The sequence below is a fragment of the Photobacterium lipolyticum genome, from assembly GCF_003026475.1.
In the GTDB taxonomy this organism is placed as follows: domain Bacteria; phylum Pseudomonadota; class Gammaproteobacteria; order Enterobacterales; family Vibrionaceae; genus Photobacterium; species Photobacterium lipolyticum.
In genome coordinates this window covers 1-57,671 of record NZ_PYMC01000006.1, presented here as the reverse complement: position 1 = coordinate 57,671, position 57,671 = coordinate 1, and the positions used below count along the sequence as shown (strand labels likewise).

The 57,671-nt window shown below is 44.7% G+C and carries 48 protein-coding genes, 3 tRNA genes and 1 rRNA gene (1 of these 52 running past the window's edge); 27 read left to right on the top strand and 25 right to left on the bottom strand.

Annotated elements, in window-relative coordinates; all coding sequences use genetic code 11:
• The 4 genes from ovoA to C9I89_RS10015 form a co-directional block, all read left to right on the top strand.
• On the top strand, nt 1–1,421 hold the 3' portion of the coding sequence (gene ovoA / locus C9I89_RS10025) for a 5-histidylcysteine sulfoxide synthase (protein ID WP_170107679.1). 694 nt of this gene lie to the left of the window's left edge; the window shows 1,421 of its 2,115 coding nt (coding positions 695–2,115); its start codon lies beyond the left edge, outside the window; it ends in the stop codon at nt 1,419–1,421.
• A gap of 143 nt (nt 1,422–1,564) precedes the next feature.
• Nucleotides 1,565–1,825, top strand: coding sequence for a cysteine-rich CWC family protein (locus tag C9I89_RS10020; protein ID WP_245905470.1), 261 nt, complete (start codon nt 1,565–1,567; stop codon nt 1,823–1,825).
• A 335-nt stretch (nt 1,826–2,160) separates the two neighbouring features.
• Nucleotides 2,161–2,328 (top strand): hypothetical protein, encoded by a 168-nt coding sequence (locus C9I89_RS22510; protein WP_170107678.1) that lies wholly within the window; start codon nt 2,161–2,163, stop codon nt 2,326–2,328.
• A gap of 45 nt (nt 2,329–2,373) precedes the next feature.
• The gene (locus C9I89_RS10015; RefSeq protein WP_107283218.1) at nt 2,374–2,814 is read left to right on the top strand and encodes an META domain-containing protein; all 441 of its coding nucleotides are present in this window, start codon (nt 2,374–2,376) and stop codon (nt 2,812–2,814) included.
• Between the two features lie 307 nt (nt 2,815–3,121).
• Here the strand turns inward: C9I89_RS10015 and C9I89_RS10010 are convergent, their stop codons facing one another.
• Nucleotides 3,122–3,451: a hypothetical protein gene (locus C9I89_RS10010; protein ID WP_107283217.1), complete on the bottom strand. Its 330-nt coding sequence runs from the start codon at nt 3,449–3,451 to the stop codon at nt 3,122–3,124.
• A gap of 453 nt (nt 3,452–3,904) precedes the next feature.
• Here C9I89_RS10010 and C9I89_RS10005 point away from each other — a divergent pair, with 453 nt between their 5' ends.
• Nucleotides 3,905–4,399, top strand: a complete 495-nt coding sequence (locus tag C9I89_RS10005) for a CreA family protein (protein WP_107283216.1) — start codon at nt 3,905–3,907, stop codon at nt 4,397–4,399.
• A 92-nt stretch (nt 4,400–4,491) separates the two neighbouring features.
• On the opposite strand, the gene C9I89_RS10000 is transcribed toward C9I89_RS10005, so the two are convergent.
• The 5 genes from C9I89_RS10000 to C9I89_RS09980 all read right to left on the bottom strand — a co-directional run bounded on the left by C9I89_RS10000 (nt 4,492) and on the right by C9I89_RS09980 (nt 10,093).
• A complete protein-coding gene (locus C9I89_RS10000) occupies nt 4,492–5,661 on the bottom strand; it encodes an ABC transporter permease (protein ID WP_107283215.1) in 1,170 nt (389 codons plus the stop codon).
• Nucleotides 5,658–6,857 carry an ABC transporter permease gene (locus C9I89_RS09995; protein WP_107283214.1) on the bottom strand — a complete coding sequence of 400 codons (1,200 nt, stop codon included), beginning with the start codon at nt 6,855–6,857 and terminating at the stop codon, nt 5,658–5,660. The genes C9I89_RS10000 and C9I89_RS09995 overlap by 4 nt, the downstream gene beginning before the upstream one ends.
• Nucleotides 6,858–6,864: 7 nt before the next feature.
• Nucleotides 6,865–7,839: an HlyD family secretion protein gene (locus C9I89_RS09990; protein ID WP_107283213.1), complete on the bottom strand. Its 975-nt coding sequence runs from the start codon at nt 7,837–7,839 to the stop codon at nt 6,865–6,867.
• A complete protein-coding gene (locus tag C9I89_RS09985) occupies nt 7,839–9,269 on the bottom strand; it encodes a TolC family protein (protein WP_107283212.1) in 1,431 nt (476 codons plus the stop codon). The genes C9I89_RS09990 and C9I89_RS09985 overlap by 1 nt, the downstream gene beginning before the upstream one ends.
• A gap of 362 nt (nt 9,270–9,631) precedes the next feature.
• Nucleotides 9,632–10,093, bottom strand: a complete 462-nt coding sequence (locus C9I89_RS09980) for a TetR/AcrR family transcriptional regulator (protein WP_107283211.1) — start codon at nt 10,091–10,093, stop codon at nt 9,632–9,634.
• Between the two features lie 618 nt (nt 10,094–10,711).
• Here C9I89_RS09980 and C9I89_RS09975 point away from each other — a divergent pair.
• Complete coding sequence (locus tag C9I89_RS09975) at nt 10,712–12,340, top strand: AMP-binding protein (protein ID WP_211315243.1); 1,629 nt, start codon at nt 10,712–10,714, stop codon at nt 12,338–12,340.
• Nucleotides 12,341–12,788: 448 nt separating this feature from the next.
• Here C9I89_RS09975 and C9I89_RS09970 read toward each other — a convergent pair whose 3' ends face one another.
• Nucleotides 12,789–13,238: a CBS domain-containing protein gene (locus C9I89_RS09970; RefSeq protein ID WP_107283364.1), complete on the bottom strand. Its 450-nt coding sequence runs from the start codon at nt 13,236–13,238 to the stop codon at nt 12,789–12,791.
• A gap of 623 nt (nt 13,239–13,861) precedes the next feature.
• On the opposite strand from C9I89_RS09970, the gene tssA reads away from it, so the two are divergent.
• From tssA to C9I89_RS09895, 16 genes are all read left to right on the top strand, one after another.
• Nucleotides 13,862–15,412, top strand: a complete 1,551-nt coding sequence (tssA, locus tag C9I89_RS09965) for a type VI secretion system protein TssA (protein ID WP_107283209.1) — start codon at nt 13,862–13,864, stop codon at nt 15,410–15,412.
• 16 nt (nt 15,413–15,428) lie between these two features.
• Nucleotides 15,429–15,929, top strand: a complete 501-nt coding sequence (gene tssB / locus C9I89_RS09960; RefSeq protein ID WP_107283208.1) for a type VI secretion system contractile sheath small subunit — start codon at nt 15,429–15,431, stop codon at nt 15,927–15,929.
• A 6-nt stretch (nt 15,930–15,935) separates the two neighbouring features.
• Complete coding sequence (gene tssC, locus C9I89_RS09955; RefSeq protein ID WP_107283207.1) at nt 15,936–17,426, top strand: type VI secretion system contractile sheath large subunit; 1,491 nt, start codon at nt 15,936–15,938, stop codon at nt 17,424–17,426.
• Nucleotides 17,427–17,500: 74 nt separating this feature from the next.
• Nucleotides 17,501–17,908: a type VI secretion system baseplate subunit TssE gene (gene tssE, locus C9I89_RS09950; RefSeq protein WP_107283206.1), complete on the top strand. Its 408-nt coding sequence runs from the start codon at nt 17,501–17,503 to the stop codon at nt 17,906–17,908.
• Entirely contained in the window at nt 17,905–19,656 is a 1,752-nt protein-coding gene (tssF, locus tag C9I89_RS09945) for a type VI secretion system baseplate subunit TssF (RefSeq protein WP_107283205.1), read from the top strand. Before tssE ends, tssF begins: the two co-directional genes overlap by 4 nt.
• Nucleotides 19,620–20,627 (top strand): type VI secretion system baseplate subunit TssG, encoded by a 1,008-nt coding sequence (gene tssG, locus C9I89_RS09940; RefSeq protein ID WP_107283204.1) that lies wholly within the window; start codon nt 19,620–19,622, stop codon nt 20,625–20,627. Before tssF ends, tssG begins: the two co-directional genes overlap by 37 nt.
• Complete coding sequence (gene tssH, locus C9I89_RS09935; protein WP_107283203.1) at nt 20,621–23,203, top strand: type VI secretion system ATPase TssH; 2,583 nt, start codon at nt 20,621–20,623, stop codon at nt 23,201–23,203. Before tssG ends, tssH begins: the two co-directional genes overlap by 7 nt.
• Nucleotides 23,200–24,786 carry a sigma-54 interaction domain-containing protein gene (locus C9I89_RS09930; protein ID WP_107283202.1) on the top strand — a complete coding sequence of 529 codons (1,587 nt, stop codon included), beginning with the start codon at nt 23,200–23,202 and terminating at the stop codon, nt 24,784–24,786. The genes tssH and C9I89_RS09930 overlap by 4 nt, the downstream gene beginning before the upstream one ends.
• The gene (locus C9I89_RS22960) at nt 24,783–24,914 is read left to right on the top strand and encodes a hypothetical protein (RefSeq protein ID WP_281258258.1); all 132 of its coding nucleotides are present in this window, start codon (nt 24,783–24,785) and stop codon (nt 24,912–24,914) included. Before C9I89_RS09930 ends, C9I89_RS22960 begins: the two co-directional genes overlap by 4 nt.
• 2 nt (nt 24,915–24,916) lie before the next feature.
• Nucleotides 24,917–26,242, top strand: coding sequence for a type VI secretion system-associated FHA domain protein TagH (gene tagH, locus C9I89_RS09925; protein WP_107283201.1), 1,326 nt, complete (start codon nt 24,917–24,919; stop codon nt 26,240–26,242).
• Nucleotides 26,243–26,250: 8 nt separating this feature from the next.
• Nucleotides 26,251–26,757, top strand: a complete 507-nt coding sequence (tssJ, locus tag C9I89_RS09920; protein WP_107283200.1) for a type VI secretion system lipoprotein TssJ — start codon at nt 26,251–26,253, stop codon at nt 26,755–26,757.
• 2 nt (nt 26,758–26,759) lie between these two features.
• Complete coding sequence (tssK, locus tag C9I89_RS09915) at nt 26,760–28,082, top strand: type VI secretion system baseplate subunit TssK (RefSeq protein ID WP_107283199.1); 1,323 nt, start codon at nt 26,760–26,762, stop codon at nt 28,080–28,082.
• A gap of 1 nt (nt 28,083) precedes the next feature.
• Nucleotides 28,084–28,947 carry a type IVB secretion system protein IcmH/DotU gene (icmH, locus tag C9I89_RS09910; protein ID WP_107283198.1) on the top strand — a complete coding sequence of 288 codons (864 nt, stop codon included), beginning with the start codon at nt 28,084–28,086 and terminating at the stop codon, nt 28,945–28,947.
• A 5-nt stretch (nt 28,948–28,952) separates the two neighbouring features.
• Nucleotides 28,953–32,489 (top strand): type VI secretion system membrane subunit TssM, encoded by a 3,537-nt coding sequence (gene tssM, locus C9I89_RS09905; RefSeq protein WP_107283197.1) that lies wholly within the window; start codon nt 28,953–28,955, stop codon nt 32,487–32,489.
• A 2-nt stretch (nt 32,490–32,491) separates the two neighbouring features.
• Entirely contained in the window at nt 32,492–33,163 is a 672-nt protein-coding gene (locus tag C9I89_RS09900; protein WP_107283196.1) for a PP2C family protein-serine/threonine phosphatase, read from the top strand.
• Nucleotides 33,160–34,074 carry a serine/threonine protein kinase gene (locus C9I89_RS09895; protein WP_107283195.1) on the top strand — a complete coding sequence of 305 codons (915 nt, stop codon included), beginning with the start codon at nt 33,160–33,162 and terminating at the stop codon, nt 34,072–34,074. The genes C9I89_RS09900 and C9I89_RS09895 overlap by 4 nt, the downstream gene beginning before the upstream one ends.
• Nucleotides 34,075–34,104: 30 nt before the next feature.
• Here the strand turns inward: C9I89_RS09895 and C9I89_RS09890 are convergent, their stop codons facing one another.
• The 10 genes from C9I89_RS09890 to C9I89_RS09840 all read right to left on the bottom strand — a co-directional run bounded on the left by C9I89_RS09890 (nt 34,105) and on the right by C9I89_RS09840 (nt 47,891).
• Nucleotides 34,105–34,389: a type VI secretion system PAAR protein gene (locus C9I89_RS09890; RefSeq protein ID WP_107283194.1), complete on the bottom strand. Its 285-nt coding sequence runs from the start codon at nt 34,387–34,389 to the stop codon at nt 34,105–34,107.
• Between the two features lie 52 nt (nt 34,390–34,441).
• Nucleotides 34,442–35,155 (bottom strand): hypothetical protein, encoded by a 714-nt coding sequence (locus tag C9I89_RS09885; protein WP_170107677.1) that lies wholly within the window; start codon nt 35,153–35,155, stop codon nt 34,442–34,444.
• A gap of 20 nt (nt 35,156–35,175) precedes the next feature.
• The gene (locus tag C9I89_RS22340; protein WP_146155063.1) at nt 35,176–35,592 is read right to left on the bottom strand and encodes a hypothetical protein; all 417 of its coding nucleotides are present in this window, start codon (nt 35,590–35,592) and stop codon (nt 35,176–35,178) included.
• A gap of 188 nt (nt 35,593–35,780) precedes the next feature.
• On the bottom strand, nt 35,781–36,893 hold the full coding sequence (locus C9I89_RS09875; RefSeq protein WP_107283191.1) for a hypothetical protein: 1,113 nt from the start codon (nt 36,891–36,893) through the stop codon (nt 35,781–35,783).
• Between the two features lie 206 nt (nt 36,894–37,099).
• Nucleotides 37,100–38,173: a hypothetical protein gene (locus tag C9I89_RS09865; protein WP_107283190.1), complete on the bottom strand. Its 1,074-nt coding sequence runs from the start codon at nt 38,171–38,173 to the stop codon at nt 37,100–37,102.
• Nucleotides 38,163–42,311 (bottom strand): LysM peptidoglycan-binding domain-containing protein, encoded by a 4,149-nt coding sequence (locus tag C9I89_RS09860; RefSeq protein WP_170107676.1) that lies wholly within the window; start codon nt 42,309–42,311, stop codon nt 38,163–38,165. The genes C9I89_RS09865 and C9I89_RS09860 overlap by 11 nt, the downstream gene beginning before the upstream one ends.
• On the bottom strand, nt 42,301–43,194 hold the full coding sequence (locus tag C9I89_RS09855) for a DUF4123 domain-containing protein (protein WP_107283188.1): 894 nt from the start codon (nt 43,192–43,194) through the stop codon (nt 42,301–42,303). The genes C9I89_RS09860 and C9I89_RS09855 overlap by 11 nt, the downstream gene beginning before the upstream one ends.
• Nucleotides 43,167–45,251 (bottom strand): type VI secretion system tip protein TssI/VgrG, encoded by a 2,085-nt coding sequence (tssI, locus tag C9I89_RS09850; protein WP_107283187.1) that lies wholly within the window; start codon nt 45,249–45,251, stop codon nt 43,167–43,169. The genes C9I89_RS09855 and tssI overlap by 28 nt, the downstream gene beginning before the upstream one ends.
• Nucleotides 45,252–45,436: 185 nt before the next feature.
• Entirely contained in the window at nt 45,437–45,955 is a 519-nt protein-coding gene (locus C9I89_RS09845) for an Hcp family type VI secretion system effector (RefSeq protein ID WP_107283186.1), read from the bottom strand.
• Between the two features lie 289 nt (nt 45,956–46,244).
• A complete protein-coding gene (locus C9I89_RS09840; RefSeq protein WP_107283185.1) occupies nt 46,245–47,891 on the bottom strand; it encodes a methyl-accepting chemotaxis protein in 1,647 nt (548 codons plus the stop codon).
• 530 nt (nt 47,892–48,421) lie between these two features.
• On the opposite strand from C9I89_RS09840, the gene C9I89_RS09835 reads away from it, so the two are divergent.
• The 3 genes from C9I89_RS09835 to C9I89_RS22505 all read left to right on the top strand — a co-directional run bounded on the left by C9I89_RS09835 (nt 48,422) and on the right by C9I89_RS22505 (nt 51,340).
• A complete protein-coding gene (locus C9I89_RS09835; RefSeq protein ID WP_107283184.1) occupies nt 48,422–50,359 on the top strand; it encodes a RecQ family ATP-dependent DNA helicase in 1,938 nt (645 codons plus the stop codon).
• A 206-nt stretch (nt 50,360–50,565) separates the two neighbouring features.
• Complete coding sequence (locus tag C9I89_RS09830) at nt 50,566–50,865, top strand: DUF406 family protein (protein WP_107283183.1); 300 nt, start codon at nt 50,566–50,568, stop codon at nt 50,863–50,865.
• Nucleotides 50,866–51,172: 307 nt separating this feature from the next.
• The gene (locus C9I89_RS22505) at nt 51,173–51,340 is read left to right on the top strand and encodes a hypothetical protein (protein ID WP_170107675.1); all 168 of its coding nucleotides are present in this window, start codon (nt 51,173–51,175) and stop codon (nt 51,338–51,340) included.
• 152 nt (nt 51,341–51,492) lie between these two features.
• Here the strand turns inward: C9I89_RS22505 and C9I89_RS09820 are convergent, their stop codons facing one another.
• The 4 genes from C9I89_RS09820 to C9I89_RS09805 all read right to left on the bottom strand — a co-directional run bounded on the left by C9I89_RS09820 (nt 51,493) and on the right by C9I89_RS09805 (nt 53,921).
• Nucleotides 51,493–51,780, bottom strand: a complete 288-nt coding sequence (locus tag C9I89_RS09820) for a DUF1496 domain-containing protein (protein ID WP_107283181.1) — start codon at nt 51,778–51,780, stop codon at nt 51,493–51,495.
• A 253-nt stretch (nt 51,781–52,033) separates the two neighbouring features.
• A complete protein-coding gene (locus C9I89_RS09815; protein WP_245905462.1) occupies nt 52,034–52,837 on the bottom strand; it encodes a DUF2955 domain-containing protein in 804 nt (267 codons plus the stop codon).
• Between the two features lie 109 nt (nt 52,838–52,946).
• Nucleotides 52,947–53,660: an HlyD family secretion protein gene (locus tag C9I89_RS09810; RefSeq protein ID WP_245905461.1), complete on the bottom strand. Its 714-nt coding sequence runs from the start codon at nt 53,658–53,660 to the stop codon at nt 52,947–52,949.
• A 170-nt stretch (nt 53,661–53,830) separates the two neighbouring features.
• Nucleotides 53,831–53,921: transfer RNA gene (locus C9I89_RS09805), tRNA-Ser, on the bottom strand.
• 418 nt (nt 53,922–54,339) lie between these two features.
• Between C9I89_RS09805 and C9I89_RS09800 the strand changes: the two genes are divergently transcribed.
• Nucleotides 54,340–54,537 carry a hypothetical protein gene (locus C9I89_RS09800; RefSeq protein ID WP_107283179.1) on the top strand — a complete coding sequence of 66 codons (198 nt, stop codon included), beginning with the start codon at nt 54,340–54,342 and terminating at the stop codon, nt 54,535–54,537.
• 82 nt (nt 54,538–54,619) lie between these two features.
• On the opposite strand, the gene C9I89_RS09795 is transcribed toward C9I89_RS09800, so the two are convergent.
• Nucleotides 54,620–56,098, bottom strand: coding sequence for a sensor domain-containing diguanylate cyclase (locus C9I89_RS09795; RefSeq protein WP_107283178.1), 1,479 nt, complete (start codon nt 56,096–56,098; stop codon nt 54,620–54,622).
• Nucleotides 56,099–56,228: 130 nt separating this feature from the next.
• On the opposite strand from C9I89_RS09795, the gene C9I89_RS09790 reads away from it, so the two are divergent.
• Nucleotides 56,229–57,080, top strand: coding sequence for a hypothetical protein (locus tag C9I89_RS09790; protein WP_107283177.1), 852 nt, complete (start codon nt 56,229–56,231; stop codon nt 57,078–57,080).
• A 139-nt stretch (nt 57,081–57,219) separates the two neighbouring features.
• Here the strand turns inward: C9I89_RS09790 and C9I89_RS09785 are convergent.
• The 3 genes from C9I89_RS09785 to C9I89_RS09775 all read right to left on the bottom strand — a co-directional run.
• A tRNA-Ala gene (locus C9I89_RS09785) sits at nt 57,220–57,295 on the bottom strand.
• A 42-nt stretch (nt 57,296–57,337) separates the two neighbouring features.
• Nucleotides 57,338–57,413, bottom strand: a tRNA-Glu gene (locus C9I89_RS09780).
• 177 nt (nt 57,414–57,590) lie between these two features.
• Nucleotides 57,591–57,671 (bottom strand): 16S ribosomal RNA (locus C9I89_RS09775); the annotation flags it as partial.

The window sequence follows — 57,671 nt, the reverse complement described above, 5'->3', positions numbered from 1 at the left end:
ACTTTAGAGCCGCGAAATACCTGGTTTCTAATCAGGAGTATCTGGCTTTCGTGCAAACAGACGGCTATAACCAGTTTCGCTACTGGAATGAAGAAGGACAAGCATGGCTTGCTTACACAAAAGCGACTATGCCACGCTTTTGGCGTTATCGTGACAATAAGTGGTTACAACGTAACCTATCAGAAGAAATACCATTACCACTTAATTGGCCTGTTGAAGTTAATCAATTAGAAGCTAAGGCATTCTGTAACTGGAAAGCAGAGCAAGCTCAAACGACCATCCGCCTGCTCACTGAAGCTGAATGGTCTATTTTACGGGAATATGTCACGACAGATTCGCCGCAGTGGTCAGAAGCTCCGGGTAATATTCAACTTGAATATTTCGCCTCCTCTTGTCCGGTTAACCGATTCGAACACAATGGACTGTTTGATATTATCGGAAACGTCTGGCAATGGACTGAAACGCCGATTGATGGCTTTAACGGCTTTCAGGTTCATCCTTTATATGACGATTTCTCTACCCCGACCTTCGATGGTAAACACAACCTGATTAAAGGGGGATCCTGGATCTCCACGGGCAACGAGGCTATCAGCGCCTCTCGTTACGCCTTCCGGCGCCATTTCTACCAACATGCCGGGTTTAGGTATGTAGAATCAAAGCAAGACCCAGCCACCATGACCAGGGTGAATATTTATGAAACTGACGAGCTCATTTCTCAATACCTAGAATTTCACTACGGTACTGAATATTTCTCTGTTCCAAATTTTTGTATCAACGGTGTACAGCAATGTCAGCAAGAAATTCAATTGACCCATACAGCCAAAGCTCTGGATATTGGCTGCTCTGTTGGCCGGGCCACTTTTGAATTAGCCAAAACCTTTGATCATGTTGATGGTATTGATTTTTCAGCACGGTTTATTCAGCAAGCTTATGCATTAGCCGAACATGGTGAAAAGCGTTACACCATTCGCACAGAAGGCGATCTGGTTGAATATAAGAGTGTGTCGTTAGCACAACTGGGTTATGACGCTCTGATCAATAAGGTCAATTTTATCCAGGGTGATGCGTGTAACTTAAAACCACAGTATTCAGGCTATGATCTAATCTATGCATCGAACCTGATTGATCGACTAAATGAACCCAAACAATTTCTGGCGACCATCCACCACCGCATCAATAGCAGTGGCTACCTGGTCATAACGTCCCCTTACACATGGTTGGAAGACTATACAGACAAAGATAAATGGTTAGGCGGAATTAAAGTACGTGGCGAAAACTTCACAACCTTAGATGGCTTAACTGAAACCCTGATCAACAACTTTGAGCTAATCGCCGTTAAAGAGATCCCCTTTGTTATCCGCGAAACTAAACGTAAGTTTCAGTACACACTCTCGGAAATGACAATTTGGCGAAAGCGTTAGTGTATACCCAAGTTACTTGGGTATACGTCATCGACGCTAGAACAAGAAACAGATATATTATGCTCTCCGTTGTATTAGGTCGCAGTGTAGAAACAATGAAAACACCTTGTATTGGAAAATGTAAGAACAATGAAGCGATTTGAATTGGTTGTTTCCGAACAATGGCCGAAATTGGAGAATGGCGTCATATGTCAGATAATCAACACAGTAATAAAATAGGTCAAATCAAGGGTATTCGGTCAACGCACAGCTGTAGTCAGTGTGGTAAACCAGCCTACTGTGACATTAGCGCAGGAAAATCAACCTGCTGGTGTTTTGAATTATCCAAACGTAACACTTCAGCAATCAAGTCTGGCGCCTGCCTGTGTCGTGAATGCTTATCAGCCCTGCCACTTCTTGATTAGCCCGCTGGTATTGAGACAGAAATGTCTCAATACACTATACCCAAACCACATCAAGATGTTCGTTCAGCGAGACTTATTTCAACCCTTCCATTGAAATAATGAACAATGTTCATATAATGATGCTTCTTATTAAGATTTCAGTGCACCGTTGACACATTAAGCCCATGCCTAAACTAAATACTACGATTATCCTCTTGATTCTACCTTTTTCATCGCAGTTGCTTGCCCAACCCGTTAATGTATTGCCACACAATGAAAAAATATGTAGGCAATCATTAGAACGACTGATTGTTAATCAACAAATCATCTTTAGTGACAGAACTGTGGATCCCAACATGCGCAGAGCGGCCGAGCGAACCATTGATATCACGCGAGATGCATTCAACGAAAATGAAAGTTACTGTGAAGCCCAACACGTTCTACAATCTTATACTCCAGATAAAGATCAGGGATTTCGCTTTCGTTCGGGTGAAGTAAACTTCTTCGGCCGTAGTAAGTCTTGATATGCTAAAATTAGTACTAATACTCTGATGAATAAGGCTTAAACGATGAAAAAGTGGTTACTGGCAGTTATAGTTGCATCCTTATCGCTACTCGGTTGCGACAGCAATCCACCCAGCGGTTTTTCAGCAAAAAATATTCAGCAGAGTTGGGTGCTGACTAAAGTAGATGGAAAAGAGGTTAACATCACTGAACCCCGGATCACTCCGAATATAACAATTGATTCCAGTTTGAAAGTAGCCGGTTTCGGAGGCTGTAACCGCTTCTTTGGCCAAGCCGAAATTGATGGGAATAAGTTCAGGATAAAAGCGATGGGATCCACTAAAATGGCTTGCATCCAAGACGATCAAGCGACCATTGAATCGGTAATGACTAAATCTCTTCAGCAATGGAGTAATGCCGCACTTGAAAACGATATTCTTACGTTAACCTCTGAACAGCATATTCTGACTTTCATGCCTGGTGAGGGTGCCGCTGACGAGCAGTAACAATACCTCACTTGATACTCAGCAAAATAAAGGCTCAGGTACTCAAATCAGTGATATCTGGGAACAAGAACAGAGTTTAACCAAAGAGCAATTCAGGCAGCATTACCAAATTGTTGGTTTCGACTGACGTCTATTCCTTTTGGATTGCCATCACCTGCTTCATTATTTCGATCGGGGTTTTACTGGTGACGATTACTTACTGGATCTGTTAGCCAAAAGAGAAAACCGCTACTTTTGGGCAGCGGTTTTCTGTTTGAAATGTCCATAATTGTCATGTTCTAGTTGCTGATGCTGATTATCTAATTAATCACGCTTGCTGTTCTAATTGATAAAGCTGAATTTCGTGAAGTACCCGTTCCGTCAGCAATTCGCCCATCGCATCTTTGATGTTAACTTCCATTTGTGAAATTGCCGGGAATACAGATTTACGCATTTCTTCTACACACTCTTTCGATACCTTCATACTCATCCCAAACTCAAATGATGCAAGTGATAAAAATTTTTCCATTCGTTCAATGATCACTCTTGCCATTTGATGGTCGGCACCGATATCCAGCAGCTCCTGCTCGACAATTTGTTCGAGTGGCGTTAGCTCTCTTGGCTGCTCTTTTACTGGAAAAGCTATGATATTTGACATCTTATCCTCCAGATTCTATCTATGTGTAAAAATACTCCGCTAATACGTCGCCTTTATAACGTGCTGTAATTATCATCCTATGTGCATTTTTTGCTAAAGAAAAGTTTAAATGACTATTTTTCTCAAAAAATAATATCATCGTCACTCTGCTTAAACATTCTCACTTGTATTTAATATCAGAATAAGTAGTTTATTTTCAGATGCTTATATTAAATTGGTGATGATACCTTCAGTGATAGCCGCATATGGTGCCAGATTATGAAGTTACTATATGACAGCCAGATTAGTAAATAACACCTTCAGCAATTCACCATGGCAGAGCAACGAGTATCGTTATATGCTAACCTGGATGAAGACTAATCCCCCGCCTTTTCTTGTCAAAAATAGTATAAGCTAATGAATGCTAGAAGCTTTTAAAGTATAAGCGCTCCCCTTACCGACTTGGAGAATCAAATGAAAAAAGCGCCATTATTTGTGGGATTACTGACTGCAACAGCCCTGTTAGCTGGTTGCTCAGATGATGAAGTGGGCGATGTCAGTTTAGGCATGTTCACCACTAAAGATATTAAAATCCAGACTTTCACCGATCCGGAAATCCCGGGGGTAACCTGTCACATCAGTCATGTTCAGGGAAATCTCGATTTAGCCGACCCTTCTGATATGGGAATTGCTTGCCGACAAACCGGCTTTATCACCACGGATATGATGAAAAACGTCGATACCTCAAAAAACGGTGAAGTGGTTTTTAAAGCTTCAAAGAGTATTTTGTTTAAGACCCTGAAAATTCGGCGTATTTATGATAAAGATAGCAAGACTTTGATGTACCTGTCCTACTCTACCAAGGAAACTCAGGGTAGCTATAAGCATTCACTTTCAACGGTTCCACTCTACGGCTCAGAGGCGTGGACAGACATGATGGCTGCCGAGCAGGCTGCGAAGCAACAATAATTCAATATCAACGCAAGCCATAAAGGCCTGACGAGAAAAAAGCGCCAGTGATTCTAATTAAAGAAAGTGGCGCTTTTTTTAGCCGTTTGTCATTAAAGTCTACACCGTACCGGCTCTGACCTACGCTGAGCCCGGCACATCAAGCCTGCAGCGATTGAGCCGTAGAGCAAGACCTGCAGCCATAGTTGCCCCCACCAATTAATCACTTGATCAAAGCTGGCTCCCATCTGATTTAACCTCAGGAAACCGTTAATTGCAGGCGTTGACGGCACGAGCTGAGCCAAGGCATGAATAGGAGCCGGAATCGCTGATGCCGGCCAGATAAATCCGACAGAGAAAATCAACGGGAAAGAGCTGAGCAAGACGATCAAGGTTGCCAACTCACGTCGCGGGATCAATTGACCAATGATTATTCCAAGGAAAATCACTGCCAGCAGGAAGGGAATGGTCATAGCGGCCAGATCTGATATCGATGCCTGCCGGTTAATTTGGTTGCTTGAAAAGCTGTAGCCAAAGTAATAGGCCACCAGCGGCAGGTACATCAGTACAAACAACGCTGCGCGCACTACCATAACCTGCCATCCAGGATAGCGTAGCCAGTATCCCGTTAGCCCCTGCAGACGGTATTCATTCTGTCCGCCCCCGAGTAGAGCAACGGCAATCAATAACGTCTGGTGCAGGATCAAAACGAACACCGAAGGTACAACGTAATTGATATAGCCCATGGTCGGGTTAAATACCGGTCGCATATTCAACGTCATGGCTGAAGACTGCTCTGAGGCCAACGTAATATTATCCCCTGACATGACCATTCGTGATACCTTCGCTTTAGCTCCCAGCGTACCACCCGCTTTCGCTACCCCTTCCACAATGGTGCCATAGACCAGAAAATAAGCCGCATCACCGGCATAAGCCAAGGTCGGACTTTTACCCAATAATAAATCGCGGTAAAAGTTATCTGGTATCACCAGTAAACCTTGCACTTTACCGTTAATAAGGAGGGCCTTAGCCTGATCGATACTATATGCATGCTGGGCGATCTTCACCTGAGGCGTCGCATCGACCATGCGTTCCAGTTCCCGGCTCAACTGACTGTTATCGAGATTGACGACTGCCACAGTCTGTTCCCGTGGCAGTTGCTGAGTGTATGGGAGAGGATACAAAAACGAATAGATGATCACCCCACCAAATACCGTAAATAACAGTGCCGGGTTGGTGAATACTGCATTCAGCTCGAACTTAAATAATGCGCGCCAATTCATCTCAGATCTCCAGTTTCAAGTTCAGATCTTCCCGGCTCACTTCGCATTCTGTCTCGAGCTTCAGAGCGTGCAAGTTTCTGTATTTTAAACATCACCGGAACAAGCGCCAGAGTGAAACCCATCAGCGCTGCGAAATGAGGCATTACCGCCAGCAACGACGCACCGTAGTTCACTTGCTGAATCTGAATTTCAATATAATGGCTCACAGGCAACATCGCTCGCCATAATTGCGCCAGAAGCGGCATATCACTGACTGGAAATGTGATCCCCATGAACGCAAAAGCCGGGGCCGTGAAACCGGCAACTAAACTCATTGCGCGAGTTGCATCCAGTGGCAGCAGGAAGAAAAGTGCTCCCATACTTTGGCAGGCAATCACCATCGTTAACTGGGCAAACACTAAAATCAACCAGCTACCGCGCATTGGCCATTCCAGTAAGCCATACAAGCCCCACAGGAAAAGCCCCCCCTGAACCAAAAATAAGACCGTATAAGGTGCTAATTTGGCGAACAGATTTCGTACCGGATGAGCGGCCAGCCAAGGTTGGATCCCCTGCTGGCGGAACTCTGCGGCCATGGAAAGTACAGTGGTAGCCACGATCAAAATCTGCCAGATCGCCGGTATCGCTGTCGATGCTAAAAACTGGCCATAGTGGCTGTTACTGTTAAACAACGGCGTGATCTGACTGCGAACCGGCACCGCCTGCCCCAGAGCCTGACGTGGAACCGGTGCACCATCAGCCATATTTTTCACCGTATCAATGGCTGCCGTATAGGTTCCTTGAGCCTGATTCATTGCAGAATTAATCAACTTACCAATCAAGAGGAACTGACTGTTGTAAAACGCCGTCACATCCGGGACTCGCCCTAGCATGGTCTCTTTTTCTAGCTCATGAGGGATCACTACTAGCGCGTAAATATCGCCATTTCGCAGTGCCTGACTGCCCTGTGTGACTGAGTTAAACTGCTGTGTCACCTCTAGCGTCGGACTGGCGTCATAATAACGCACCAGTCCGCGAGACATCCGGCTATGGTCAAGATCAACGATACCGATCGCCAGATCCCGGGCGATACCCGCAGAAAAAATGGCCCAAATCGTGACAAACAAGACAACAGGGAGCCAGAACAGTAATGCTTTCAACCAGCCATCAGATGTCAGTATTCGCCACTCACGTTGGAGCTGTGAAGTTAACGCCATGGGATCTCTACTCTACTATCACACTCATGCCGACTCGCAGGCCGTCAATGGGCAGCGAAGGACGAGCTTCAACTTCAAAGGTTCGCATATCAAAGCCTTGCGCTGCATCGGTTGCACGCCAGGTAGCAAAATCCCCCATCACGGAAACATGACTCACTTTGAACGAATAGCGCTCATCACCCAGAGCAGGAATAGAGACGCTCAATTCTGCCCCCTGGTTATAGGCAGTTAACTTGTCTTCACGGACATGGAAAACAGCCCACGCATCTTTCATGTCAATGACACTGACAACCGGAAAGCCTTGAGGCGCCAACTCACCATCATGCAGCAAGATCTGAGTCACCTCACCGTTGTGCCAACTTTCAACTTTGGTATCAGCCGCGTAAGCTTCGACCTCAGCAACAGCCCCGGCCGCCATACGCACTTTTTCATTCGCGGCACGCTTAGTCTCCACTCGGGCACCTTCTTGCGCCATTCCGAACATCTGATAAGCAGCACGTTCGGTATAACGGGCAGCTTGCCACTGAGTGTAAGCTTCATCACGTTTCTGCTCAGCGAGCACACCATCTTTGTAAAGGTTATCAACCCGTTTGTATGTTTTCTCCATCAAAGAAGATGCCGCTTTGGCTTTCTGCCATTGATCGCGTGCGGCTTCAATTTCCTGGCTTCGAGCGCCTTTTTCAGCTTGTGCAGCCATGGCACCAGCCGCTTGTTCGCCTGCTTTAGCCTGCTCAAGTTTGGCATCGAGCTCCGGGCTTAGCAGCGTAAAAATCAGTTGACCACGCTCGACCTGCTCGCCTTTTCGTACCAGTACCTGATTAATACGACCCGGTACTTTCGACGAAACATTGTATTGCTGAGCTTCAATCTGACCTTGCATACGCTCAGGCTGAGGCTGGTAAGCCTGCCAGAAGGTATAACCTACCCAACCGACTAGCGCTGCCGCGGGAATAGCAACAGCGAGTGACTTAAACTTACTCATTATTTAACCTCTAGACCTTGATATTGTTGATACTGATTGAAACTGTTCATCTCACCGCTTACCGCCAGCAAACGCGACAGTGAAATCACATATTGATAGGCAGCCGCCAGTCGCTGGGTTTTGACACCCGCCTGAAACATTTCAGCGTCAACGACATCAAGTGATGTAGACAACCCCTGGCTAAAGGCTTTTTCACGCAAGCGAACATTTTCTTGCGCCAGCGTCAGGCTTGAGGCCAGCCCTTCGTACTCTTCCAGCGCCTGACGCGCTTCTCGATAGGTTTTCTCAACCAGTACCGATAAATCCTGCTCGGCCTGGGCACGCAGGTAGTTCACCTGTTTGACCGCGCTATGTGCAGCCTGTACTTTGCCTGAACGGCCTGAACGATCTAAAAGCGGAATGCTGACGCCAACACCCACCGCCCAGTCTGGGGCTGTTTTTGCGGCAAGGGTATCGTCTTCATGAAGGCTATAATTACCATACAAATACACTTCCGGATAATACTTACCCTGCTCGACATCAATTAAACCATTCGCTTGTTTTTTCTTGGCATCGAGAATACGTAACCCAGGATAGTCAGCCAGCGTCTTATCAATAAATGCCGTCATTGGCGGCAAGGATTCATTGGTAAACAGACCAGAAGATGGCATCGCAGGAGTAGTCAGTTTTAATAATTTGGTTAACGCAACTTGAGCAATTTCCAGATCACGCGCCGATTTTTGACGCTCTACACGGGCTTTATCATAAGAGGCTTCAGCCTGCAGACGCTCAACTTTGGCTATCTGGCCTTGCTGCTCCATCTTCCTTGCATGATCTAAATGCTTCTGCAGCCCTTGCTCAACATCGATACGGGTTTGCAACACCTGCTCAGTTAACACGACACCAAAATAAAATTTGGATAAATCTTCAAATTTTGCCTGCTGCTTCATTGCCAGCAAGTACTTCGCTTCTTCTGTCTGTCCTTTGGCGATATCTTGCGCCGCATCAATTCGACCGCCGGTAAATATCGGCCATATAGCACGAATCGAACTGGTAAAGATATCGCGATCTGTCAACTGAGAGGTGAACTGTCGATCTAAGTCAGCAGGATTTATCCCTACTGCATGCAATAAGTGCTGCAATTTGGGGTTAGCCGCAATCGCACCGCCCGCAGGCATACTGCCTAATAAATCCGAAGGGGCGATCTCTATCGGCTTATCCAAGCGCGTATAGTTAGCAGAAACACTCAGCTGCGGCAGATAGAGATCGCTGGCCGCATCTTGCAGGTTCTCAGCTCGCTCAACACTGGCTCGTTCTGCAGCTAATGCATCATTACCCATAACGACCGTCTGCCATGCTTCAGCGAAAGTCACCGGTGCCGCATGAAGACCCGGTGATAACACTAAAACAGCAGCAAGAAACGGCTTTGCCACTCGTGGCTTTATTCTCATTGTTAAACCCTTATATGCCCAAGTAACCCTTTGTCTTTGGCTGATCCAAGGCCATTCTAGAGTCTTAACTCTAAAATTCAACTTAACAATAGTGCAGAAATAGTGCTCAGCCCCATATCCACCATATTAATCGTCGTGTTGAAATTGCAACGTAGCAATCTTTTTTTATATTTCAATAGCTTACAAGCATTTAGAAAGGAGAGTGAGGGAAAAGACATTTCTAAAAAAAAATGATCACCCTGGCGGCAGGAAATTATTCGAGTCAATCAAGCAACAATCTGTGGCAGAAAATTCAAAGCGCAAGGCTTTGGGAAAACGGCCTGCAATCATGCTGGCCGTTTTCATATGGTTCTTTTGCTAACTTAACAAGCAAGGCTTATTAACGATTTACCGAACAACCACTCGAGCTCTTTTACGCTGTCTTCACCGAAACGCTCCTGGCAGAGCCTGTACAGGCGGTCAATACCACGCGATGCAAATTCATGGGACGTTTCTGCTATCACAATATGATGGAACAACAAGCGTAATATGGCACAGAATTTTTCATCTTTCAGGGCTTCAATCCAACTGGTTACAAATGAATCAAGGCCTTGTTCAAGTTCTAACTTCTCAACAAACAGAGAGAAAAAACGTCCATCTATCGCATTAGAGAAATCTTGTTTTTTCGGGAAATGGTGGCTGATACCGGTACGTGAAATCCCTGTCTGGTTACTTAACGTGGTGTATGACATTTTGTCATAACCCAACGTTAGTATCTGATCGACGACCGCGTCCATGATCGTCTGAATCGTTTTCTCTGTATCTTCTTTACTACGCTTTGGCATAATTAGTTGACTCTAGTCTTTAATTTTTTTTATCAAAAAATGTCACTTTCAAGCGAATAGCTCGAACAGTTAATGTAACGGTTTTATTGTCAGTCTGGTCTAACTAATATCACAAAATGCGATTCCGTTAACTCGTTTATTATCACCTTTTCCAGAAGTTATGGCTGAATAAAATACAAAAGAAACATCAAATATAAAAAACGACATTTCTTTCGCTAAAAGTGCGATTGTATCCCAGAATCATTAATGAGATAGACGAACTAAATGGCCATAACACGAACATCATAACAAACCAGCAGCACATCCACCCCAACCCATATATAACAAAGTAATAACATATGCAATTATTTCTAAAGCTCGTCATTAGAAACAAAAAACAATTCAATCGTTTAGATTTATCTTTACATATCAGACAGGTAGCAATACACCATCAACACGATCGAGGTGTTTTTCAGCTAATCGCAGGAAATATGGTCAAAATTCAAACTTGACGAGCTAGCTCTTAGAGCCTTTACTTTAACAGCATAATAACACCACAAGGATGGGACTAATATGACTTTACCTCTGCCCACGGAACGCTTAAGAGAAACACTTATGGCTCAACCCTTACCTCATGAGATGATTTTAAAATGGGCCAAAGAACGTCCGAATGAAGTCTATCTGCGACAAATTATTGATAGGAAATTCGTTGATTTCACTTATGCCGACGTAGCCGATAAAGCACTTCGCCTTGTTAGCGCTCTACGCAGCATGGGTATCCAACCCGGCGATCGAGTAGCATTAATGTCAAAAAACTGTGCTGAATGGTTTATTACAGACTTTGCACTAATGCTGGGTAGTTATATCAGTGTTCCCATCTTTCCAACAGCAGGCCCTGATACGATCGAACACTGCACCACGCATAGTGGATCTAAAGTACTCATTATAGGTAAACTCGACGACACGAAAGCGGTTGAGTCCGTCTTGGCTAAATATCCCGGCCTGCCAACGATTGCTTTCTCCTATCCCGGAACCCCGGAGTGTACCCACAAGTTTAATACGCTCGTCTCTGAAACCCCTCCAAGTGAAGAGCGTCCAAAACATGCTCAAGATGAGCTGATGTCCATTGTTTATACGTCAGGTACATCTGGCTTGCCTAAAGGGGCGATGCTTACTTACGGTTCATTTGCCTGGACGACACAACGCCTGGTTGACCATATCGGCATGCAAGATAGGGAGCGACTATTTTCTTACCTGCCTTTAGCCCATATTACTGAACGCGTTTATGTCCTAGGTACATCAGTAATGGCGGGGATTCAGGTTGCCTTCCCTGAATCGCTCGATACCTTTATCGAAGATGTCAAAATGTACCGACCCACCCTCTTTATCTCAGTTCCTCGACTGTGGACCCTGTTCCAGCAGCGTATCTTAGATAAGCTACCTCAAGCCAGACTGAATATTCTGCTTAAGATCCCGTTCATTGCCGGCGTTATCAAGCGCAAGCTCGCTAAAGGTTTAGGCTTGGATAAAGCACGTATGCTCGGGTGCGGCTCGGCTCCTGTATCGTCAGCCCTATTACGCTGGTATGAAAGCATCGGCCTGAATATCACCGAAGCCTGGGGACTGACCGAGAATTTTGCTTACAGCACCATAAACCACCCATTCCGCAGTGACAAAGTTGGCACAGTCGGCAATGCCGGTCCTGGGGTCGAGATCAAAATCGCCTCTAATGACGAGATCCTTGTTCGCAGTCTCGGCCTGTTTTCTGGCTATTACAAAAATGAAGAAGCGACCAAGGAAATCTTCGATGAAGATGGCTGGTTGCATACCGGTGATATTGGTTCCCTTGACGAAGACGGCTACCTCACCATTCAAGGTCGTATAAATGACAACTTCAAGACGGCGAAAGGTAAGTTTGTCGCCCCTGTACCCATTGAAAAACGCTTATTCGAACTGAGCAACATTGAAACAATGTGTGTGATAGGCTCTGGTCTACCTTCCCCAATCTTATTGGCGATCCCACATGAGTTCCCTCACTTTGACCCAGCCCGTTATGAACACAAGGTTCACAGAGTGATCGAAACCATTAATAGTGAACTGGAATCCCATGCGAAGATCAAAGGAGTACTGATGGTGAAAGAACCATGGAGTGTCGAGAATGGCATACTCACCCCAACCCTTAAGATCAAACGTCATATCTTAGAGAAAAAATACCACGATCTGGGTGCCAACTGGCCGAAAGACAAACTGATCCAGTGGGAGGAGTAATTTCCTAAACCCTCAGCTATGCCCGCTCGACTAAAAAGCCACCGACAGGTGGCTTTATTATCCACGGTATTAAACAAAGCAAATATCTAAATTATCCCTAATCCCTTCCGACTAAATCAACTAAAACCTCCAATAAGAGCAGACTTCTTCACTAGACATTCATTATATCCAGTCGACATTTGACCATGGAGACAGTGCTCATGTTTGACATTAGCAGTCATCAATCACAATACTTATTCTTGCCTACAGTACGGCAGGTAGATGACTTGCGGTTGCCTTGTGAATCCGTTCTTGTCTCAAAACCGGGTGCTGAATAGACTTTTCATCATTTCTCCTTGGCCACACAAACCTGATGCTACCCCCTACTGATAGTCAATCGTGAATCCTGATACTACTAGGCTTCACCGCAAATTCAGCTTGCTGGTCAGAACAGATAGTTGAAGAAAAATCAGGAACGAGTCTCCTGCTCGTGCTTTATCTCATTATTGGTGAGCTTCATCAGACTATTTGTCGCTTCTGCCAGTACCCCCAGCACATCATCCGCAGTGATAATGCCTTCAAGTCCTCCCCGTTCGTTCACGACAGGCAATCGACGCATGCCATGCTTATGCATTACATCCAGAGTGTCAAATAAGCCAAGCTCTTCTTTGACCGTCACAAGGGGGCTACTCATGACATCTTTAACGCTAACAGAGTCAACCGAAATTTGTGGCGCAAGCACAAGAAGTACCAAATCCCTATCGGTAATGATACCTAAGGGGACATTTTTATCCCCCTGTTTCTCTGCAACAATCAAATTACCGACATGATATTCACGCATAAGTTTGGCAACTTCGCTAATTGTTGTATCGGGACCGGTTATAACCACCTGACGATTACAATACACTCCTGCTGTCATGATTTTTCTCCAAAAGCTCATCGTTATTAAGCGATAATGTATCAATAACACTAGTCTATCCGTTTTAAATTTCCACTCTTGGAGACGCTCTTTGGCAGTCAGAACCATAGATTGCTGGCTCGGAAATAATCGGAAAAGTCGGTAAGTCGCTGTAATTCGGCCTACCAACGCGCTTGTTTGCATCGAGGCTTATTACTGTCAGCGTCTGTTTGCCGGATAATAATCACCTCTCTTCAATAGCCAGTGCCAATTATAATTACAATAAGAAAGCCAAGATGAAAATAAACACAAACTCATCAATTAAAATATATTAATTAAAATATATTAATTATCTAACTATCACTTTCACTAAAATCATAAGATTATTAGACTCACCCTACACTTTCATTCAACATCAATTGCTGTGATATAACTCCAAACTTATTAATTATCTTTACCTTTATATATTAATCATGAAACAAAACCAAACCGCAACAAACATAAGCTACTGTAAATAAAGAAAAATATCAAAATTAAGGTTTGAGCAAATTGTCTTTACAGAGCCCTGCTATATGCAATAGCATTGCACACACTAAAAAGATTAAAGAATAAACATAACTTTTAATTATAATTTAGACTCACTCATGGAATTCACTAATATCATTTTATCGCCCTTAACAGATGGCGACAAGGTTGGCACAGAGCTCAAATATGATGAACGTTTCGAGAATATTGAGAACGAGGTCAATAAAGACAACAGCTTATATTCAGATTCTTCAATCGACTGGGAAAAGGTAAAAAATCAAACATCTATTTTATTACAATCAGAGACAAAAGATTACCGACTATTAAACTGGCATCTAAGGTCAGAGTATAAAATCAATGCCAGCTTGAAAGGATTAATTTCAGGTGTAAAGGTTCTTGGTGCCTTTTTTTCAGCATTTGGAGAACTTGCCTACCCTTCGAGAAAAAGGACGCAAATAGGTGTTGTCACTAACTACATAACATTTATTGACACTGAGTTCGGTAAACACCTCGGAAAAGCTTCAAAACCAGACCTGGAGTTTGCAATCGACGTGTTTAGTCACACCGATGAAATGATCGAGCTCTTATATCAAAATGAGGTTCCAAACCTATTACCATTAATCAAAAAGGCAAAAACGGCACTTAAGCGCATTGCCGTTGATACGCAAGAAACCAAGAGTGAAGAAACAAAAAATGTAACACAAACCATAAATGCAGGTTCAACTCTGGGGCCGCGGCAATCTCAAGATTGCGAAATATCCAGCAACGAGGATGCCAATAAAGCACTGCGACAAATACAGGAAATTTCTCGCAAAATATCTCACTTTTGGCTAACAAAAAAAATTGGTGATTCAAGAGCATACAAATTAAATCGCACCTTGACCTGGTTGAATATTTTACAAGCCCCAAAAGGAAATATCGACGGTGCCACACCTTTAAAGCCAGTTCCTTTAAGTAAAACACAACACTACGACAACCTGTTTAACGGACAAAAATACAGCGAATTACTGACAGAATTAGAGATCAGCTTAACTAAAGCGCCATTCTGGTTGGATGGCCACTACCTGGCATGGCAAAGCTTAGAAGCACTGGGGAACTCCGATGGTGCTGAAGTAGTGTGCCGTGAAGTCGCTGCATTTGTTCAACAAAACCCGAATTTAATCAAATTGACATTTGATGATGGAGTCCCATTTGCGAGTAGTGAGACACAAGACTGGCTTTCACAACAGGTAACTAAACCGGGTGACGCAAGCAAGATACCGGCTGAACACCTTCTTATTGACGGCACGGAGAAGCCATGGGATCTCGCTCTGGAACAAGCTAAATCATCGCTAAAAAAACTGGGGATCAGCGGTGCTGTAGCACCACTTGTTCAAGGTTATCAGCAGGCATATTCACAACGTGAACAATTCTTCTGGCAACTCTCTCAAGCTCAATTATTTATGTATTCACGCCAGTTTGATCTTGCATGCTCAATTTTACATTCACTCGATACCCGTTTTACGTCGTCACATCTGGCAACTTGGGAGCCAGTACTGCAGGAACGATTACTTGCGCTTTGGCTAAGCAGTTTGCAGCAACGACCAAGCAAGGAACAGGATCCGGAGCAGATACAAGTTATTAGTGAGAGGCTTTGCAGTCTTAATCCAATTCGAATTTTAAACATTTAATTATCAAGGAGATATCATGTCGAAAGAAGCCTCTGTCGCCCCCAAGGAACGTGTCAACGTTACATTCAAACCAGCAAGTAATGGGGCAACTGAAGATGTTGAACTACCTCTTAAGGTCATGGTTTTAGGTGACTTTACCCAACGTAGTGATGATCGAAAGTTGGAGGATCGTCAACCCATTAGTATTGATAAAAGTAACTTCAATGATGTTCTAGAAAAACAAGAGCTTAGTCTTAACTTTAATGTTAGCAATGCGCTTCAGGACGGTGAAGACAGTAATGCCGATATCCCTGTTTCACTTAAAGTCAAAAACATGAAAGATTTCGATCCAGCAAGCATCGTTGAACAAGTTCCTGAACTGAAAGGACTCATGAATTTACGTGAAGCACTGGTTTCGCTTAAAGGTCCGCTTGGTAACGTCCCCTCCTTCCGCAAAGCAATAGAGCAAGCGTTAGTTGATGAGACTGCACGCCAAAAACTACTGAATGAACTTGGCCTTTCAGAGAACAAGGAGTAACAAAGCATGGCAGAAGCAGCAGTCGCACCAGAAGTCCAAACTGAAACATCAAACGGCTTACTTGATCAAATTGTCGCAAAAACCAACATCAATCCGCATGATGAAACATACGGCATCGCAAAACGGGGACTGAGCGCATTTATACAAGAGCTACTCAAACCCAATAATCAAGAAGGTGGAGTGAACAAAGCGTTAATTGATAAAATGATCACCGAGCTCGATCAACGTTTAAGCCACCAGGTTGATGAAATCCTACACCATGAGGCATTCCAGCAACTCGAATCGGCATGGCGTGGCTTGAAAATGCTTGTTGATCGTACCGATTTCCGTGAAAACAATAAAATCGAGATCATTAATATTTCTAAAAATGATCTGCTTGAAGATTTTGAAGATGCGCCAGAAATCACAAAATCCGGTTTGTATAAGCACATCTATACGGCTGAATACGGTCAGTTTGGTGGTGAGCCCGTCGGCGCGATTATCGGTAACTATCACTTCAGCCCCTCCGCACCAGACATTAAAACAATGCAGAATATTGCCTCCATCGCAGCAATGTCACATGCGCCATTTATTTCTGCTGCCGGACCACAGTTTTTTGGTATGGAATCATTCGAAGGCCTGCCAGATCTAAAAGATCTCAGTGCGCATTTCGAAAGTCCGATGTTCACAAAATGGCAAGGCTTCCGTGAGCAAGAAGATTCTCGTTTCGTTGGTTTAACGTTACCGCGATTTCTATTGAGGCAACCTTACGATCCAGAAGAAAATCCGATAAAAGCTTTCAACTACCAAGAAGATGTATCACAAACACACGAACATTATTTATGGGGTAACACTGCCTTTGCAATGGCATCACGGCTTACCGCCAGTTTTGCCAACTATCGTTGGTGTCCGAACATTATTGGTCCGCAATCTGGTGGTGCGGTCGATGACTTGCCGCTGCATCATTTTGAAAGCATGGGCGATATTGAAACCAAAATTCCAACAGAAGTGCTCATATCTGATCGCCGTGAATATGAGTTAGCTGCAGAAGGTTTTATTGCTCTTACCATGCGTAAAGGTTCAGACAATGCTGCATTTTTCTCTGCAAACTCAGTGCAAAAACCAAAAGTATTCAGCAATACCGATGAAGGTAAACGCGCCGAACTGAACTACAAACTGGGGACTCAGTTACCATATTTATTCATCATCAGCCGCCTCGCCCATTACATAAAGGTACTGCAGCGCGAACAAATTGGTAGTTGGAAAGAACGTACTGATTTGCAATCTGAGTTGAACACTTGGATACGCCAATATGTCGCTGACCAAGAAAACCCACCAGCAGAAGTTCGTAGTCGTCGGCCTCTGCGTGCAGCCAGCATCCGTGTCGAAGATGTTGCTTCAGATCCCGGTTGGTATCGCGTGAGCTTAGCGGTTCGCCCTCATTTTAAATATATGGGCGCTGATTTTACGCTATCGCTGGTCGGAAAACTCGATTCAGACGGCAATATTTATCCATAACGTTACTTGTAGCTAAACCTTAATGTACTTGCCTCGTCAGCCGTTTTGGCGAGGCTCCGTCAGGTGAAATGAATATGCGAAACAGACTTTTTGATCGCCTGTCAGGCGATGCAGAACGTACCCGTCACTTATCGGATATCGATGCACTTTGCCTGTCGATTAAACAGCACATATCACAATTAATCGGAACCCGTCAGGGCTCAGCGATGACCGTGCCTCAACTCGGACTGCCTGATCTCAATAGCCAGCATATGAGCCCTTTTGACGCGATTCAGCATATACGACGTGAAATCGAACGTGTTATTCATCAATTTGAACCTCGCCTGCACGAAGCCTCGGTTAAGTACCTTGGCGATGTCAATAATCCGCTTAACCTTACCTTTAACATTGAAGGTAATGTGATGATCAATGGCAGAACAGACTGCATTTCCTTTTCGACACACTTGAACAATCATGACCGTCACCGGGTTGAATGTTCATGAACTTCAACCATTACTACCTTAGTGAACTGGCAGCCCTCCGTGAACTTGGCAAAGAGTTTGCTGATGAAAACCCGGCACTGGCACCTTACCTTAGCCAGCAGGGGCAAGATCCTGATGTTGAACGCTTATTTGAAGGTTTTGCCTTTCTAACCGGACGTCTGCGCCAGCGCCTTGATGATGAACTGCCAGAGCTTACCCATTCGCTTATGCGTTTACTCTGGCCAAACTATGTTCGCCCTACTCCGGCGATCAGTACACTTGCCTTTACTCCAAAAGCTGAACTGAATCAGAAACAACTGATCCCGCGGGGCATCTCCGTTCGAAGCGAAACCGTCGAGGGCGTGAGTTGCCAGTTCAAAACCTGTTTCGAAACTGAAATATATCCACTCTCGATTGCATCTACACAATATAACTCAACAGGAGATGGAGGGATCTATACGATCCGTTTAATGCTTGAAAATGGTGCAAAAATTGATGCTATCAATCTCAATCAATTACGGTTTCATTTCCAAGGTGACAAAGCAACCTGCCTGAATCTGATCCTTGCGCTGCTAAACCACTGCAAACACATTGACTACCGCCTTTTAGACGCCGAATCAGAAGTCATCACTCAAACAAGGCTACCGGCAACATCAATAAAACCGGTTGGCTTTGCCAGCGACGAAGGGCTTATTGATTATCCGCTGAATACTTTTATGGGATATCGCCATATTCAAGAGTTTTTCTGTTATCCGGAAAAGTTTCAGTATATCGACCTGACGTCATTGCCACTATGGACAGCAGAACTCGCTGGTGAATGTACATGGGTCGAGTTTTCTTTTCATTTTGATCAACTGCCACTTAGCCAGTTTTATCCGGATCGCGCTGAAGCGACTTTATTTTGTACCCCGATTATTAATATCTTTGATACCGATACGTCACCTCTCTTGCTTGACCACCGTAAAACACTTTATAAATTAACCCCGGTAACTGACCATAAAGCCAGCGGCATTGTAATTGGAATCAACAGCGTAACGGGATGGCAGCCAGGGCAGCAAGGTCGAATTACCTTTCATAACTTTGAATCATTCGAGCACGATGCGCAAAATGGTAAAGGCAGTTATTACAGCATCAAACAATCACCTAACATTGTGACTCGCCAGATTGATACCTATTTGTCGTTCAACCTACAAACCACCACATATCGCGCAATCACCGTTTCAGTCTCGGTCACTGCCTGCAATGGTCAACACCCCCAATTACTGCCTCTGGGCAGCATTTGCGAAATGACCGACTCATCGCCTGAATTTACAACATTTAAGAACATTACCATGCCCACGCCTTTATATGCGCCGCCATTTGAAAAAGATGGATTGTGGTCATTAATTTCCAATATGTCGCTGAACTATGTCTCTCTGACTAAACCCGAAGCACTAAAAAAAATCCTTAAAGCCTATGACTTCCCCGGAAATCAGGATGATACAAAAGCCAAACGAACCCGCCACCTGCTTGATGGCATTAAAAATCTCACGACAGACCCTGTCGATCTCTTACTTAAAGGGCTACCTGTCCGGGGTACCCATACTCACTTAACGCTCGATACCAAACATTTTCTCTGTGAGGGAGAGCTCTACCTGTTCACTGCCGTGCTTAACGAGTTTTTTTCGCTTTACGCCAGCATCAACGCATTCAACATGCTTTCAGTCCACAGTACCGAAGGAGGAGACTACTCATGGCCAGTGCGAGTCGGTCAACAACCCGTGATCTGATTGAGTTTGACCGTGATATCAGACGTTTCAACGTCATTCAGGCGATTGATAAAATCTGTAGCTGGCTAACGGAGCAGCACCCGGAACTCGATAAGGATCAGGCTTATGAACGCATTCAATTCATCGCCAACCCCTCACAGGCTTTTGCTGCCAGTGATATAGAGCGCGTTGAGGCTTATACCGACAAATACGGGCAATACCGGACCACGGTTACCTTGAATTTGCTCGCATTGTTTGGCGCTTCTTCGCCATTACCCAGCTATTACAGTGATTACGTCTCTAATAACGAGTCCAAAGCGATTCAGAACTTTCTGGATATTTTCCATCATCGTATTCACCGCTTGCTCCATACAATCTGGAAGAAATATCGGTATAACGCATCATTTCGAAGCGGCGCATCTGATCCCTTCTCACACTACACCTTCTCACTGCTCGGCCTGAAGGATGAAACATTACGAACCAATGACAATATTGACTGGGTCAGGTTACTGCCTTATCTCGGGCTGCTCAATCAACGGGTGCGTTCAGCCGCCGCTATCGAAGCCACACTTCGTTACTATTTTCAGTTACCACAAATTGATATCGAGCAGTGCACATTACGCTACTGCGCGATCCACCCGAGCCAGAAAAATCAACTTGGCACAGTCAATAATACCTTAGGCCAAACAACCGTGTTAGGGGAAACCATCCGTGATCGCGCCAACAAATTCCGGATCCATATCCGAGAGCTCACTTGGGTGCAGTTCCATCGTTTTCTTGAAGGAGAGCCAGATTGGCTCACCTTACATCAGCTCGTTCGCTTCGCGGTAAAAGACCCGATGGACTTCGATATTCAGCTTCACCTTCAACAGGGCGAACCTCGGCCACTCAAAATTCAAACCGACAATGAATGTCGTCTCGGATGGACGAGTTGGCTAGGTTCCAAACCTAATGAGAGCAATATTACCCTTTCAGGAAACACGCTATGTTAAACGTAGAGCTACAACAATTGATCAAAGCCTTGGATAAAGAATCGCATCAGGCATTGGAGCAAGCGGCTCAGCTATGTGTATCACGCGGTGGGCAAGAAGTGCTGTGTGAAGATGTCATTCTAGCACTCCTAAATAATCCGAAAAGCTTTTGGAATAACGCTTGCCAACAGTTTGAACTATGCACCAATGGGTTGGTTAAAACCTTGCAACATGGCCGTAAAATCTCAACCAATGAGACCCTGCACCCGGTATTGTCACCAGCATTAATTGCATGGTTACAAGAGGCATACCTGTTTGCCACCTTACAGCTCAAACAGCAAGAAATCCTCTCTGGCTGCTTACTGCTCGCGCTGCTGACAAACCCGGTACGATACGGACATGCCCCGTATTTTGAAGTGTTAAACCAGATCCCAGCGGACAAGCTGGAAAACCAACTGCTGGGGTTAATTGAAACAGCACATCAACAGCAATCTCGGCAGGTTGACGGCGACGAGACGCTGGAAGCCTACACCACCAATTATACTCAACTTGCCAGAGACCATCGTATCGACCCGGTGTTATGTCGTGATCAGGAGATCCGGCAAATGATTGACATTCTAGCTCGCCGCCGAAAAAACAACCCTATGATCGTCGGTGAAGCCGGTGTCGGTAAAACCGCTCTGGTTGAAGGGCTGGCATTAAAAATAGCCGCGGGCGAAGTACCGGATATTCTCGCAGATGTCACCCTACTCTCACTTGATCTTGGTTTATTACAAGCAGGTGCCAGTATAAAGGGAGAATTTGAGCGTCGCTTAAATGCGGTGATCAACGCAGTACAACAAAATCCGACTCCTATTATTCTCTTTATTGATGAAGCCCACACCCTCATTGGTGCCGGTGGTCAGGCTGGCGGAAACGATGCCGCAAACCTGTTAAAACCCGCACTTGCCCGTGGCGAATTACGCACGATTGGCGCCACAACCTGGTCGGAGTACAAAAAATACATTGAAAAAGATCCGGCATTAGCCCGTCGCTTCCAGCCTATTAAAGTCGATGAACCGGATGTTGAGCAGGCAACCACCATATTACGAGGCTTAGCCGGCCGCTATGAAGAAGCCCATGGCGTATACATTCGTGACGATGCCATCAGCGCTGCAGCGGAATTATCGGCACGCTACCTGACTGGGCGCCAACTACCTGATAAAGCGATTGATTTGCTCGATACCGCTTGTGCTCGGGTTAAAATCAACTTGCGTTCAAAGCCTGAGCCATTAGAAAAACACCTGCACCAGATCGCCATCACCGAACGTGAATTGCAGTCTCACCTGCGCGATCAGGAAGCCGGACTCGAAAAAGATCCGACGCAAATAGAAGCGCTTCAAGAGCTACTAACCACCAGCCAAATCGAATACGATGCGCTGGAAATGCTTTGGCACCAGCAAACCGAGCTTGCGCAAGCACTGCTTGATATCCGTTCGTCCATCAATACAGTCAGTGATGAAGATAAACAGGCAAAAATTGAACACCAGACACGGTTAGCAAGCGAGCTTGCCGAACTAAAAGCACAAGCAGACTTAGTCAATTACGAAGTCTGTCCGGCGTTAATTGGTGAAGTCATCGCACACTGGACAGGTATTCCGCTCGGCACCTTAATGAAGGCAAGAAACGAGCAAGTACTGAATATCCGGCAACAGCTGAAAGATCAAATCAAAGGGCAGGACGATGCAGTTATCGCCCTCGAACAAGCAGTACAAGCAACCGCTGCCGGACTGAATAATCCTAACGCCCCGACTGGCGTATTTCTCTTTGTCGGCCCCAGTGGCATCGGAAAAACTCAGACTGCTCAGGCCATTGCCAACTTAATGTACGGCGGCGAGCAGTTCCTGACGACTATCAACATGTCCGAATTTCAGGAAAAACATACCGTTTCCCGTCTGATTGGCTCTCCTCCGGGTTATGTCGGTTATGGCGAAGGTGGGGTATTAACCGAAGCTGTACGTCAGCGTCCGTATTCAGTTATTTTGCTCGACGAAGTGGAAAAAGCCGATCCGGAAGTCATGAACCTGTTCTATCAGATTTTTGATAAAGGTATCGTCAATGATGGTGAAGGACGTGAGATTAATTTTCGCCAGACACTGATCATCATGACCTCAAATCTTGCCTCTGACGTCATCACCCAGCTCTGTGAAGAGCAGCGACCAGACAGCCAAACCCTGAAAACGGCGATCCGTCCGACACTCAACCATTATTTTAAACCAGCCCTCGTGGCACGAATGAATATTGTGCCCTTTTACCCACTGGAGCAAGACACCTTAGCGCAATTAGCTGAAATTCGCATGAACCAACTTGGCGAACAGTTAGCGAGGCAAAATATCGCCTTTACCTTCGATGATGAGGTGCTTTCCCACATCGCAGCCAGCTGCACCCTAACCGAAACGGGTGCCAGAAATATTGATGCCCTGATCAACGGACAGCTGAAACCGATCCTGTCGGTCCAAATTATTGCCGCAATGTCAAACAATACACCATTGCTAAGTATTCATCTGGGCCAGGATGAAAACGGCCATTTTTGTTGCGAGTTCAAGGAGGCAGAATGAGCACCGCTCACGCTCAAGCTCACTCACAATCCCTTGCTTCAGCACTCGACATGCTGAAGCAACAAACCAGCCATACCGGTCTTCTGACCTATTGGCTGAATTCAGTGATACAGGTAAGCAAAGCGGTATCGGTTCAATGCTTTCTGCTTAAACCTGAAGGTACCGAGCTGATTAAAACAGCCAAAGCAAACCCCGACGGTGTAGACATAGAGACTAACCCCCCGACGCTTTCAGACACTGACTATGATGCTGATAATGCACTAACCCTCTGTCTCACAGAGAGAAAACGTATCCAAATGCGGTATAGCCAGTGTAATGGAACATTACGGCATATTCTCTTTTCTCCCTCAGAGCGTTACACCCTCAAAGAAGGCAGCATCCTTCTGCTGCCATTACATACCCAAGATGAAAATAGTTCGGTCATCGGTGTCCTTGCTATCTACCAAGTAGAAGAAATGGCTAACAGCGACATACCGACGGTTCAACGTCTTAATGAAGTCGCTTTAAGTAAAATCTTACAAATGCGAGCACTGAGCAAAGCCGCGTCTGCACACTTCAAAATTCAACAGCAGTCTCCGCCAATCCCAAGCGACTATGGCATCGTGGGTGAGAGTGACGCCGTGAAACAAGTGCGTCTTAAGATCTCTCAGGCACTTCACATTAACCGTAATATATTGGTAACAGGCGAGACGGGTACCGGCAAAGAACTGGTTGCCAAAGCGATCCAGCAAAGCGGTAGCCGTCGGACACAGGCATTCTGTATCCAAAACTGTGCCAGCATCCCTGAACATCTGCTAGAAAGCGAGCTGTTTGGTTACCACAAAGGGGCATTTACCGGTGCCAATAAGGATTATCCGGGATTACTTCGCGCTGCTGATAAAGGGACTGTTTTTCTCGATGAGATTGGTGACATGCCACTGCAGCTACAAGCCAAGCTACTGCGCGTGCTGGAAGACAAGCAAGTACGGCCTCTTGGTTCGACCCAATCGTACCCCATTGATATTCGTATTATCGCAGCCACGCATCAACACCTAGACAAACTGATCAATGAAGGTAAGTTCCGTCACGATCTTTATTATCGCTTAGCACAATTTCCGATCGCCCTACCCAACTTAAAAGCCCGTAATCGAGATGCGGTTTTGCTGGCGAACTATTTTATTCACGCCTATGCCGAAGAGCACCAAACACCACCAGCAATACTCACAGAAGAAGCAGAATGTATCCTGCTCAGCTACAGTTTTCCCGGCAACGTACGGGAACTTAAAAACCTTGTCGATCGCGCTTTAATCATTTCGCAAAACTCAGGCGCCATCACACCGGAGCTTTTTGCCTATGACCTGCAAAACTTGCCGGCGTCTTGTGAAGACGAATCACACCGAACTGCCTCACAGCCCATTAAAGAAGGCAATAGTTTTACGGCTCAGGTTGATGACTTTGAACGCCAGCTCCTGACCCACTTTCTAAGCAAATATCATGGCAACCTTCGTGCAGTCGCACAAGCATTAAAACTCTCGAAAGGTTCGCTCGACTATCGCATGCGTAAATTCAATCTGCTAGCAAAAGACTGGAGAGACCGAGTATGAAATACCTGTATACCGCCCTGTTGGCCCTATTTGTATTAACGGCCTGTAGCAACACCGATGGTTACCGTTCATTAGGGGATAAAGAGCCAGCACCACAAGCAGAGATAATCGCAGAGGAAGGGAAATAAGCATGGATCTTATCTTCAATATAATTAGTGCTGATGACTACCCAGCCAATTTAACGACATCATTTACCTTTAAAAAAGCAGGGGGCACCATCGGCAGAGGTGAATACGCAGAATGGTTCCTGCCCGATACCAAGCGTCAGATATCCAATATCCACGCAACGATTTCCTTTGATGATGATTCGTACTTCATCACAGATAACAGTACCAACGGCACCTTTCTTGATGGGGAGGACGCACCGCTAAATAAAGGCGAAGCGCATCCCATCCACCATGGCGACAGTTTCAAGATAGGCAATTACCTGATGCAGGTCACTCTGGTACAAGATCCAGAACAATATGCTGCAGACAAAGAAACACTCCGCGCCCTGATCCCAGATGACAGCTTTCTTGACGATGAACCGGTTGACGAATTACTGGAAAGTGATCAAGACCTGCAGAATCTGCAAATAATGGCAGCTTCGCAAACCGAAGAGAAAGAAAGTGATGACAGTTTGCTTAAAGAGCATATTCCATCCCCCGTACTCGATCACTCTGTTCGCCATGAAGCAGGATTAGACGAAATTCCAGAAGACTTTACGATTAATGGCGACTTCACCATGCATGAAAGCAAGGGGGTTAATAACAATGACCCGGTTAATGAGAGGAATGACGTTAATATAAATAACGATATTGAGGCAGAACCGTTTAATCAGCAGTCATCAGCATCACAGGCCAGAAACAACGCAACCACCACACAGCAGTACCCAGATTCCGTCATTCTCAGCGCGTTAAGCAAAGGGCTGGGTGTCAACTTTCCCCAGCACACCGATCAGCAACAGCTCGCACATGATATTGGCGTACTTTTACGTCAGTCCGTTGGCGGCCTGCAGCAATTGCTACGTACCCGGGCGGAAATGAAAAACAGTCTGCGCGGCAAAGCGACAACAATACAGGGACAAGGCAATAATCCGCTCAAGTTCAGCCATGATGCCTCAGAGGCTCTCAATATACTACTGGCGAAAAAAAGGGGCTTTCTTACTGGGCCAGAAGCCATTACTCAGGGCTGCAATGATATTCAAGCCCACCAGCTCGCCATCAACGATGCCAGCCAACATATGGTGCAAGAGCTTATCGAAAAGCTGTCGCCACAAACACTGACCTACCGTTTCATCCAGGAAGGTGTTAAAGCCAGCTTTGGCCGTGCAGACGCCAAATACTGGCGTGCTTACTCGCAATTACATGAAAAAATCCAGAATGATGCAGAATGGCGTAATGCCTTGCTAGAGCAAGATTTTGCTAAACACTATGAAACACATTTACAACTGCTAAATACAGCCTTACGCGCATGAGGATAACAATGAAAAGATTAATACCACTACTCTTTTGCAGCCTGCTTTTTGCCTGCAGCAGCACGCCAGATCCCACACTTGTTGATCTCACGCTCATCGCCACGTCAGATCTCAATCCGGACCAAACCGGGCGGCCATCACCAATGGTGGTAAAAATAGTTGAACTGAAAGCAGCGACAGGATTCGAAAACGCAACGTTTTTTGCCCTTTACGAAAATACAAAAAAAACCTTAGGGCCTGATTTCATTGCTGAAGAAGAGCTTATTTTACGCCCAGGCGAAAAACATAACATAAAGCTAAATCTCAATGAAAATAGCCGATTTATTGGGATTATTGGCGCCTATCAGCAAATCAATGATGCCGAATGGCGCTTTTTGCAAACGCTGGAAAAAGAAGAACTGCAAAAAGTTGAACTCGGTATTACTGACTCCGGCATCTTGCGGATCAAGCGCGTCTCACTTCGTAATAAACATAGCCAATCTAACAGTTTACAACCGCAAGGCGAAGGTTCTTAGATATGGATAAGGTCATTTGGCAAGAAGGGATGCTGCTACGACCACAGCATTTCCAGCAACATGAACGCTATATGCATCATCAGCTGCAGGTTCGTTCACAGAATCAGAATCGTTTTAACTGGGGATTTTATTCCCTCAGTATAGACCTACACCATTTATCTGTTGGTAAGGTATTGATTAATGAGGCTAAAGGCGTACTTCCTGATGGAACTTTATTCGATATTAACCACCAATCAAAACCACTGATCTGGCAAGCAACGCAAGAAGCAAATGGCGCGACACTGTATCTGTCACTCCCCGTGACAACGCTTAATACGCCCGAAAGTCGCCGAGAAGATGATAACCATATATCAACGCGCTTCACCGCTTTTGATGTCACGATTGCAGATAACAATGCGCATACGCAGAACATTCAAAGCCTGACCTGTGGCCAGCACGATTTTCAGATCCTTGATGAAAGCGCCATTGATAACCATTGGGTGAAATTGAAGCTGTGTAAAATCAAGCAAGTCACCCCTGAAGGGGTGGTTGAGTTTGAGAGCTACTTTGAACCGAGTTATATCAATGGGCGCCACTCAGATATGATTCAGAAAATCTTGCGCGAAGCACTGAACCTGGTGACTCATCGCGCCAACATGCTGGCTGAACGCATCATCCAATCGGGTCATGCGACCTCTGAGATCGGTGATTTTCTTCTGCTCCAACTGTTAAATAAATATGAGCCGATCCTACACTATCTGTACCACAGCGGGGCATATCATCCGGAAGAACTCTTTCTTCACTTAGCTTCACTTCATGGGGAGTTATCGACCTATGCCCCGAAAACCAGACGCACGGATCTCAGCTTGCAGTATCAACACCATGATCAGGCATCCTGTTTCCGCGAGCTCATGCGAGCACTGCGACATCAACTTACCCAGACATTGAAACAAAATGCGATTGAAATTGAATTACAGACTCGTAAACATGGCGTACTGGTTGCTCCCGTTAATGAAAAAGACCTCCTGATGGAAGCCTCTTTCATATTGGCTGCCCGTACCAATATCGACCCGGAAACATTGCGTAAACAACTGCCACCTAAGCTCAAAGTAGGGCCTGTCGAAAAAATCCGTAACCTTGTCAATCTTCAGTTACCCGGCATTCGCTGTCGCGCGTTATCTGTCGCTCCCCGCCAGGTGCCTTACCATGGGGACTACTGTTACTTCGCGTTGGATCTCAACTCCACCGATCGCGCCCAGCTTGCTCAGTCCGGCGGTTTCGCTTTTCATATCGCCGGCGAATACAGTGATCTTTCACTTCAATTCTGGGCAATAAGGAACAGTTAATATGAATACTTCACTTATCCCTGCAAAATCTGCAAATGCAGTAGATAGAACGGTGCTGATTAACCATGCACCTTACGAGTCATCCCCCTCATTAACATCAAACGATAACACCCCGCATTTCGAGCATCTGCAAGAACGCATGGTGTATGCCACCCGCGTTAAACCCGAGGAGCAAAGTGTTGTCGGGATCAATCCACTCATTGATGCTGCGACATCGCTGCTGATCTTACCCTCCGAATTAAAACGGGAAATGCACCTTGATATCGAACTGTTGCAAAGCCGGCTGGTCGGTGAAATTAAAGCATTCGAATTTCAGGCCACTAACCTTGGCATTGACAATAGCCAACTTGCTATTTCCCGCTACGTGCTTTGTACCTTCATTGATGAAACTGTGGTGACCACCCCATGGGGAAATGACAGTGGCTGGTCGCAGCATTCCATGCTCAGTACCTTCCATAATGAAACCTATGGCGGTGAGAAGTTTTTCCTACTGCTGGAACGTCTGACACGCAACCCCGCAAAATACCTCCATTTGCTTGAGCTAATGTACCTTTGCCTGAGCCTTGGTTTTGAAGGGAAGTATCGCGTACTTGCGCGTGGTCTTACAGAATTAGAGGCGATTCGCGACAGTTTGTATCGGCAAATCCGCATGTTGCGCGGGGACAACCCGAGCACCCTATCCCCAAACTGGGAACCAAAGAGCCTTCAACGTCATAAACTGACACGAAGAACGTCACTGCTGGGTATTGGCTGCTTGGTCATACTTAGTCTCGCCGCCCTGTATAGCGGCTTTTACTACGTACTTGATCAGCAATCGGCACTTGTTATCGACAACTACGTACAGATCAGTGAACAGGGAAGTTAAAAACCATGAAAGCTGTATTTAAAAAAATATGGAACACCTTTAAGCAAGTTTGGTGCTGGAGCCTATTCCTGACCATTACCTTGTGCGTATTACTTGTACTATGGGGCGACCAAGTTGCCATCGCCGGTAACGCCATATTGTCCGGTACCAGCCATAAAATGGTTGCCTGCTTTGTGCTTTTGATCGTTTGGGCTGCATGCATCAGCATTCATCACCAGATCAAAAAGCGTCAGGCCCAGGCTGCTCAAGATCGTGCTGAAATAGAGGCTCAGGCTGCTCAGCAATCCTTAATCCGTGAAACGGTCGATGCGTTAACCGATAGGCTCAATGAGGCCGTTGCCACCATCAAACGGGCAGGTCTATACGGTCGGCTCAACGATCGTGTTAAGTATCAGCTTCCCTGGTATATGGTTATCGGCCCGCAAAACAGTGGCAAGACCACATTACTTGAATGCTCCGGGCTTGATTTCCCGCTTAACCAAGCCAGCGGAAAGTTCACCCGTGATATTCAACGCAGCCAACATTGCGAATGGTATTTTGCCAACCATGCAGTATTGGTTGACGCTGGCGGGCGGTATTTCGATCAACCAGAAACCAACATCGAAGGGCCGGTTTGGGTCAAATTTCTCAACACGCTCCGAACTAAACGTCGTCGCAGACCACTGAATGGCCTGCTGCTCACTATTGATATTCAGACATTACAAAACCCGGATGAAAATGAAATTGAGCAGCATGCCCGTTATGTGCGCGAGCGGTTGCAAGAAATCCGTCACCACCTAAATTCTGATATCCCGGTCTACCTGGTATTAACCAAAACGGATTTGGTTACAGGCTTTGATGCGTTTTTTGCCCACCTTAACCGCGAAGATATGGATCAGGTGGTTGGCGTCACCTTTAACCAGGGCGAAGGCGAACAGGCCGAAAAAGTAAAATTTGAATTTGAAGAGCTACTGCGTCGCTTCAACGCCCAGCTTCTTCCGCTATTCCATGCTGAGCGTGACTTAGCACGCCGTTCTGATTTACTCCAGTTTCCCCGTCAACTCAGTTCCATTGTTGAACGGCTAGCCCTGTTCTGCGAATTGTCCTTTTCTGAAACACGCTACCACAGTCCGACGCACCTGCGCGGCCTCTACCTCACATCAGTTCCAGAACCCACAACGGATATTACCGAATCTACTGCTGTCATTGGCCAAAACCTGAGCATGAGCCAACGCGTACTGCCAACTAGCCGCCATCAACGGGGATTTTTTATTCGCCGTTTATTAGATGATGTTATCTTTCCGAACAGTGAACTGGCCACGTTAGATGAAAAATATGAACAAAAGATTAAGTGGATTAACCGCTCCGTATATATCGCATCAGCTTTAATTATCATCGGACTGGGTAGCGTCTGGGTTAACGGATTTTTGGGTAACCACCAGAAACAGCAAACAATGCTAACCCTGAAAAACCAATACCAGGATCAGTTACTCCATATTTCTCCCCTTGCCGATGAAATTGAACTTCTTCCGGCACTAAATACGCTTTACCATTCAACTCAAATTTATAATCCGGATCAGCTCCAATACCTCGAAAAACATTCCGGATTAAATCAAGGAACAAAAATTGCCTCCGTTGCTGAAGCGGTTTACTACCAGCAATTACAAGAACTTCTGTTACCTCGTATCACCAGTGAATTAGAGAATCAGATCTCGAGCAACCAGCAAAATCGTGAATTCCTGACCAAATCGCTTCGCGCCTACCTGATGATGAATATGCAGGAGCATATGGATAAAGCGTTTATGAGCGAGTGGATAGCCGTTAACTGGTCATATCGCTACAGTGGATCCGCGACTGAACAAAATGAGCTACAGGGGCACTTTAATCGTTTGCTCAATGCCGGCTTTAAGCCTGTAACGCTGAATCAGAATTTGGTTGCCAAAACCCGTAAGCTATTACGCCAGGCAAGTACTCCGGAGCTGGTTTACCAACAAATTAAAGAAGAAGCGAGCAACCAGGAACTTTCCAATATTAGATTCAGTGACTACTTAGGCCCAAATCAGATTTTATTCACCAATGTCGATGTCGTCATTCCCGGTTTATATAGCCAGCAAGGGTACCAACGTGTCTTTTTAAGCAAAGGGTTAGAGCAAGTAAAAAGCCTGATCAATGAAAACTGGGTAGTCGGAACATCATCCGATCTGAGCGCATTAGAAATTCGTGAAATCTATGCCGATGTCGAAAATTTATATTTCCGAGACTACCTTCGTTACTGGCAGGACGCTGTTGATCAACTGAAAGTGATCCCGGTATCGACTCTCGATCAGGCGGTCTCACAGACCACAAGTGTCACCGCAGCCGGTCAGCCCGTGGTTAAAGTGCTGGCACTCATTAAAGAAAACACTACCTTTGTTGATGAAAGCCAATTGGCCAAGGATGGAACGAAAGCCGGGTTAGAAGAAGGGTCTAAACACGTTACCAACTACAAAGCCAAACGATTGGCTAAACTGGCAGCGGGAGCCCTACCTAAAGCTGACAATAAAACCTGGACCGCAAGGCGCAGTGTTTCTCATCAGTTTGATAAGTTAAATACGCTTATTCCTGATGGTATCGAGGCCAGTATTCCCCTGCAAGATGCACTGGTCACAATCAACGATCTTAACAGCAGTTTATCAATCATTAAGCATTCCCTGAATACGCCTCAATCTTCTTTCGATGCGGCACGAAAACGGATGCAAGGCAAAATAACCGAAATCGATAAAGTACGGAAGACTGCACGTAACTTGCCTCTGCCCCTATCGTCATGGTGGAACCAGGTGGCCGATAACGCGTGGAATATTATATTAACTGAAGCGCAGAAACACGTACAGATGCTCTATAACGATCATGTCATTGTGCCGTATACCTTAACATTGAAAGGTCGTTACCCATTCACCACCAGCAACCGCGATGTCAATATTGCAGATTTCAATGCCTTCTTCCAGAAAGACGGAGTACTGGACAAGTTCTATCGTTCAACATTAGCACCGTTTGTACAAAACCGCGGTGGGTCATTATCGCTCAGCGCCTTAAATGGACGTGATCTTGGCCTTTCCACACAGTTCATGTACCAGTACTCACAAGGCTTGCAAATTCAACATACCTTCTATGGCCGCAATAAAACCCAGCCTAAAATCGGGTTTAAAATCGCACCATTTGAGCTGGACGCAACCGCTTTGCAGGCCGAATTTAACTATGGCGATCAAACAGTGTTATATCGCCACGGTCCGATTCAGAAGAAGTCGCTGAGCTGGCCAATCAGCGAACAACGCCAATTCGTCAACTTTGTGCTTAAAGATTTAAGTGGTGCAAATGTCGTGAGTAAGCAAGCAACTGGGCCCTGGGCATTTTTCCGGATCCTTGACGGCTTCAAGGTCAACAAATATCAGGGGCAAGATGTCCTCAAGATCGATCTGCAAAACAAGGGGATGAACGCTCAATACCTTATTTACAGTGATCGCACCCCAACCCCATTTGACCGTAAGCTGCTAAAAAACTTTACACTTTCTAAAAGGCTATCGTAATTATGGGCGCACATTTTCATTCTGCACATTTTACTCATGTGGGTAAAGTCAGAGCCAAAAATGAAGATGCGGTACTGTCGCTTGGCCCAGAAAATATCTGGGTCATCGCTGATGGAATGGGCGGGTATGAATATGGCGAGATAGCAAGCAGAATGGTGATTGAGGCGATTCAGCATCAGATCTTTTCTGGTTCACTAGAAGAACGAGTAGCAATGATTAAAGACGCGCTTTATCGCGTCAATCATCATCTCAGTCAGGAGAAAACCCTGTCTCAAAGTGCAGTAATTGGCAGTACTGTCTGTTTGCTTATCGCCTTCCAAGGACATATCGCCTGTTTGTGGGCAGGCGATTCCCGTTGTTACCTTTATCGGCGAAACCGGTTATATCAAGTATCCAGAGATCATAGCCAGCGCCTAAATGGTCGTTCGGTGTTAACCCGGGCTATTGGAATGGGAAGTAAATTGAATATCGAACACTGCATTCTGGCTGTTCAGAACGATGATACTTTCTTACTCACAACGGATGGGCTTCATAACGCCTTAACAGCCAAAACCATTCAGGCCTCGATGTCGTCTGACAGCCCCATAAAGGGTTCTGAAAAACTGAAAACAAAAGCGCTGCAAACGGAAGCGAGTGACAATTTATCTGCCATTATGATCAAGGTTACCCCATGACAGAACAATCCAGCTTGTCGTTATCACCAACCGATAAAAAACAGTCAGCATGTTTACCCGAGCAAGATGAGGTATTAAATGAGCGTTATCGCTTAAATAAGATTTTAGGCGTGGGAGGAATGGGCGTTGTCTATCAGGCAAGTGATTTACTGCTACTGAGTTTAGGGGTTAATCAGAGCCATTTCGCGATCAAAATGCTAACCCGAGAAGCGCAAGAATATACCGATGCCGGACTACTGCTGGTCAATGAGTTTACTCAGGTCCAAAAGCTGCAACACGCCAATATCTTACCCATTAACCAGATCGATATTTGCCAGCAAAGCCATCATGCATTTATCGTGATGCCAAAAATGGAAGGCGAACCATTATCGATGCTACTCGCATCACCTTTTGGTATTACCAAAGAAAAAGAGCGTTTTGTACTCGCATCATCATTGATATTAGCCGTTCTCCATTGCCATAAAAAAGGTGTCATTCATGGTGATATAAAACCCGAAAATATTATGATCGATAAAAATGGTCATCTGACACTGTTCGATTTCAGTATTAGTCGAAGTGTGAACGAAAAGAACAACCGATGTGCTATCGATTTTTCAAAAGTCCATGCATGGAGCGGGGATTACGCTGCGCCAGAGGTTTTAGCGGGAACAGCGCCAACAATTAAAAGCGATCAATACTCGCTGTGTGTTTTACTGTATAAATTGATTTTTAATATTCGCCATAACGCGAATGAAACACCGATGGTTATCGACAAGAACTTAAAATATGTGCCGTTACAAGCCATTCTTATTTCAGGTATGCAGCCTGACCCCAACCAACGCCACGTAAATTTCACCGAATTACTATCAACCTTAAAAGTGCTAAAAGATGAATTAACCCAGCAACGCAAAAATAAGTTTTTCTTTTTTTAGCCGTGATGCTAGGGGCTGTTTATCTTGCAACTAACCCGCTTTCACCGAACTGCCCGCTTGCACTTTACCGCCGCAACTGATTTTAGAGCCGCCGACGGCAATGGGCTTACCATTCACCAACACCGAGCCCACACCAGAAGCGATGCTGCGCGGGTGCGGCGGATTCTTGGGTTTAATATGCGGCATTAATGCATCGCCTTGGCGGGCAACAGGGCGGCCATCAATGAAGACATCTGAACTGGCTGAAATGATCGGGGATGGATGAAAACCATCATGCTGGGTGCCGATGTCACCCAGCAGTGCTGCTTTAGGCATAGGTAAATCCTTTTTGTTTATCGTCATTATTAATCAATCTGTGAACTGATGATTATTCTGCTTTTTCGGCTTGTTGCTGCTCGGCTTCATAGGCGGCTTGCATTTCATAGAACTCGCGTTTGCGTTGTTCATAAATGTGTTCAGGGATATAGGGGGGAACCGGCTCTTTATGTCCAATAATCATGTCGTAAAACTCATTATCCATCTGAATCAGTGGATTATTCTTTTTCCGTCCTTCCATATCATGAAGGTAATTCCAGAAGGTCGACTCATCATTGGCGGCATACAAATCGTGCCAGTAATTATCAGGGCGGCCGCGCTTGCCTGCTTTGTCATATTCGACTGTGGTGGGGTCTAAATGACGGAACGGCTCTAATTCTGGAATATCGGGCAATGGTTCTTCGATATCCATAAAGCGCAACAGCATATCCCACGCGGCATGGGCATCACGAATATTGGCGCCTGCACCATAAATTGGGAGACTGAACTTATATTGTTCACGGTAGCGATAGCGCATTTCCAGGTTAAAATTACAGGTGCCGTTGGCCATCATATCTCGCTCTATAACCGGGTCAAAATCTGTAAAATCAAATTCACCGAACTGGGTGATAACTTTACCGGTTTCACGAAAAAACCCCTGCCCCTTCCATTTATAACCTTTATAGTATTTTAAGTTACTGTTCTTAAGTCGAATATTGAACCAAGTACATATTGCACAAACGATTGGAGGAATAATAAAAGACCAACCCCAAAACTGACCTGACATTATCAATGTGATTATAGAGGTTATCCAAGCAGTACCAACCCACAGCCAAGCCAAGCCAAGCCAAGCCAAGCCAAGCCAAGCCAAGCCAAGCCAAGCCAAGCCAAGCCAAGCCAAGCCAAGGGGAAGCTAAAGCAACCGACAAATAGTTCCAAAAATATTCGTCTTTTCGGCTGGGTTTTATCTTCCTCCCAGCCAGATTTAAAAACTTTATGTGAAAATGGCCAATAGGCAGGAAAATCCTTTTTTTGAACTCGATATCTTTTCAGCCATCCTGCAGAGAACTGCTTTTGCCACGGGTTTAAATAATTGTATTGGCTATACCATCCTAACTGCGAATCAATCATTACATGCTCTAGCACGCCCATATTAATCGGTTGTGATACCAGCGGGCATTTCTGTTTGGTGTACGCCGTGGGTTGATATTGATTACACTGCATGGCTAACCCCCTTGCTGTTGTTGAGTGTTACCGACAAACACGGCTGAACATACTTAAACTCTCTGATTTTCGTTATACCCACATAGGCCTTTTCATTGGGGTGCCAAACTTCATCACTAAATTCAATGTATCTTGCCGCCAACGTGAACTTGATATTAAGCTTATTCTGCTTATTCTGCTTATTCTGCTTATTCTGCTTTTTCGGCTTGTTGCTGCTCCGCTTCATAGGCGGCTTGCATTTCATAGAACTCGCGTTTGCGTTGTTCATAAATGTGTTCAGGTATATACGGGGGCACAGGTTCTTTGTTGCCACGGATCATGGCACAAAAGTCACTTTCCATCTGAATCAGTGGGTTATTCTTTTTCCGCCCTTCCATATCATGAAGGTAATTCCAGAAGGTCGACTCATCATTGGCGGCATACAAATCGTGCCAGTAATTATCAGGGCGGCCGCGCTTGCCTGCTTTGTCATATTCGACTGTGGTGGGGTCTAAATGACGAAACGGCTCTAACTCGGGAATATCGGGCAATGGCTCTTCGATATCCATAAAGCGCAACAGCATATCCCACGCAGCATGGGCATCACGAATATTGGCACCTGCACCGTAAATTGAGATGCTGAACTTATATTGTTCACGGTAGCGATAGCGCATTTTCAGGTTAAAATTACAGGTGCCATTAGCCATCATATCTCGCTCAATAACGGGATCGAAATCAGTAAAATAAAATCCGCCAAATTGGGTGATAACTTTACCTGTTTCACGGAAGAACCCCTGTCCGTTCCATTTATCACGTTTGTAATACTTTAAATTACTATTCTTAAGTCGAATGTTTAACCAAGTAAATAATCCACACACTACTGGAGGATAAATAAAAAACTCCCAATTATTATCACCAAGTATTAATACCAGTAAAAAAGTAGCCCACGAGCAACCAACCCAAAGCCAAGCCAAGCCAAGCCAAGCCAAGCCAAGCCAAGCCAAGGGGAAGCTAAAGCAACCAACAAACATTTCCGTAAACATTTTATCTGATTGTTGGCTTTTATCTTCATCCCAGCCTGTTTTAAATACCTGATGTGATAAGAACCAATAGTCAGGAAAGTCCTTTTTTTGAACTCGATATTTTTTCAGCCATCCTGCAGAGAACTGTTTTTGTCTCGGGTTTAAGTAATTGTACTGGCTATACCATGCTAACTGCGAATCAATCATTACATGCTCTAGCACACCCATATTAATCGGTTGTGATACCAGCGGGCATTTCTGTTTGGTGTACGCCGTGGGTTGATATTGATTACACTGCATTGCTAACCCTTCTACTGTTGTTTAGTGTTATCGATAGACTCGGCTGAACATACTTAAATTCTCTGGTTGTCGTTATGCCTACATAGGCTTTTTCATTGGGTTGCCAAACCTCATCACTAAATTCAATGTATCTTTCCGCCAACGTGAACTTGATATTAAGCTTATTCTGCTTATTCTGCTTATTCTGCTTATTCTGCTTATTCTGCTTATTCTGCTTGTTGCTGCTCCGCTTCATAGGCTGCTTGCATTTCATAGAACTCGCGTTTGCGTTGTTCATAAATGTGTTCAGGGATATACGGGGGCACGGGTTCTTTGTTGCCACGGATCATGGCGCAAAAGTCACTTTCCATCTGAATCAGTGGATTATTCTTTTTTCTACCTTCCATATCATGAAGGTAGTCCCAGAAGGTCGATTCATCATTGGCTGCATATAAATCATGCCAGTAATTATCAGGGCGGCCGCGCTTGCCTGTTTGGTCATATTCCACTGTGGTGGGGTCTAAATGACGGAACGGCTCTAACTCGGGAATATCAGGCAATGGCTCTTCGATATCCATAAAGCGCAACAGCATATCCCACGCAGCATGGGCATCACGAATATTGCTGCCGGCACCATAAATTGGGAGACTGAACTTATATTGTTCACGGTAGCGATAGCGCATTTCCAGGTTAAAATTACAGGTGCCATTGGCCATCATATTTCGCTCAATAACGGGATCAAAATCAGTAAAATCAAATTCACCAAATTGAGTAACCACTTTACCGGTTTCACGGAAGAACCCCTGTCCGTTCCATTTATCTCGTTTGTAATATCTGAGATTACTCTCTTTAACTCGAATATTTAACCAGGTAAATATTCCGCAAACTATTGGTGGGTAGAAAAAAAACTCCCAAAAAGCATCTCCCCCAATGATTGAAGCTAGAAAACCGATCCAAGCACTACCAATCCAAAGCCAAGCCAAGGGGAAGCTAAAGCACCCAATAAACATTTCCGTAAACATTTTATCTGATTGTTGGCTTTTATCTTCATCCCAGCCTGTTTTAAATACCTGATGTGATAAGAACCAATAGTCAGGAAAGTCCTTTTTTTGAACTCGATATCTTTTCAGCCATCCTGCAGAGAACTGTTTTTGTCTTGGGTTTAAGTAATTATATTGGCTATACCATGCTAACTGCGAATCAATCATTACATGCTCTAACACGCCCATATCAATAGGTTGTGATACCAGCGGGCATTTCTGTTTGGTGTAGGCGGTGGGTTGATAATGATTACACTGCATGACTAACCCTTTTACTGCTGTTGTTGAGTGTTACCGACAAACACGGTTGTACATACTTAAACTCTCTGGTTTTCGTTATACCCACATAGGCCTTTTCATTGGGGTGCCAAACTTCATCACTAAATTCAATGTTTCTTGCCGCCAACGTGAACTTGATATTAAGCTTATTCACTTCAGGGGAAATTGATGTTTTTTTAAGAAGATTGGTGTCGCCTCTAACATAGATTAGTTTCATCATATGACTAGATTCTGCGGTATGTTGCCAATAACTCGGAGGAATAATGAAACCATAATATTGGATTGCAGGGTTTGCAGGATCTTGCTTAACCAGTTTTGGCTTTACTTCCAGTATGGTTCGAATCGGTTGTATTACAGGCGTTTGAGGATAACCCGGGATTGTCACTTCTTCACCTAATCTGATAGTGAATTTTTGCGGCTGTGAATTTCCTTTATCAAAGCGTAATACCGGGTTAAAGGTTTTAATAATGAGCTGACAATTATGTTTTTTGAAATCACCACTGATACGATAAGCTTCTGAGGGTGAAATAATATTCGCATCACCCATAAACAAACAGTTAACTAGCTGGCTGTAGTAATTCATCCCACTTTGGCTTTCTGTGGTTGATTTTACCTCTTTAAGCCTGGGCAGAATGGATTCGTTATCTTCGAATTTCCCTTTCTCAACCTTTTCTTCTAACCGACGAATCCTCTCATCCAGATCGTTGTGCTCTACACCGAACAGGCCATATTTTATTGCCAGTGAAAACGAATCGTCACTATGGTTCGCTGCCCGCGAGGCAAACCACCATGATACAAACAAAGATCCGACTGTGATAGTTAAGTTTATTGTATTGGCTGAAATTGCCGCCTGACCTAATAAACGAATACACACTCTGTCGACAACGGGCTTCGCTAAATATGCAATACCAGAGGCTGTTGCCACGGTCGCCATTGCCCCGGCCTCGCCCAGTTTATTCCATGCTGCGTTATTGTACCCCTGGTCAAACAGAACTTTCGCATCCCAAAAAAGTAAAAGTGATGTCACCCCACCAGCAACACTTGCCAAACCTCCTCGCCAATTACGCCAGCCTGACATCCTTTTTAGTTTCTCTGGTGACCGATTAAAGTCTAATTCGAGCCGTTCATTAAGCCCTTGCAAACTCTGATTGTTAGTTAAGTTTGAGAAATAAAAACTCATTAGAAACATATCAAAACTTGCACTAAATAACCCAATAATATTTTTTGCATTCGGTTTATCTACCGATGTTTTAAATGATATACAAAAATTATTCAGCTCCAACAACCACAACCCACCCCATATTCCTCGGTATGCACCTCCAACAATACGAGCTGATGTTTGATTTACCTGCCTGCCCTTAATCTCATAGGAATAATCAGCATTTCTGGTATTGTTAAATTTTCCACCAAATTGATTTTCGATACTTGATACCGACTGCCCCTTTATACCGTCATATACATGAGCTGGTAGTTGTCGAACATCTGAAGCCATTAACCACAGCGTTTTTCCATTCGTCGCTTGCACCTTAAACGGAATAGCACCGCCTGACAGGGCTGATGGTAAATGGGCCAATTCAGAGGCAAACTTAATCGTCATTGCCTCGCCTTGAATATTCGTTATCTTTGCCAATACCCCATAAAGCGAAGGCAATACCTGAATGGATATTACTTCTAGGCCGTTGACCCCTCGCCTTACAACGCCCGATATATCAGAGCCCGTCATCTGGTTTTCTTCATCAATCACTTTAGAGGCGACGCCTATTAGCTCCTGATCAAAAATGACTAATTTAGATTTTTCCTGATAGGTATTGGCGACGGCTTGTTGTAACTGCTCGTAATTGACCTCGTAATACTCGGCCCATTTTCTTGCATCGCCCTGGCAATTCTCTTTTTGATAGGCCAAACAAGCGTAAGGATGGGAGGCCGTTTCAAAAATACGTTTAATTGCCCCCATCATAATTTTTTTCGGATCGGCCAATCGCGAATAATTAAATCGATTCAGTCTTGGCATGTCATGATCTGGCTCTCCCTCGACCAAACGGGGATCGACCCGGTCTAAATCAACCAGTATGGTTTCAAGCGTCTCGATAAAGTTGATATAGGGCCACGCTTTATCGGCAGTTTGAAACAGAATCGCGTCCATGTCCGTTGCGGCCAGGTGGGCACTATTGCGATCCCATAGCAAATCTGCGTATAAGCCAATTAATTTATAGAGTTCTCTTCGTGCCTGCGCCCGTTCTTCACGCTTTACTATCCGGCAAAACAGGCTGCCGGTAGACTGAACCAGTCTTGCATCCCAGAAGCTGTCTAAGTAGAGCGGGTTGACATTACCATTCGGGGTTTGTTTGCTAAAACAATTAAAGTGGATCAGCTCTGCGGCAGCGCCATAATTGTGATACTTCACACTTTCTGACAGTAACTGAAGCAGCTGAATATTGGCATTGACCTGGTTGAGCAATTTATCGGCAACAAACCGCTGATCTTTTAATACAATTCCCACCAGATTTTTGCCTCTTAGCGGTGAGAAACAATCACTGCAGGCTGTAGGTGGTTCTGGAAGCTGGTAGTCTTCAAATGAAAATTCAGGCACATCTGGCGAGTTATTCAACGGCAATGGCTTTGCTCTTCTCGGGTGCATCCATTGCTGTAATAAATTTCCCCGTAAACTGGGGCAAAATACCGTTTCATGGGGATATTTATCATCTTTAAAATTGATGAGATCGCTTGGCGCTGAAAGCTGTGTATTAACATCACTGTCGTGGTATTGACGCTCTTGCTGTAGCCCAGTAACAACGTTACGCCATTGCTGGCCTGAAATATCTTCCAAATAAATACGAGATGAGCCCAGCAAGGTTTCCATTTCCGCGTCGCGAGTTCTCATTTCTGGCAGCTCATCAATGGCCAGATGCTTGGTTACAAAGCCCCATTCTTCAACAAACCGCCTGGTTTTATAATTCGCAATACCCGATTTCGTGCGAATTAATGCCGGAATCTGATCGACAGCCCGCGAAATTTTCGACCATTGCTCGCAACGCTCCTTTCGCAAATAATCGCTTTTCTCCAGCGTTTGTACGTGCTTCCAAGGCCATGGGAATTGGGAGAACGCCATTTCAACGTTTGCGATTCGGTTATTTAAATAAAGCGGGATCTGGATGTGTTGTTGCGCTGCCCCCGCGTACTCTCGTTTATCTGGCACTGTGTCCATCAGACGGTAGCTTGCCGCGTCACTATCGGTAAAAATCGGTGTTTTATCCGGCTCTGCCGTCACTTTTAACTCTCTATAGAGTCGCCCATTGAGGAAAATATACAGATAGCCGTTGCGGCAAGGTGCAACCGCTCTTTCATCATGATCGGTTGTCAATAAAGGCACAATACCGAGCATGACATTGTGTTGGAACTCTTTGGTCGCCTCTTTCAGTACAGAGTTACGCACTTCTTTATTATCAAGCAGTACTGCATGAATATCGCCAATTTTGTGGATCAGCTGATAGCCATCTTTTAAAGCATGATCATCAATATACGTTGTTGTCTCAACGATTGGCCCAAAGCGCCCCTGGGGTTGCTGGCAACTTTGCAATTGCTCGACTTCCTGCCCACTGGCAAACAATGCAAATTGATTAATGCCATCATCAATCCCAACACCGGTTTGCTCGACGAAGATAAACTTTTGCTGTTCTTGCTCTTCCTGCGTTCGGCACTGTGCCGCCCCCATGGATTCTAACGAATAGGGCGTTTCTAAGGCTGGCGGCAACCCCGCTTCTGCCCCATTCAGTAACTCATCTGTTTCTAATGGCAATGCCGGAGGCGTAAGGGGTAATTCATCAAGCCCGGCATCAATATTCCATTCTGATGCAAGCTCTGGCTCAATAGTATCCACACTCGGTATCGATGTGAATTCAGTTTTCTTACTGGCTTCACCCGTCGACGCAAATACCGAGTCGGCTTTTGCTGATTGAATAGGAACTGGAATGATCATTATTTTCCCAGCATGTATTCGACCGGGATCAGTAACATGAGGGTTATGGTCTAAAAATACTTTTTGACTGATGTTATGTTTTCTGGTCAGCCCTGAAACGGTATCACCCTTTTCAACCAAATATGGGATTAATTTATATTCCATGGTGATCTCCTGCTTCCAATGCTGCGAGTATTTCATCGCTCAATGCCAGTTTTTTCTTTATGGGATAATGTGAGTTTTCAAATATTGGCTGCAGTTTACGCTCACGATAAAAATCCCCACCATAGACAATGGCGATACGAAGCCAGGGATCAAATTCATTCATGTTGCTTGCGCCATAGCGTTTGGCGATTGGCAACTGGGAGTGAACCAGTTCAGAAATCAGAATATTGTCTTTCGGTATTACATTACGATAGTGATCGGATAATTGATTTGCCATCTGCTGTTCTTTGTATACCGTTATCGTTGCTAATTCTGATTGAGAGAGGCGATACTCTTTGATTAATGGCTCGGAAGACGCCGTTAATTCTGACGTCCACCACTGTTGTTGATCGTACCAATAGAGTTGTTCGGCCTGATGCCAAAAATGACGACGCTGTATTTGTTCCTGAGCCCCTAAGCAATAGGCTAAATTACGCGGATCATAAAATCGACAGACTGAACGGGCATTGCTGGGTGAGTAGATTTGAACGCGTGCCATACCCCATTTCTGTACAGATTCAAAATCAGCTGTTGAGGTTAACAAGCAGCCCGCCGGATACTGCTCTAATAGCTTGACTGCATAAGTCCAATCCTGCTCATGGCTTTGCAGTTCTATCAATACTGGCCCGGATTTTTTCACTTCGTCATCAACCTCTGGCCCAAAGAGATAATCCCACAGACAGTTGCCTGAGCTTCCCTCATAAAAGCGGCGTAGAAAATCATCAATTTGGCAAGTTTCTACAATCAGGTAAGTACAAATAGTTGGCTGATAGACAGGAACAGTGCTTAACCGCTTAATACCTTCGATTTGCATGACTAGGTCTTCTTTTTGTGTATTGGGCATGTATCTTCACCGCTACAATCACACTCTTCCTGAATAAATACGGCCCTTTTCGCCATATTCCCAAATGCAGCCAGCGACATAGACGTTGTCGCTGTTTGTGCCTGCATCGCGGTTGATGCAGCCAGTGCGGCAGCCTGACCAATCACTCTCGGCAATTGTGGCGGCTGGCCTCCGTAGCCACTCCCCCTTCCCGCGCTGCCGCCAGAATTCAGCTTGATGCCCGGGCCGACGAGCTTGATGCCGGATGGGTCGATTTTCACGAAACTGCCGCCGCCTTTCAGGGTGATTTCGGAGCCGGCTTCAATCACTGCTTTATTGCCCACTTTGATGTGGATTTCACTGCCCGCTTCGGTAAGGTGTTTGCTGCCAATTTTGGTATGCAGCGTACCTGCAGTCTCGTGGTGGTTATCTCCGCCGACCTTTTCGAACTGATTGCCGTTTACCGTGCTGTGATCATCAACTTTGATTTCCTGATAGCGGCAATCATGGACAGTAAGGTGATCGGCATTCAGTATTTCCTGGGTACGGATGTTTTGTATGGTGGTATCGAGATCTTTGGCGGCATGAAGATAGATTTGTTCGTTATTTATTTTGTCGTCAAAGCGCCATTCATTGAAGTTCTGCCCCCCGACACTGGACGATGTTTTAAAGGTGCTGCGGGTTTTATGCTCGGTCAGGGCGTAAGGCACTTGGTTTTTAGTGTTATATAACGCACCGGTGATGATGGGTTTATCGGGATCGCCATGAATAAAGCTGACGATCACTTCATGGCCGATACGCGGCAGTACAAACTGGCCGTAACCATTACCGGCCCAGCCTTGGGCGACACGCAACCAGCAACTGGTTGTTTCATTGGCCTGTCCTTGTCTGTCCCAGTGAAACTGCACTTTTACCCGGCCATATTCATCACAATAGATTTCTTCACCATCGGGGCCGGTGACGATAGCCGTGTCGATATTATGGATCAGCGGTTTCGCTATGGGCTGCATGCGGTACGCGGCTTCCCACGGGGTGGCAATAAATTCAGCATGGTAGGAGGCAATGCCATCGGCATGCTCTTCCAGCACCTGAGGCTGAATGCCCCGGTGTTTAACCTCTGTCAGCAACCACGGTTCGTTCCATGCGTCATTAGGGTGAGCTTGTAACGGCTGGTAATAACCGCTGGTAAGCTGACAGTAATCACTGACTCCGCTAACTTGGCGTTTATCTATTCTGCCCTGTTCAAGGGTACGTGTTGCAATGCCTGTACCCTCGGCCTGTGTGGAAAATTGACCGGGGTAGCAATACCCTTCCAGCGCTTGCTCGTTGGCAATATTCGTTGCTACCGAGGCTTGGGGCTTAAAATCAGGCCGTTCAAAGGTAAAATCACGCAGCGAAGCTTTTCCGCGCCGAGTCTGATCGCGCACGGTAAATTCACTGATCACATCCTGAATTTTGGCCATTCCGCTATGGGGAGAATATGCGAGCGGCGGAAGTTCAAGAAAACCGTCCTGCCCATCGGCAATGACGATGACATGTCCGGTATCACTGTGCTCAAAATGATAATGCAGGCCGGCTTCGCTCATCAAACGTGAAATAAAGGCCATATCGCTTTCACCATACTGAACGCTGTATTCACGAGCGGTAAAGCTACCGGAAAGCCGCACCTCATACTCATGGCTAAGTATGCCGGCATCGGTGAAAATAGCGGTAATAATATCGGGCACTGAAAGGTTCTGGAAAATACGGAAGGTGGTTCGGTGCGCCAGTAGTTGCACTCGCGGGGTAACGGTTAACTGATACTGACAATGTCTGTCGGTATGAGTGAGTTTTTCCATTCCAAACACCATGCCGCAAATAAAACGCGGCATCAGCTCATTATCATGATGCATGGTTAAGCGAACGGGTAACTGGAGCCAATCTTCCAACACAAGATTCGGCTCGTCGCAGACAAAAGTCACCGAAAAAGCAAACGGCTGGCTGATCCCTTCGACGCCATTAAAAGCATACACTTTTAACGGTACATCAATTGTCGCAACTTCTAACTCAAACTTTGCCTGATTGGCATCCCTTACCATAACGTTTTCCTGATCAGAAAAAGAGAACGCTACCGCCCTCCCTGAATTTAATATCAAGGAAATATGCAATAACCGGATATACCTAAACCACCTCAAGGATCATGAGGTGGTTTGGGGGTATTTATGTTCTGAAACTCACTCAAAATGAAGGGGGAATGCTTCCCCCTTGGAAACAGATCTCAGGCTTATGCCTTCATTGCTGTACGCCAGTCATCACCACCCGATGTACCCGACACTTCATGGGTCCAGTCAATTTTTCGGTAAGTCATGAAGACATCTTCGAGATGAGTAAAGTGGGCCTGGCCCGGATCCTGGCAGTTCGGCATTTTGGCGGTGACATCAACCACAATGGCATCGGTCAACGTTGTTGTGAAATAGTGCTCTTGCGAGCCCGTTGCCGAGGTGCGATACCATTTAATTTGTACTGTCGGCAGACGCTCACCTGAGGTTAGTGAGTTATAAATTAGCGGCGAACACTTATCGAAAACTTTGGTGATCTTTACCGGTTTGTGAACACGTTGGCCTGTTGGCTGTCCAGATTGCGGATCGCGGGGTAGCACAACCTGATGTTCAAATGCTTCAACCAGTACTTCGTCTTCGTGACCTTCCTGGAAAATATTACCTACTGAATCTTCCGTGAACGTACCTGCCGTGATTAAACCTTGTTTCTCACCTTCAATACGCATATAAGCAGGAGTTGGCATAACTCATTTCCTTTTCAATATATAAATGGGATAAAACTTACTTGTAAGCAACCCGATATACAGCAAAGGTTATGCCAAAACATTAGTTCAACTTTTTCAACGACTTAACTACGGTAACTTTTTAAATCATTGAAAATCATGAAAACAGATGGAAAATCAAGAAAATACCATTGAAAACCAATCAAAGGGGCAAGAGAAGGCATATCGTCATTTCGCTCCAGGTTGAAGCTAGACGGAAAAAAGCCAGAGCAATGAATACTCTGGCTTATTCGGTTATTCAACTGTCTAGCTAGACTTTGAACTGACCGATGAGCCGATCTAGCTGCTCGCACTGATCTGCCAATATTTCAAAGGCTTGTTCAGATGCTTGCACCTTACTCACGACGTCCTGACTCTTATCCGAAATTTTCCGCACATTTTGATTAATGTCTTCACTTACCTGATTCTGCTGCGTTGCCGCTGTAGCGATTTGCAGGTTCATCTCATTAATAACATTGATCGACTGGCTGATGGCATCTAGTGATTCGTTGGCACTATTGGCCTGCTCAACGGTATGTGTCCCGCTTTCTCTGCTTAATTCCATCGCTTTAACGGCATTATGCGCACCTTGCTGCAAGCTCTCAATCATTACCTGGATCTCACCGGTACTGTCTTGAGTCTTACTGGCCAGTGAGCGAACTTCATCGGCGACTACTGCAAAACCACGGCCTTGTTCACCGGCGCGTGCCGCTTCAATCGCCGCATTAAGTGCAAGCAAGTTGGTTTGATCGGCAATACCACGAATGACATCCAGAATAGATGCAATATTACCCACATCTCGCTCCAAATTACTTATCACGGCACTCGAAGTTTCAATTTCATCAGCCAGTTGATGAATCGACATAACAGTCTTGCCGAGGATCTGTTTTGCAGATTCTGACTCGTCACTGGCTGACTGACTCGCTCCTGCAGCTTCATTAGCATGAGAACTGACGTTATCACTAGTGACACTCATTTCATGCACTGCTGTCGCGACCAGAGCACTCTCTTCTTGCTGCTCAGATGCATTAAGAACGACACCTTGAGTCTCTCGTTGGATCTGCTGCGTTTCTTCGCGAACCGATGTCATCGTTACGGCCACTTCGCTGATTGTCGAATGAATTTTCGATACAAATTCATTAAAGGCAATCGCTAACTGGCCAATTTCATCTTTACTTTCAACAACTACTCGCTGGGTCAGGTCTCCTTCACCTGAAGCTATATCGTGCATAGCTAAAGACAATCGCTTCAGCGGAGCTAACACTAAACCCGACACACCCCATGTAATGATGGTAGAAATTAAAAGTGCAACCACAAACCCAACCTCTAATACCAATGTTGCAAGGCTAATTTCATTATCAATAATCAACTTCAACTCTGCGTCGGCCGTTTCTATCTGTGCACGAAGATCAAGATATATCTCACGCATCGCTGAAAATTCTTGCTGAATCAGTACTTGGTTCTCGCGGTAATATTCACTTGCGCCTTCTGGATTTTCAACTATATAACGGTAGTGACTTAGCCACTGACTATAAGTGTTTTGCAAGCGCTCAACTAAAGAATGGTTAGACGCATCAATGAAGCCTATTTCAATCAGCCGCTGTGCCGATTGAAAGCGTGATAACGTTTTAGTGCTTTCTGAATAAAACTCCTTTTGGTTATACTTCACCAGCTCCTGATTACTATCACCCGCTAAGATCACACCCTGTCCAGCCGTAATCACCTGATAGACATCCCGGTAACCTTCCTCTAGCTGTTCTAAAACAGGTCGAACCTCATCATCCTGTAACGAACCAGTACGGGTAAGATCATTAAATACTACAAGCGCCATACTTAACAGAGCAATAAAGACAGCAACAACAAGACCAATTGGAACAGCAAACTTCCAGCGAAATGCCAGATTATTAAACCACAACATAGATTTCCTTTAATTATTCTTATGACTAACAGTATTCATGACTTAAATTTTTCGTGGTTATTATCAGTGGTGACCTTACATATAAAATCAGTTTAATCTGTCAACTTAGAAGTGAAGCTTATTTTTTTAAGGCGTGAATTAATAAATGCGACAATAACGACCCATCAACTGTTTTTACTGAATATTCTTTAGATAAGAAGATTCATTAAGCTTTCGCTCGTAATTCTCTAACATCAGGTTCGGGCAGAAAATAATGTTAACATGTTGATATCTCATATTAATATTCCATCTTAAGCGTACATTTAAATCACAGAACACCAATAATATTGTTATTGTCTGAACTTTGTTTATCCACTCATATCAACATCGCAGCTTTTAACTTCGCTATTGACAACTGCAACTTTTATTTTTTTAATTACGCATCTTCTTGATGTTATATCTAAACTCCCTTGATCTCCGTCTCATCACTTACGTTCTACCAAGCAGTTCGTTATCATTGCCATTCATACTTAATGCGAGCCAGCTGACCCATGTATCAACAAACACTTAAGAATTACTTTGGTTTCGATACTTTACGTACCGGCCAAGAAGAGGTGATCACCCGGATTTTAAATGGCCAGTCGGCTGCCGCTATTTTCCCCACCGGATCGGGGAAATCTTTGTGCTATCAACTACCGGCAGTACAGCTGCCCCATTTGACCCTGGTGATCTCTCCACTGCTTGCATTAATGAAAGATCAGCTTGATTTCCTGCACAATAAGAATATTGCTGCCGCTTCCATCGATTCCAGCCAAAGCTGGGAAGAGACACAGCAAGTGATGCAAGCCATCAGAAATGGTGAAATAAAGGTCTTAATGATTTCTGTTGAGCGTTTGAAGAACGAACGCTTCCGACACTTTATTTCGCAAGTCCCAATCTCATTACTGGTGGTCGATGAAGCACACTGTATTTCAGAATGGGGACATAACTTCCGTCCCGATTACTTAAAACTGCCTGAATATCGTAAAGCTCTGAATATTCCCCAGGTCTTACTGCTTACTGCAACCGCGACACCCGCGGTTATTAAAGATATGGGCACCAAGTTCGCGATTGATGAGCAAGACATCATAATCACCGGCTTCTATCGCTCAAATCTCGATCTTAATGTTGTCGCCGCAGAAAATGATAATAAACTGCCGGCACTGTGTAACTTGCTAGGCCAGAATGGCGAACAGCCCACCATTATTTATGTCACTTTGCAGCAGACGGCAGAAACAGTAGCAGCCCAGATAAGTCAGCGAGGTTACCGGGCACAGGCTTATCATGCGGGTATGGAGACTGAAGCCAGACAGAAGATCCAGCATGATTTTATGGCGGGTAATATTAATTGCATTGTTGCCACCATTGCTTTTGGTATGGGTATTGATAAAGCGGATATACGCCAGGTTATTCACTTTGATCTGCCAAAATCGATTGAAAACTATAGTCAGGAAATTGGCCGCGCCGGACGAGATGGCCAGCCATCACAATGCACGGTTCTTGCCAATAAGGCCGGTTTGAATGTACTGGAAAACTTCATTTACGGCGATACGCCTGATTGCGATGCGATTGAATATATATTAAATGAAATTAAGGCGCTGGACAGCGCAGGCCTGCAAACACAATGGGAAGTTATGCTGCCACGCCTGTCAAAAGACAGTAACGTGCGTTTACTGCCGTTAAAAACCTTATTGGTATATTTAGAAATTCGCAAGATCATTGAGCCTCAATATACCTATTTTGCTGACTACCGCTTCAAGCTAAATCAGGATCAACAATCGATCCTTGACCAATTCCAAGGGGAACGGCGACAGTTTGTTGAGGCCATTTTCGCTTGTTCACAGAAGGCACGTACCTGGTACACGGTAGATTTCGACGCTCTGTGGAATGGCTACCAGGCCGATCGTAAACGGGTCGTCGCTGCGATCGATTATTTCAGCGAAAAGGGCTGGATCACCCTTGAAAGTAAGCAGATGACTGATGTGTACCGCGTGTTGGACCATCAGTTTGATGCCCAAGAAGAAGCCGTCAAGCTCCATAACTTATTTAAGCAAAAGGAAAACAGCGAAATTGAGCGTATCGGGAAGATGATCAGCTTCTTCGAGAATGAACAATGCCTGAGCCATGATCTCGCCAGGTATTTTGCAGATTTCAATGCTCCCGAACAGTGCGGCCACTGCTCGGTATGCCGTGGCCAGATCACGACTCTGCCACCAGCCAGTGCGTTACCGGAAATTTCTGACAACGTTATAAAAGCATGGTGCGATCCATTTATTGCAGCTTGTGGTTCAGTGCCTTCCCCCGAGGCGATCACACGCTTCTTAAACGGCATGACGTCACCATTGAATACCAAAGTAAAGGCGCGGCAGATGAGTGGATTCGCCCAACTAGAAGCTTATCCGTTCAGAAGTACCTTGGCACTGGTTTCTAAGGTGTATGCAATTAATTAATATCAACCAGGCCACACTCTCGCACCTTGAAAGCAATTCGATCAGGTTGATAGCTCGCAGGCAATTTGATCACCACTGGTGATATGCTGCGTTGCTATCAACATCCTGACCTTACTTTTCATCATTAATGAATAGCGATCCTCGTCACAACGTTTTAGAATGAGCTCATAAAACCTAAGCTCATAAAGTCAGTGAGGATTAAAGTCATGACAAACGAAGAACAAGAATTTCAAACCTGCGAAGCTTGCGGTGTTTCTGCAGAGATGGGCTTTATCATCAAAGAAGGTGACGACGTTGCTGAAGTCAACGTTTTTGCCAATGGTAAAAGTGCCTTGGAAGCGGAGCTGAACAACTACCTCGCACTGGCTAAAGAAGTTAATGCCAACTTCACACACGAAGTAACTGAATTATCTGAGACCAGCCAGGAGCTGACTGCACGCATTCAGTTTGAATGCAGTGCTGAAAAGCTGATTTTCGAGCTTAAGAGCCGATCTCTAGCTAAGTAATTAATTATTAATTCTCGATTTTACAAAAAGCCGATTCCTAAAAAGGATCGGCTTTTTTTGTCTAAAGCGACTATAGTTAATAACAGCCTATTTAGGTTGGCTCTAATGCGCTTTATGCTCTAAGTCATTGACTGTGCAACTCAGTTGCATCACCCGTCATTTTTGACTGGTATACGGATCAAATTTTTATGCTTAATGCGCATTTTGTTCTGGTAAATTCCTACGGTTTATATGAGAATAGACACACAATATGAACCATGAAGCACATGACTACTGTTTAATGTCATTGATAAAAGGGACAATTTCGATGAGAAACGATAATAAAGCTAAAGTGATTTCAAGCTGGAAACCAAGCAACCCGCGTGAAGCTGCTGCCATGAAAGAATTGCTCATGACTGAAATGGGTGTCGTTACTCCTCACCATGAAGGTGGTACTGGTAAACTAGCACCAAATTCGGGCCGAGTAATCCGTTAAACTGTCACATCCCCTCTTGTTGGGCGATCTATGCAGTGTTTGTATATTTTGTTGTTTCATTAACGGTATAACAGAATATACAAACACTGCATTTTTTTGACGTCATTTAGAACGAAGATAATATTGTCTTTTTATTCAGACAATTATTCTCCTTATTTCTCCAGCTTATTTATTTCCTTCCAATGAAGTTTTCCATTTGTTTCAAAACTGTTCTCCGGTAGGCACTTAAGAGCAATACTCTTAATAACTATCACCGCACCTGAAGAATATTCTTTTCCGTCATACAAGCAGGCGCGCCCGATAAGCATTTTATTTTCTACTGATATTTCTTGATTTTGATTCGTGCCAACCACTTTTGATTCTGTCATAAAACTCATTAGCAATACCACAAGGCCCACAACAGCTCTAACCGATTTATGCCCCAAAGTTGCTTTAATCATTCTAGCCACTCACACTTTATCAACGATTTCACTAATTAAGACCATATTATTTCACCCAACTGTTCAATAACAACAGCAGTAATCTAATAGTAGATTATCCTTTATTTGCCATATCATCATCATTTATATCAATAACTGTCATTTCCGTCCCAAAAAAAACACACTCAGACCTTCAGTAACCTGGTTAGCATTTCAATGCCATTAGATTGAAGTAAATGTAAAGAAATCATATCAACTACGAAGTTACATGGTCCTAATCACTCTCTTTCTTCCATGATTCCAACAGGTACGAGACAAACACCATATACGCACTGGCCAGCAAAATTTGTCCGATCCGAATATAAAAGCTGACCTCAATAAGTTTACTGTCAGAGGTGACACCAGAACCAAGCACGACAAGCAGAGCAGACATTACCCCGGCCGAAATCGGCGCTTTTTCTGGCTGCCGGTATATTTTTGTGCTAATCACACACCCAATCAAAGCAATTAATGCCAGCAGGAATGTAAAGGTCGGAACCATCACCAGACATTCATAAAAAAGAATCGCCAGCAATCCCCCTAAGCCATTGGTCAACAGCAAGAACATGCTAGTCTTGACACTTTTCTGTCCCGTTGTCTGAAGCGATAAAATGCCGATAATCACCATAATTAACAGCGCACCGGTAATCTGAAGGTAATAGACAAAAATGATCACCGGGAAAGCAATAACCAATGCTTGCATCGCCTCATGCGCCCACTGTTCCGGTGATAATATCTCTATTGGTTGTCTATTCGAAACGGGTTCAAGATCCGGTAACAGTAAATGTAGCAGAGCAAATAGCCCAACCGCCACCACACCAGACACAACTAACCCGACAGCGATATAAACGGCCAAGCCTGAAGCGATAATCCCCATATATGGCAATAACATAACCGCGACCATCAATATGGTGGCGAAGAAGTTCCATTGCGGATCCATAAACAGATAGTACGCAATGAACATCAGTAAACCGACTAGCAACAAGAGTATTAACGGATAGTGAGTCCCCCCCATACTGACACTCAAAACAATCAACACGGTTAATACCATGGCCAATATCAGTTCATAGATGGTATGAGCTGTGTTTTTTTATGATCTACCAAAAATTTAGTCAGAAACAGCGGCGTTATAAACGATAAGCCCCAGCCTATACCAAATGCCAGTGCACATACAGTAACCAGCCCCAATCCATACTGGCCACCTTACCTTTGAATACCCTCCCAGGGGCGTAATCTAGAGCGATCTCGCCCCGATCACCAACCTTCATATTGCCGATGCTGTTTTTTCTGAAGTAAGCATCAATCCAGTCATCTTCGCCAGAAACAAATGTCAGTAATGGCTGCCCTGCATGGGCATAAAATCCTTCATCTAGCCGGAAGTTTGTCACCCCGCCAAGGGCTGGGGCACGTATCACCGTCCGCTCCAGGTCCATTTGGGCTTTCTGTAATTTGAGCAAAGCCGATTTCACTTCACTATTTTCATTGCCCGTCGAACCCAGCTGTTTTCTGGCTTGCTGCAAACCGGCTTCGGCATTTTCCACTTGGGCTTTTGCATTCGTTAAAGATGCGCGGGTTTTATCTGCTTCTGCTTGCAGTACTATGCCTTTTTTCGCCATAGCCAAAATACGGATCGCTTGGGTTTTGACATGCGCCTGATTCGCTAGTGCATTCGTCAGTTTCGCCTGTGCCGATGAAACCGATGCCGTTTGTACGCCGACATTCTTCCCCGCTTTTACCAGCCCTTGGTTGGCTTCTTGCTCCGCCAGTTCATAATCAGCCGGATCGATTTTAACCACCACACTACCCGGTTCGACAATTTCATTAGGTTCGACTGCGACTTCAACCAGACGGCCTGAGACCAAGGGGGTTATCGGGATCAGATAAGCTTAGCCACAGAATTCAGACTGGGTTGGCGTAAAAATAATAATGACGAGTCTTTCGCAAAATTGCCAAAGAGTTTCATGCAATAGAAATAGATTGTGTTTCAGCAAATACGAAAAAGCCCCAGCATTTCTGCTGGGGCTTCGGAATTTGGCGGAGAGATAGGGATTTGAACCCTAGATACGCTATAAACGTATGCCGGTTTTCAAGACCGGTGCTTTCAACCACTCAGCCATCTCTCCAATGCGGCGAATAATACAGAGCAATGAGGTGGCTGTAAAGCCCTGAAATACCAACCGTTCACAGTTTAAACAAATCACACACATTTAATGCCAATGGTTTAAAAAGCAAACAATGACAACAACTTAAACTCATAACACACAACAATTAAAAGAAAGATAAATGAACAAACAAACGAGGCATTGGTGCGGGTGTGAGCATCAACGGTAAGACCTGTGAAAAATTGATCTCAACACGCTGTTTTTAGCTGGGCTGGAATAAACCAAGATACGCCTAAAGATGCCTCTGTCACAGCTTAATTTAGTGATAGTTTCATAATTTAGGATTGGCTCACAAACTGACACTTATCCGCTTAACTCTTAGATTTTCATTTGGTAAAGATAAGTGGATCTCGACGCAGGGTTTCTATAGGAGGTAATTGTGTCTATCAACTCTATGGACCACACAGAAATTGCTGATGTTTCTTCTAAGTGGGATTACAAAGATGAAGCCGCTTCAAGCATTGCAGGCAACAAAAAGCAGCAGGCTGAAGCGAGAAGACGTATTGAAATGCTACGGGATATCCGTGAAAGCGGGTTAACTATCGAGGAAGCAAAAGAACTGGGATTAATCCACTAATTTTTTATGTCTATTACCTCTCAGGTAAACAGCTAAAGCGCTCTATTGGCGCTTTAGTTATGTCACTTACCAGATGATAAATCTACGCCTCTGTCTGTATTTCAATGGCAGATTTTTTTAACCCAGGAGAGTATATCGACGTCTGATTTCGACCATGATGCTTTGAGTAATACATCGCAACATCACTATCGGCAAATAACACTTGCATGTTTGATGAAACAGAACCATATTCTGCGATGCCGAGACTGATCGTAACCTGAAAATCAGTATCTGAATGACAAAACACCTGCTCAGCAACATTTTTTCGTAATCGTTCTGCTACTGTTTTTGCCCCGGTACTGTCTGTGTCAGGCATCAGAATACAGAATTCTTCCCCGCCGACTCGTGCCAGTAAGTCACTTTTTCTACAAATTTTCCGCATCATTGCAGCCAATGCGCAAATGACATTATCTCCTTCACTATGACCAAAGGTATCGTTGATCTTTTTGAAATAATCAATATCCAGCATAACCATTGAAAGCGGACTTTTATCACGTTTGGCCTTGGCAAGTAACATTCCTGACGCTTCTGAAAAATAAAGGCGATTAGGTAATTTCGTTAGAGGGTCTAACATTGCCAGCTGAGCCAGTTCTTTCTGCGTCTTAAATAACAAGATAGTAAGAAATAAAACCAAACCTATCCAACTAACCGCTACTAATAAAACATAATCAAATTTTCTGAACCAAGTTCCTAACAGCGCCTCTTTTTCAATTCCGGCAACAGCCAGTAAATTGAGATGAGGAATTTTCTTATAGGCCGTCATCATGACATTCGATGTCGATGGCAGGGTAATTTCTAACAGCCCTTTAGGCTCCCCCTCGTTCCACAGTGCTTTTCCTTGATCCTCTTTACTTAATGCCTCGACCATCTTGGCAGGGTATCCCACAGCCAGTTTTCCGTTAGCAGACAACAACAAAATTTCATTGAAGCCTGGTAACTCAAACGTAAACAGATGTTCGTAGAGCTTTTCGATATCAATATAAGCCACCAATATATTGCTTAAAGGATTGTCTGCTGTTCCTGTCCGTCGACTCAGAGCAATAAAATGAATATCGGGATCAAAGTCAGAAACAGCAGGCCCACTAATGAAATATGGAATATAGCTCCCATGTAGGTGGATCTGAATATAATCATGATTTAATACGTTGGGAAATGAACGATCTGAGGAAGAAGATACAACGTTTCCATCGGTATCAATTAAAAATAACTCCGCCAACTCCGGAAGCCGTTGCTTGTACTCAAAGAAGATTTCATGAGCTTGTGCGGGTTTAAGCTCAATCAGTTTATTTATACCTTCCAGGCTTTCAAATACTTTTTCAAAAGATTTTTCGGTCTGTTTAGCCACCATTTCTGCAACAAATTCTGCCCTGCGATAGGCTTTGTCCAGTATCGTTGATTGCTCTGACCAGACAAAATAGAACATCATCGCTAGTACAGTTGTTGCTACCAGAAAACACAATACGAGTAGAAGATAGCGAATATTATTGCGAGTCCGGTAACTCACCATTGCTTCTACTCCCATATTAACAACCTTAATAATAAAAATTATCGTCTGCAAAAGGTATAACTGCAAAACTTCTTTCTACAACAAAGTATGATAAGCCTCTTATACTAATTAATATTTAGTTTAGCTCAGGTTGAGGGAGCAACGTATGCGAGAACACGTACCTTATCGATCTTCATTAATGGTATTATCCATACTTCTCATCGCAGGTTGCAGCTCAATACCCAATATCTTTAAGCCCGCCAAATATAGCCTCCTCTCTTCAACAAAAAATTTTATTGCGATGAACAATATTCGTAGCAACGGCACTATTGTTGATAAAAGCGATTTTTATCCGAAGCGAGCTTTCGCTTTCAGTTATCGTTACTGCGCTAGGAACCCAGTAGAAGCAAAGCAAGATATACTTGAGTATCAATTACTTGCAAAAAATGTTTGTGATAATAACAAAGGTCAGTTAATTCATCAGGAAAATGGTACATGGTGTGTTTCCAGCGTCAATAGTGCAGAAGAACGCCCCCTTTTTTACGCGCGCATTTCCAGTACTGAATTGTGGGCTGAGCTCTGTCCCGACGGACCGTTTGTAACCTTAAAGGTTATTGAGAATACCTATGCCTCGGCTGGGAAATGGTATAACGCAGCACTGGTGCTAGGTTACCAACCGTATTACCAATATCGCAAAATCATTTCAATCAACACGGTTGACGGTCAGTTATATCAAATGCCCAAAGAGCCTGTCGTGAACGAATTATGGACAGAAGAAAGCCAGTTTATCTATACCAGTATCGGTCAGGTCGTTTGTCTTTTTGAACAACTTGAAGGGCCAGCCCTTGGATATACCTACCGTGGAACAGTAGACAGCGTCAGTAACGACAAGGTTAAAGTGCTAGTCACCACCAAACTAAGGGGAGATCTCCGAACAGCGCCGATTTCAGAACCGCTTGAGTGGCACAAGGAAGCCTATATTACCGCACCGGCTAATGCCTGGTTTGTGTGTGGATAAACCTGATCTATTAATTTTACAGAGTGCTATAAACAAAAAAAGAACCACTTTTTAAACACACTTATTTCTTCTTTATAAAGAAATATGTTTAAAAACTGATTCAATTTGGATTTATTTATTACGAAGAGCAGTATGAAATTGGTGGAGCTATGCGGGATCGAACCGCAGACCTCTTCGCTGCCAGCGAAGCGCTCTCCCAGCTGAGCTATAGCCCCAATTTAATTTCTCTTTTTACCACTTAACCTAATAAAAGAAAGTGGCGTCCCGTAGGGGAGTCGAACCCCTGTTACCGCCGTGAAAGGGCGGTGTCCTAGGCCTCTAGACGAACGGGACTAAGGTTTTAGGTGCAAGAGCCTAGAAACGAGTTTCTAGTCCTGTTACCTGCCAATGTGTTGGGCACATTGGTGTGAGTAGTGATGTTCTAGTTACTAGAATCTCTCTACTCGATACTCTTCTACATTTCGACCAGGCAATCTGTGTGGACACTGCATAAAACAAACAGTCTTTAGGTAAGGAGGTGATCCAGCCCCAGGTTCCCCTAGGGCTACCTTGTTACGACTTCACCCCAGTCATGAACCACACCGTGGTAAA

Coding starts and splice junctions, on each gene's coding strand:
- C9I89_RS22510 (WP_170107678.1), top strand. CDS start 2,161: ATGCGCAGAGCGGCCGAGCGAACCATTGATATCACGCGAGATGCATTC.
- C9I89_RS10015 (WP_107283218.1), top strand. CDS start 2,374: ATGAAAAAGTGGTTACTGGCAGTTATAGTTGCATCCTTATCGCTACTC.
- C9I89_RS10010 (WP_107283217.1), bottom strand. CDS start 3,451: ATGTCAAATATCATAGCTTTTCCAGTAAAAGAGCAGCCAAGAGAGCTA.
- C9I89_RS10005 (WP_107283216.1), top strand. CDS start 3,905: ATGAAAAAAGCGCCATTATTTGTGGGATTACTGACTGCAACAGCCCTG.
- C9I89_RS10000 (WP_107283215.1), bottom strand. CDS start 5,661: ATGAATTGGCGCGCATTATTTAAGTTCGAGCTGAATGCAGTATTCACC.
- C9I89_RS09995 (WP_107283214.1), bottom strand. CDS start 6,857: ATGGCGTTAACTTCACAGCTCCAACGTGAGTGGCGAATACTGACATCT.
- C9I89_RS09990 (WP_107283213.1), bottom strand. CDS start 7,839: ATGAGTAAGTTTAAGTCACTCGCTGTTGCTATTCCCGCGGCAGCGCTA.
- C9I89_RS09985 (WP_107283212.1), bottom strand. CDS start 9,269: ATGAGAATAAAGCCACGAGTGGCAAAGCCGTTTCTTGCTGCTGTTTTA.
- C9I89_RS09980 (WP_107283211.1), bottom strand. CDS start 10,093: ATGCCAAAGCGTAGTAAAGAAGATACAGAGAAAACGATTCAGACGATC.
- C9I89_RS09975 (WP_211315243.1), top strand. CDS start 10,712: ATGATTTTAAAATGGGCCAAAGAACGTCCGAATGAAGTCTATCTGCGA.
- C9I89_RS09970 (WP_107283364.1), bottom strand. CDS start 13,238: ATGACAGCAGGAGTGTATTGTAATCGTCAGGTGGTTATAACCGGTCCC.
- tssA (WP_107283209.1), top strand. CDS start 13,862: ATGGAATTCACTAATATCATTTTATCGCCCTTAACAGATGGCGACAAG.
- tssB (WP_107283208.1), top strand. CDS start 15,429: ATGTCGAAAGAAGCCTCTGTCGCCCCCAAGGAACGTGTCAACGTTACA.
- tssC (WP_107283207.1), top strand. CDS start 15,936: ATGGCAGAAGCAGCAGTCGCACCAGAAGTCCAAACTGAAACATCAAAC.
- tssE (WP_107283206.1), top strand. CDS start 17,501: ATGCGAAACAGACTTTTTGATCGCCTGTCAGGCGATGCAGAACGTACC.
- tssF (WP_107283205.1), top strand. CDS start 17,905: ATGAACTTCAACCATTACTACCTTAGTGAACTGGCAGCCCTCCGTGAA.
- tssG (WP_107283204.1), top strand. CDS start 19,620: ATGGCCAGTGCGAGTCGGTCAACAACCCGTGATCTGATTGAGTTTGAC.
- tssH (WP_107283203.1), top strand. CDS start 20,621: ATGTTAAACGTAGAGCTACAACAATTGATCAAAGCCTTGGATAAAGAA.
- C9I89_RS09930 (WP_107283202.1), top strand. CDS start 23,200: ATGAGCACCGCTCACGCTCAAGCTCACTCACAATCCCTTGCTTCAGCA.
- C9I89_RS22960 (WP_281258258.1), top strand. CDS start 24,783: ATGAAATACCTGTATACCGCCCTGTTGGCCCTATTTGTATTAACGGCC.
- tagH (WP_107283201.1), top strand. CDS start 24,917: ATGGATCTTATCTTCAATATAATTAGTGCTGATGACTACCCAGCCAAT.
- tssJ (WP_107283200.1), top strand. CDS start 26,251: ATGAAAAGATTAATACCACTACTCTTTTGCAGCCTGCTTTTTGCCTGC.
- tssK (WP_107283199.1), top strand. CDS start 26,760: ATGGATAAGGTCATTTGGCAAGAAGGGATGCTGCTACGACCACAGCAT.
- icmH (WP_107283198.1), top strand. CDS start 28,084: ATGAATACTTCACTTATCCCTGCAAAATCTGCAAATGCAGTAGATAGA.
- tssM (WP_107283197.1), top strand. CDS start 28,953: ATGAAAGCTGTATTTAAAAAAATATGGAACACCTTTAAGCAAGTTTGG.
- C9I89_RS09900 (WP_107283196.1), top strand. CDS start 32,492: ATGGGCGCACATTTTCATTCTGCACATTTTACTCATGTGGGTAAAGTC.
- C9I89_RS09895 (WP_107283195.1), top strand. CDS start 33,160: ATGACAGAACAATCCAGCTTGTCGTTATCACCAACCGATAAAAAACAG.
- C9I89_RS09890 (WP_107283194.1), bottom strand. CDS start 34,389: ATGCCTAAAGCAGCACTGCTGGGTGACATCGGCACCCAGCATGATGGT.
- C9I89_RS09885 (WP_170107677.1), bottom strand. CDS start 35,155: ATGTCAGGTCAGTTTTGGGGTTGGTCTTTTATTATTCCTCCAATCGTT.
- C9I89_RS22340 (WP_146155063.1), bottom strand. CDS start 35,592: ATGCAGTGTAATCAATATCAACCCACGGCGTACACCAAACAGAAATGC.
- C9I89_RS09875 (WP_107283191.1), bottom strand. CDS start 36,893: ATGCAGTGTAATCAATATCAACCCACGGCGTACACCAAACAGAAATGC.
- C9I89_RS09865 (WP_107283190.1), bottom strand. CDS start 38,173: ATGCAGTGTAATCATTATCAACCCACCGCCTACACCAAACAGAAATGC.
- C9I89_RS09860 (WP_170107676.1), bottom strand. CDS start 42,311: ATGGAATATAAATTAATCCCATATTTGGTTGAAAAGGGTGATACCGTT.
- C9I89_RS09855 (WP_107283188.1), bottom strand. CDS start 43,194: ATGCCCAATACACAAAAAGAAGACCTAGTCATGCAAATCGAAGGTATT.
- tssI (WP_107283187.1), bottom strand. CDS start 45,251: ATGGTAAGGGATGCCAATCAGGCAAAGTTTGAGTTAGAAGTTGCGACA.
- C9I89_RS09845 (WP_107283186.1), bottom strand. CDS start 45,955: ATGCCAACTCCTGCTTATATGCGTATTGAAGGTGAGAAACAAGGTTTA.
- C9I89_RS09840 (WP_107283185.1), bottom strand. CDS start 47,891: ATGTTGTGGTTTAATAATCTGGCATTTCGCTGGAAGTTTGCTGTTCCA.
- C9I89_RS09835 (WP_107283184.1), top strand. CDS start 48,422: ATGTATCAACAAACACTTAAGAATTACTTTGGTTTCGATACTTTACGT.
- C9I89_RS09830 (WP_107283183.1), top strand. CDS start 50,566: ATGACAAACGAAGAACAAGAATTTCAAACCTGCGAAGCTTGCGGTGTT.
- C9I89_RS22505 (WP_170107675.1), top strand. CDS start 51,173: ATGAGAAACGATAATAAAGCTAAAGTGATTTCAAGCTGGAAACCAAGC.
- C9I89_RS09820 (WP_107283181.1), bottom strand. CDS start 51,780: ATGATTAAAGCAACTTTGGGGCATAAATCGGTTAGAGCTGTTGTGGGC.
- C9I89_RS09795 (WP_107283178.1), bottom strand. CDS start 56,098: ATGGGAGTAGAAGCAATGGTGAGTTACCGGACTCGCAATAATATTCGC.
- C9I89_RS09790 (WP_107283177.1), top strand. CDS start 56,229: ATGCGAGAACACGTACCTTATCGATCTTCATTAATGGTATTATCCATA.